This is a genomic window from Micromonospora sp. NBRC 101691, from assembly GCF_030269285.1.
GTDB lineage: Bacteria > Actinomycetota > Actinomycetes > Mycobacteriales > Micromonosporaceae > Micromonospora > Micromonospora echinospora.
This window is the reverse complement of sequence record NZ_BSTB01000015.1, coordinates 1-57546: the sequence shown is the minus strand read 5'-3', so window position 1 is coordinate 57546 and position 57546 is coordinate 1. Positions and strand designations below refer to the sequence as shown.

49 protein-coding genes, 2 pseudogenes and 1 riboswitch (1 of these 52 only partly in view) are annotated in these 57546 nt (G+C 72.4%); of the genes and pseudogenes, 16 read left to right on the top strand and 35 right to left on the bottom strand.

Translation table 11 applies throughout. The features are described from left to right. From QSK20_RS21765 to QSK20_RS21730, 8 genes and pseudogenes are all read right to left on the bottom strand, one after another. A protein-coding gene (locus tag QSK20_RS21765) for an acyl-CoA dehydrogenase family protein (protein ID WP_285790444.1) crosses the window boundary here: on the bottom strand, positions 1 to 350 show its start. 787 nt of this gene lie to the left of the window's left edge; the window shows 350 of its 1137 coding nt (coding positions 1-350); it begins with the start codon at positions 348 to 350; its stop codon lies off the left edge, out of view. Further along, the gene (locus QSK20_RS21760) at positions 350 to 1087 is read right to left on the bottom strand and encodes an enoyl-CoA hydratase family protein (RefSeq protein WP_285790443.1); all 738 of its coding nucleotides are present in this window, start codon (positions 1085 to 1087) and stop codon (positions 350 to 352) included. Before QSK20_RS21760 ends, QSK20_RS21765 begins: the two co-directional genes overlap by 1 nt. Continuing rightward, the gene (locus QSK20_RS21755; protein WP_285790442.1) at positions 1084 to 1521 is read right to left on the bottom strand and encodes a MaoC/PaaZ C-terminal domain-containing protein; all 438 of its coding nucleotides are present in this window, start codon (positions 1519 to 1521) and stop codon (positions 1084 to 1086) included. Before QSK20_RS21755 ends, QSK20_RS21760 begins: the two co-directional genes overlap by 4 nt. Further along, positions 1518 to 1964: an FAS1-like dehydratase domain-containing protein gene (locus QSK20_RS21750; RefSeq protein WP_285790441.1), complete on the bottom strand. Its 447-nt coding sequence runs from the start codon at positions 1962 to 1964 to the stop codon at positions 1518 to 1520. The genes QSK20_RS21755 and QSK20_RS21750 overlap by 4 nt, the downstream gene beginning before the upstream one ends. A 13-nt stretch (positions 1965 to 1977) precedes the next feature. Then, entirely contained in the window at positions 1978 to 2745 is a 768-nt protein-coding gene (locus QSK20_RS21745; protein WP_285790440.1) for an SDR family oxidoreductase, read from the bottom strand. Between the two features lie 55 nt (positions 2746 to 2800). Then, positions 2801 to 3916, bottom strand: a complete 1116-nt coding sequence (locus QSK20_RS21740) for an NAD(P)H-dependent flavin oxidoreductase (protein ID WP_416903590.1) — start codon at positions 3914 to 3916, stop codon at positions 2801 to 2803. Continuing rightward, entirely contained in the window at positions 3916 to 4662 is a 747-nt protein-coding gene (locus QSK20_RS21735) for a CoA-transferase subunit beta (RefSeq protein WP_285790546.1), read from the bottom strand. The genes QSK20_RS21740 and QSK20_RS21735 overlap by 1 nt, the downstream gene beginning before the upstream one ends. Before the next feature lie 101 nt (positions 4663 to 4763). After that, positions 4764 to 5597 (bottom strand): annotated as a pseudogene (locus QSK20_RS21730) (CoA transferase subunit A); the annotation flags it as partial. A 242-nt stretch (positions 5598 to 5839) separates the two neighbouring features. Between QSK20_RS21730 and QSK20_RS21725 the strand changes: the two are divergent. Then, entirely contained in the window at positions 5840 to 6439 is a 600-nt protein-coding gene (locus tag QSK20_RS21725; protein ID WP_285790439.1) for a TetR/AcrR family transcriptional regulator, read from the top strand. Between the two features lie 62 nt (positions 6440 to 6501). Here QSK20_RS21725 and QSK20_RS21720 read toward each other — a convergent pair whose 3' ends face one another. The 4 genes from QSK20_RS21720 to QSK20_RS21705 form a co-directional block, all read right to left on the bottom strand. Beyond that, positions 6502 to 7317, bottom strand: coding sequence for an SDR family NAD(P)-dependent oxidoreductase (locus QSK20_RS21720; RefSeq protein ID WP_285790438.1), 816 nt, complete (start codon positions 7315 to 7317; stop codon positions 6502 to 6504). Then, positions 7317 to 8534: an acetyl-CoA C-acetyltransferase gene (locus QSK20_RS21715; protein WP_285790437.1), complete on the bottom strand. Its 1218-nt coding sequence runs from the start codon at positions 8532 to 8534 to the stop codon at positions 7317 to 7319. Before QSK20_RS21715 ends, QSK20_RS21720 begins: the two co-directional genes overlap by 1 nt. Before the next feature lie 11 nt (positions 8535 to 8545). After that, on the bottom strand, positions 8546 to 9268 hold the full coding sequence (locus QSK20_RS21710; RefSeq protein WP_285790436.1) for an SDR family NAD(P)-dependent oxidoreductase: 723 nt from the start codon (positions 9266 to 9268) through the stop codon (positions 8546 to 8548). An 86-nt stretch (positions 9269 to 9354) separates the two neighbouring features. Further along, positions 9355 to 10950, bottom strand: a complete 1596-nt coding sequence (locus QSK20_RS21705; protein WP_285790435.1) for a FadD3 family acyl-CoA ligase — start codon at positions 10948 to 10950, stop codon at positions 9355 to 9357. Positions 10951 to 10995: 45 nt separating this feature from the next. Between QSK20_RS21705 and QSK20_RS21700 the strand changes: the two genes are divergently transcribed. Next, on the top strand, positions 10996 to 12153 hold the full coding sequence (locus QSK20_RS21700; RefSeq protein ID WP_285790434.1) for an acetyl-CoA C-acetyltransferase: 1158 nt from the start codon (positions 10996 to 10998) through the stop codon (positions 12151 to 12153). Then, positions 12128 to 12994: an SDR family oxidoreductase gene (locus QSK20_RS21695; RefSeq protein ID WP_285790433.1), complete on the top strand. Its 867-nt coding sequence runs from the start codon at positions 12128 to 12130 to the stop codon at positions 12992 to 12994. Before QSK20_RS21700 ends, QSK20_RS21695 begins: the two co-directional genes overlap by 26 nt. Positions 12995 to 13147: 153 nt before the next feature. On the opposite strand, the gene QSK20_RS21690 is transcribed toward QSK20_RS21695, so the two are convergent. The 4 genes from QSK20_RS21690 to QSK20_RS21675 are packed head-to-tail and all read right to left on the bottom strand — an operon-like array spanning position 13148 to position 17170. Continuing rightward, a complete protein-coding gene (locus QSK20_RS21690; RefSeq protein ID WP_285790432.1) occupies positions 13148 to 14215 on the bottom strand; it encodes an acyl-CoA dehydrogenase family protein in 1068 nt (355 codons plus the stop codon). 10 nt (positions 14216 to 14225) lie between these two features. Continuing rightward, positions 14226 to 15404 carry an acyl-CoA dehydrogenase family protein gene (locus QSK20_RS21685; RefSeq protein WP_285790431.1) on the bottom strand — a complete coding sequence of 393 codons (1179 nt, stop codon included), beginning with the start codon at positions 15402 to 15404 and terminating at the stop codon, positions 14226 to 14228. Position 15405: 1 nt separating this feature from the next. Further along, positions 15406 to 16302 carry an SDR family oxidoreductase gene (locus QSK20_RS21680; protein ID WP_285790430.1) on the bottom strand — a complete coding sequence of 299 codons (897 nt, stop codon included), beginning with the start codon at positions 16300 to 16302 and terminating at the stop codon, positions 15406 to 15408. A 1-nt stretch (position 16303) separates the two neighbouring features. Then, a complete protein-coding gene (locus tag QSK20_RS21675; RefSeq protein WP_285790429.1) occupies positions 16304 to 17170 on the bottom strand; it encodes an LLM class F420-dependent oxidoreductase in 867 nt (288 codons plus the stop codon). Positions 17171 to 17211: 41 nt separating this feature from the next. Between QSK20_RS21675 and QSK20_RS21670 the strand changes: the two genes are divergently transcribed. Then, a complete protein-coding gene (locus QSK20_RS21670) occupies positions 17212 to 17973 on the top strand; it encodes an SDR family NAD(P)-dependent oxidoreductase (protein ID WP_285790428.1) in 762 nt (253 codons plus the stop codon). A 105-nt stretch (positions 17974 to 18078) separates the two neighbouring features. On the opposite strand, the gene QSK20_RS21665 is transcribed toward QSK20_RS21670, so the two are convergent. From QSK20_RS21665 to QSK20_RS21645, 5 genes are read right to left on the bottom strand one after another with little or no spacing between them, the layout of a single operon-like run. Continuing rightward, positions 18079 to 18810 carry an ABC transporter ATP-binding protein gene (locus QSK20_RS21665; RefSeq protein WP_285790427.1) on the bottom strand — a complete coding sequence of 244 codons (732 nt, stop codon included), beginning with the start codon at positions 18808 to 18810 and terminating at the stop codon, positions 18079 to 18081. Continuing rightward, complete coding sequence (locus tag QSK20_RS21660; protein WP_285790426.1) at positions 18797 to 19798, bottom strand: ABC transporter ATP-binding protein; 1002 nt, start codon at positions 19796 to 19798, stop codon at positions 18797 to 18799. Before QSK20_RS21660 ends, QSK20_RS21665 begins: the two co-directional genes overlap by 14 nt. Then, complete coding sequence (locus QSK20_RS21655; protein WP_285790425.1) at positions 19791 to 20858, bottom strand: branched-chain amino acid ABC transporter permease; 1068 nt, start codon at positions 20856 to 20858, stop codon at positions 19791 to 19793. Before QSK20_RS21655 ends, QSK20_RS21660 begins: the two co-directional genes overlap by 8 nt. Next, positions 20855 to 21730: a branched-chain amino acid ABC transporter permease gene (locus tag QSK20_RS21650; RefSeq protein WP_285790424.1), complete on the bottom strand. Its 876-nt coding sequence runs from the start codon at positions 21728 to 21730 to the stop codon at positions 20855 to 20857. The genes QSK20_RS21655 and QSK20_RS21650 overlap by 4 nt, the downstream gene beginning before the upstream one ends. Before the next feature lie 58 nt (positions 21731 to 21788). Continuing rightward, positions 21789 to 23015: an ABC transporter substrate-binding protein gene (locus QSK20_RS21645; protein WP_285790423.1), complete on the bottom strand. Its 1227-nt coding sequence runs from the start codon at positions 23013 to 23015 to the stop codon at positions 21789 to 21791. 416 nt (positions 23016 to 23431) lie between these two features. Between QSK20_RS21645 and QSK20_RS21640 the strand changes: the two genes are divergently transcribed. From QSK20_RS21640 to QSK20_RS21630, 3 genes are read left to right on the top strand one after another with little or no spacing between them, the layout of a single operon-like run. Then, a complete protein-coding gene (locus tag QSK20_RS21640; RefSeq protein ID WP_285790422.1) occupies positions 23432 to 23665 on the top strand; it encodes a hypothetical protein in 234 nt (77 codons plus the stop codon). Between the two features lie 8 nt (positions 23666 to 23673). Next, positions 23674 to 24006, top strand: a complete 333-nt coding sequence (locus QSK20_RS21635; protein WP_502888976.1) for a transposase — start codon at positions 23674 to 23676, stop codon at positions 24004 to 24006. Then, positions 23999 to 24130, top strand: a complete 132-nt coding sequence (locus tag QSK20_RS21630; protein ID WP_285790551.1) for a hypothetical protein — start codon at positions 23999 to 24001, stop codon at positions 24128 to 24130. Before QSK20_RS21635 ends, QSK20_RS21630 begins: the two co-directional genes overlap by 8 nt. 171 nt (positions 24131 to 24301) lie before the next feature. Here QSK20_RS21630 and QSK20_RS21625 read toward each other — a convergent pair whose 3' ends face one another. The 7 genes from QSK20_RS21625 to QSK20_RS21595 all read right to left on the bottom strand — a co-directional run bounded on the left by QSK20_RS21625 (position 24302) and on the right by QSK20_RS21595 (position 32161). Next, positions 24302 to 25192, bottom strand: a complete 891-nt coding sequence (locus QSK20_RS21625) for an ECF transporter S component (RefSeq protein WP_285790421.1) — start codon at positions 25190 to 25192, stop codon at positions 24302 to 24304. Further along, entirely contained in the window at positions 25189 to 26820 is a 1632-nt protein-coding gene (locus tag QSK20_RS21620; protein WP_285790420.1) for an ABC transporter ATP-binding protein, read from the bottom strand. The genes QSK20_RS21625 and QSK20_RS21620 overlap by 4 nt, the downstream gene beginning before the upstream one ends. Then, positions 26817 to 27983, bottom strand: a complete 1167-nt coding sequence (locus QSK20_RS21615; RefSeq protein WP_285790419.1) for an energy-coupling factor transporter transmembrane component T — start codon at positions 27981 to 27983, stop codon at positions 26817 to 26819. The genes QSK20_RS21620 and QSK20_RS21615 overlap by 4 nt, the downstream gene beginning before the upstream one ends. Further along, positions 27976 to 28797 carry an SCO2322-related protein gene (locus QSK20_RS21610; RefSeq protein ID WP_285790418.1) on the bottom strand — a complete coding sequence of 274 codons (822 nt, stop codon included), beginning with the start codon at positions 28795 to 28797 and terminating at the stop codon, positions 27976 to 27978. Before QSK20_RS21610 ends, QSK20_RS21615 begins: the two co-directional genes overlap by 8 nt. A gap of 35 nt (positions 28798 to 28832) precedes the next feature. Continuing rightward, a complete protein-coding gene (locus tag QSK20_RS21605; RefSeq protein ID WP_285790417.1) occupies positions 28833 to 30248 on the bottom strand; it encodes a prenyltransferase/squalene oxidase repeat-containing protein in 1416 nt (471 codons plus the stop codon). 351 nt (positions 30249 to 30599) lie between these two features. Then, positions 30600 to 31037, bottom strand: coding sequence for an SCO2322-related protein (locus tag QSK20_RS21600; protein ID WP_352232307.1), 438 nt, complete (start codon positions 31035 to 31037; stop codon positions 30600 to 30602). 80 nt (positions 31038 to 31117) lie between these two features. After that, a complete protein-coding gene (locus tag QSK20_RS21595) occupies positions 31118 to 32161 on the bottom strand; it encodes a prenyltransferase/squalene oxidase repeat-containing protein (protein WP_285790545.1) in 1044 nt (347 codons plus the stop codon). A gap of 101 nt (positions 32162 to 32262) precedes the next feature. Next, a riboswitch (cobalamin riboswitch) is annotated at positions 32263 to 32388 on the bottom strand. 483 nt (positions 32389 to 32871) lie between these two features. On the opposite strand from QSK20_RS21595, the gene QSK20_RS21590 reads away from it, so the two are divergent. The 3 genes from QSK20_RS21590 to QSK20_RS21580 are packed head-to-tail and all read left to right on the top strand — an operon-like array spanning position 32872 to position 35901. Beyond that, positions 32872 to 33411, top strand: coding sequence for a PadR family transcriptional regulator (locus QSK20_RS21590; RefSeq protein WP_285790415.1), 540 nt, complete (start codon positions 32872 to 32874; stop codon positions 33409 to 33411). Next, a complete protein-coding gene (locus QSK20_RS21585) occupies positions 33408 to 34136 on the top strand; it encodes an ABC transporter ATP-binding protein (protein WP_285790414.1) in 729 nt (242 codons plus the stop codon). Before QSK20_RS21590 ends, QSK20_RS21585 begins: the two co-directional genes overlap by 4 nt. 1 nt (position 34137) lies before the next feature. Further along, positions 34138 to 35901 (top strand): ABC transporter permease, encoded by a 1764-nt coding sequence (locus tag QSK20_RS21580; RefSeq protein WP_285790413.1) that lies wholly within the window; start codon positions 34138 to 34140, stop codon positions 35899 to 35901. A 50-nt stretch (positions 35902 to 35951) separates the two neighbouring features. Here the strand turns inward: QSK20_RS21580 and QSK20_RS21575 are convergent. From QSK20_RS21575 to QSK20_RS21565, 3 genes and pseudogenes are all read right to left on the bottom strand, one after another. Next, a pseudogene (locus tag QSK20_RS21575) lies at positions 35952 to 36440 on the bottom strand (IS3 family transposase); the annotation flags it as partial. Between the two features lie 15 nt (positions 36441 to 36455). After that, positions 36456 to 36878, bottom strand: a complete 423-nt coding sequence (locus QSK20_RS21570; protein ID WP_285790412.1) for an IS3 family transposase — start codon at positions 36876 to 36878, stop codon at positions 36456 to 36458. After that, on the bottom strand, positions 36875 to 37186 hold the full coding sequence (locus QSK20_RS21565; protein WP_285790411.1) for a transposase: 312 nt from the start codon (positions 37184 to 37186) through the stop codon (positions 36875 to 36877). The genes QSK20_RS21570 and QSK20_RS21565 overlap by 4 nt, the downstream gene beginning before the upstream one ends. A gap of 266 nt (positions 37187 to 37452) precedes the next feature. Between QSK20_RS21565 and QSK20_RS21560 the strand changes: the two genes are divergently transcribed. Further along, complete coding sequence (locus QSK20_RS21560) at positions 37453 to 40542, top strand: type 2 lanthipeptide synthetase LanM family protein (RefSeq protein WP_285790410.1); 3090 nt, start codon at positions 37453 to 37455, stop codon at positions 40540 to 40542. A gap of 422 nt (positions 40543 to 40964) precedes the next feature. Further along, positions 40965 to 43871: an ATP-binding protein gene (locus tag QSK20_RS21555; RefSeq protein ID WP_285790409.1), complete on the top strand. Its 2907-nt coding sequence runs from the start codon at positions 40965 to 40967 to the stop codon at positions 43869 to 43871. Positions 43872 to 43912: 41 nt separating this feature from the next. On the opposite strand, the gene QSK20_RS21550 is transcribed toward QSK20_RS21555, so the two are convergent. Continuing rightward, positions 43913 to 44509 carry a hypothetical protein gene (locus QSK20_RS21550; protein WP_285790408.1) on the bottom strand — a complete coding sequence of 199 codons (597 nt, stop codon included), beginning with the start codon at positions 44507 to 44509 and terminating at the stop codon, positions 43913 to 43915. A gap of 220 nt (positions 44510 to 44729) precedes the next feature. Here QSK20_RS21550 and QSK20_RS21545 point away from each other — a divergent pair, with 220 nt between their 5' ends. The 3 genes from QSK20_RS21545 to sbnB are packed head-to-tail and all read left to right on the top strand — an operon-like array spanning position 44730 to position 46990. Further along, a complete protein-coding gene (locus QSK20_RS21545) occupies positions 44730 to 44942 on the top strand; it encodes an MbtH family protein (RefSeq protein ID WP_285790407.1) in 213 nt (70 codons plus the stop codon). A gap of 46 nt (positions 44943 to 44988) precedes the next feature. Beyond that, on the top strand, positions 44989 to 46011 hold the full coding sequence (sbnA, locus tag QSK20_RS21540) for a 2,3-diaminopropionate biosynthesis protein SbnA (protein WP_285790406.1): 1023 nt from the start codon (positions 44989 to 44991) through the stop codon (positions 46009 to 46011). Beyond that, the gene (gene sbnB / locus QSK20_RS21535; protein ID WP_285790405.1) at positions 45995 to 46990 is read left to right on the top strand and encodes a 2,3-diaminopropionate biosynthesis protein SbnB; all 996 of its coding nucleotides are present in this window, start codon (positions 45995 to 45997) and stop codon (positions 46988 to 46990) included. Before sbnA ends, sbnB begins: the two co-directional genes overlap by 17 nt. 35 nt (positions 46991 to 47025) lie before the next feature. On the opposite strand, the gene QSK20_RS21530 is transcribed toward sbnB, so the two are convergent. From QSK20_RS21530 to QSK20_RS21520, 3 genes are all read right to left on the bottom strand, one after another. Next, positions 47026 to 47640: a response regulator transcription factor gene (locus tag QSK20_RS21530; RefSeq protein WP_285790404.1), complete on the bottom strand. Its 615-nt coding sequence runs from the start codon at positions 47638 to 47640 to the stop codon at positions 47026 to 47028. Further along, positions 47637 to 48260, bottom strand: coding sequence for a helix-turn-helix transcriptional regulator (locus QSK20_RS21525; RefSeq protein ID WP_285790403.1), 624 nt, complete (start codon positions 48258 to 48260; stop codon positions 47637 to 47639). Before QSK20_RS21525 ends, QSK20_RS21530 begins: the two co-directional genes overlap by 4 nt. Positions 48261 to 48534: 274 nt before the next feature. After that, positions 48535 to 55893 carry a non-ribosomal peptide synthetase gene (locus QSK20_RS21520; RefSeq protein ID WP_285790402.1) on the bottom strand — a complete coding sequence of 2453 codons (7359 nt, stop codon included), beginning with the start codon at positions 55891 to 55893 and terminating at the stop codon, positions 48535 to 48537. 241 nt (positions 55894 to 56134) lie between these two features. On the opposite strand from QSK20_RS21520, the gene QSK20_RS21515 reads away from it, so the two are divergent. Beyond that, a complete protein-coding gene (locus QSK20_RS21515; RefSeq protein WP_285790401.1) occupies positions 56135 to 57397 on the top strand; it encodes an MFS transporter in 1263 nt (420 codons plus the stop codon). Positions 57398 to 57546: the final 149 nt, after the last annotated feature.

Sequence of the window (57546 nt, the reverse complement as noted above, 5' to 3'; positions counted from 1 at the left end):
GCGATACGGGGCAGCAGCGTCTCCTGCTGCGCGGCGGTGCCGAACTCGAAGAGGGTCGGCGCGAGCAGGAAGATGCCGTTCTGGGTGACCCGTTGCGGGGCGCCGGCCGCGTGGTACTCCTCCTCGAAGATCAGCCACTGCCAGAGGGAGGCGTCCCGCCCGCCGTACCGCTTCGGCCAGGAGACCGCCGACCAGCCGGCCGCGAAGAGCTGCTTCTCCCACTCGACGTGCCGGGCGAACCCGTTCCGGGTGTCGCCGGAGGGCAGCGGGGTGGCCGGCACGTTCTCCCGGAGCCACTGCCGGGCCTCGGCCCGGAACTCCGCCTCGGCGGGGGTGTCGGTCAGGTCCATCAGGACCGCCCGAAGGTGTCGCGGACCCGGTCGGCGGCACCGTCGAGGTTCAGCTCGAAGGTGAAGCCCTGCTCGTAGCGGTAGCTGCGCTTGACGTCCCACGGGTCGATGCCGTTGAGCGACGCCTTGGCCGCGCGGATCACCGTCGGGTCCTTCGCCGCGATCTGCCGGGCCACCTGCAACGCGGTGTCCCGCAGCTCGGGGCCGGGCACCACGGCCAGCACCGAGCCGTAGCGGTGCAGCTCGGCGGCGGTCGCCGTGGCGGAGGTGTACACCATCGCCCGCATCCGGTGCTGCGGCACCATCCGGGACAGGTGGGTGGCCGCGCCGAGCGCGCCCCGGTCCACCTCGGGCAGCCCGAACGTGGCGTCCTCGCTGGCCACGATGACGTCGGCGTTGCCGACCAGGCCGATGCCGCCGCCGAGGCAGAAGCCGTGCACGGCGGCGACGACCGGCACCGGGCAGTCGTAGACGGCGGCGAAGGCCGCCGCGCAACCGCGGTTCACCTCGACGAGGGCGGAGAAGTCCCGGCTGGCCTGCAACTCCTTGATGTCCACCCCGGCGTTGAACCCCCGGCCCTCGGCCCGCAGCAGCACGGCCCGGACGGTGGGATCGGCTCCGAGGCGGGTGATCTGCTCGGCCAGGGAGAACCAGCCGGCCACCGGCAGCGCGTTGACCGGCGGATTGGCCATGACGACCTCGGCGACGCCGTCGTCGTGCACCTGGCTCGTGATCATGCCTGCCCCTCCAGGGTCGGCGTCACCGGTGCTCCGGTGACGAAGGTGGCCCACCCGTGCACGGCCACCGCGCCGGCCCTGGTACGACAGGTCAGCTCCAGGTCGCGGCGGGGTTCCCCGTCGTCGGTGTGGTAGTCGCGCAGCACCGTGCCGGTGCAGGTGAGCGTGTCGCCGGGAAAGACCTGCGCGGCGAACCGCACCCGGAACACGCGTACCGCGTCGGCGCCGAGCCAGTCGGTCGCCCAGGTGGCCAGCAGTCCGGCGGAGAACATGCCCAGCACCAGCGGGGCCGGCAGGCCGGCCGACCGGGCGTAGGGCTCGTCGTGGTGGATCGGGTAGAAGTCGCCGGACGCGCCCTGGTAACGGACCAGGTCGGTGCGGGTGACCGGGCCGTAGACCAGCGGCGGGGGCACCTGGGGTGGCGCGGCGCTCACGGCTGCTCCACCGGCTGCGAGGTCTCCACACCTGTCGACCGCGCCTCGGCCACCAGCCGCCCGTCGGCGTCCCGGAACTCGGTCACCATGACGGCGAAGGTGAGCGTGCCGCCCCGACGGCTCGTTTTCTGGTACACGTCGGCGATCCGGGACCGGCAGACCAGCCGGTCCCCGGCCGCCGGTGGCGGTCCGTGGAAGACGAACTCCTGCTCGGCGTGCAGCCCCCGGCGCGGGTTCATCCGCACGTGGGGCCAGGGGTCGGAGTCGTCGGTGTGCCAGAACGCGGCGGTGGTCAGGAAGGTGGCCGGGCTGACCGGCCGGTCGGCGGTGCGGTACGCCGGGTTCTCCGAACCGGTGGCGGCGGCGAACTCGCGGATCTTGCCGAGCTCGACCACCATCGGGAACTCGCCGCCGGTACGGCCGTTGGCGCTGGCGTCGACCATGGTGCCCTCCGAATCAGGGGTGCTGGCTGCTGACCGAGATGACCTCGCCCACCAGGTAGGAGGCGTAGTCGCTGGCCAGGAAGACGATCACGTTGGCCACCTCCCACGGCTCGGCCGGTCGGCCGAACGCCTCCCGCTCGGCCAGCTCGGTGAGCAGCTCCGGCGTGGTGACCTTGGCCAGGTGCGGGTGCATGACCAGGGAGGGGGACACCGCGTTGACGCGTACCCCGGACTTCGCCGCTTCCAGCGCGGAGCAGCGGGTCAGCGCCATCACGCCGGCCTTGGCGGCGGCGTAGTGCGCCTGCCCCTCCTGCGCCCGCCAGCCGATGACCGAGGCGTTGTTGACGATCACGCCCGAGCCGCGCGGCATCATGTGCCGCAGCGCCGCCCGGGTGCAGCGGAAGGTGCCGGTCAACGTCACGTCCAGCACGCCGTGCCACTGCTCGTCGGTCATCTCGGCCACCGTGGCGGTGCCGCCCAGGCCGGCGTTGTTGACAAGCACGTCCAGGTGGCCGAAGCGCTCCAGGACGGTGTCGAACATCCGGCGCACCTGGGTCTCGTCGGTGACGTCGCAGGTGACGGCGACCGGCTCCACGCCGGTCAGTTCGGTGAGCCGCTCGGCGGCCTCGCCGAGCCGGCGTTCGTGCCGGTCGCTGATCGCGATCCGGGCGCCCTCCTGGGCGCACCGCTCGGCGGTGGCGTAACCGATGCCGGTGCCCGCCGCGGCGGTGACCAGCACGGTGCGGTCGGCGAGCAGGCGGTGGCTGGTCGGTGCGGACATCGCGGCTCCCCTCTCCGGTTCCGAACAAAAACTACCAAGCGCTTGCTTGGTTTGTCTAGGTGGTGCTCGCCCCGGCCGGGTGCCCGCCGGCCGCGCCCCCAGGGGCGGTGCCGGTGGCGTCGCCGGCCAGGCCGGCGAGGACCTCCCGGGCCTGCGTCACGATCCGCTCGATCAGCTCCGCGCAGCTCGGCAGGTCGTCGATCAGGCCGCTGACCTGCCCGGTGGAGAGCACGCCCAGGTCCGGCCGCCCGTCCACCATGGCCGCCCGCAGCAGCATCGGCGTGTTCGCCGCCAGCAGCACCTGCTCCAGCGGCAGCTTGTGGGCGCGGCGCATGGCCAGCCCCTCCCGCACCAGGTCCCGCCAGGCGGCCCCGGTGGCCCGCCGGAACGCGGCGGCGCTGCGCACCGCACGACCGCCGCGCCGCAGCCGACCGGTCCGCACCAGGGCGTCCACGAACGGGGTACGCAGCAACCGCTGGGGCACCCCGTCGAGCGCGTCGGTGACCACCGTGTCGGTGACCGACGCCCGCAGGTAGAGCTGCTTGACCGCGTCCGGCACCTGGCTGTCGCTGGTGAGCAGGAACCGGGTGCCCATGCCGACGCCGGCCGCGCCGTACGCCAGCGCCGCCACCAGGCCCCGCCCGTCGTAGAAGCCCCCGGCGGCGATGACCGGGATGTCCACCGCGTCGACCACCTGCGGCAGCAGCAGCGTGGTCGGCACCGGACCGGTGTGTCCGCCGCCCTCCCCGCCCTGCACCATCACCGCGTCCGCGCCCCAAGAGGCGACCTTCTCCGCGTGCCGCCGTGCGCCGACCGAGGGCACCACCACGACCCCGGCGTCCTTGAGCCGGGCGATCAGGTCGGCCCGGGGGGCCAGGGCGAAGGACGCTACCCGCACCCGTTCCCGGATCAGCAGGTCGATCCGGTCGCGCACGTCCGGGGCGTCGGCCCGCAGGTTGACCCCGAAGGGCTCGGTGGTCAGCTCCCGGGTCCGCCGGATCGCGACCTCCAGCTCGGCGTGGCTCATCGTGGCGCTGGCCAGGATGCCCAGCCCACCGGCGTTGGCGGTGGCGGCGGTCAGCCTCGGTCCGGAGACCCAGCCCATCCCGGTCTGCACGATCGGGTAGCGCACCCCGAACAGGTCACAGAGCGGGGTGTGCAGCCCGGCCATCAGCGGACCTCGGCGGAACGGAGGTCCCGGGGGTCGATCACCTCACGGATCAGCCGCAGCTCCTCCGCGGTCGGCTCCCGGGTGACCGGCACGTCGTCCGGCACCACCAGCTCGAAGCCGGTGGCCGCCAGCACCTCCGGCACGGTCACCCCAGGGTGCACGGAGGCCAGCCGCATCCGGTTGTCCGGCGTGGCGAAGTCCAGCACCGCCAGGTTGGTCACCACCCGACGGATCTCGTGGTGCCGGGTGACGCCGGCCTCCCGGGCCCGGTCGTAGCCGACCCCGCTGACCATGTCGACAGTCGGCACGAAGCTACGCGGGCTGTGCCGGGGCACCCAGTAGCTGGTCGGGTGGTACACCGTGTTGCCGGGTGCGCCCCGCACCCCGAGGAGCTGGACCTTCGGCCGGTCGAAGTCGCCGATCGCGGAGATGTTGCAGTTGCCGTAGCGGTCGATCTGGCTCGGCCCCATCATCACATGCCGACGACCCGCCCAGAGCACGTCGAAAACGGTCCGGAAGGGCAGCCACCCCTCGATCACCGGGGGCGGCGCGCCGATCGCCCAGGTCCCCTCGACCAGGTACGCCTCCCCGTCCGAGAGCAGCAGGTCCGGCTCGAACACCGCCCGGGCCAGCCGGGCCCCGATCGTCGGGACCAGGCCGATCGCACTGGCCAGGATCTCCCCGTCCCCACGCCACGCCTCGGCGCAGGCGACGACGCAGACCTCCGCCCGGGTCGCGCCGCGCACCGTCGGTTCTCCGGTCGCCAGCTCCGTCATCGGCTCGTCCTCTCGCTCGTCGCCGCCGCGACCGGCGCGTGGTCGTCGCCCGACTCCGCCCGGCGGGCGCGGACCGCCGCCTGATAACCGGCCTCGTCGGTCTCCAGGTACCGGGCCCGGAACGCCGCCCAGGCGGCCGGGTCGGCGGCGGCGGTGGCGTACTCCCGCTGGAAGTCCTCGTCCCGGCCGTAGTCCGGCTCGCAGGAGGTGAAGTGCGCGCCGTTCGGGGCCTCGACCACGCCCCGGACCATCCACCGCTGGATCCGCAGGGTCTGCGCGGAGAACCCGTCGGTCAGCTCGGCGGTCGGCACGATCCGCTCACAGGAGACGTACGCCCGGTCAGCGGCGGCGCAGAACAGCTCGTCGAAGTACGGGTCGGGGCCGAGGAACTGGGCGTTGCCCCGCTCGTCGGCCCGGTTGAGGTGCACCAGGGCCGCGTCCAGCCGCAGCGCCGGCACGGCGAGCAGCTCCTCGTCGCCGTACGGCGAGGTCACGGTGCGCAGCTCGGGGTTGACCCGGGGCACGTCGGAGCCGAGCCCGACCCGGGTCGGCAGGAACGGCAGCCGGCACGCGGCCGCGTACAGCCCCCACTGGAGCATGCCCTCGTCGTACTCGGTGACCTGGACACTTCCGGACTGCCGGGCAGTCCGGAAGTGCGGTTCCAGGGGGATCGAGTCGAGCGAGACGAAACCGTAGACCACCCGGCGGACCCGACCGGCGGCGAGCAGCAGCCCGACGTCCGGCCCACCGTAGGTGACCACTGTGAGATCGGTCAGTTTGGACCGGAGGATCGCCCGTACCAGAGACATCGGCTTCCGCCGGGAGCCCCAGCCGCCGATCCCGATCGTCATCCCCGAGCGCAGCTCCGCTACGACGTCGTCCTCGGTCATCCGCTTGTCAGCCATCGCCGCCTTCTCGCCGCCGGTGTGCCCGGCCCTCGCGGTCGGCCCGCCGGCGTCGAGGCTGCATCAGCTCTACTCGATACGCGGGGACCGTGTGCGGTAAACTTACCAAGCGCTTGGTTGGTTACGCTACCCTGGATACGGAGCGACACCGTCCGACGACGTCGCCGGTACACTCCGAAAGCCGTCCGGCGGGTCGACCACCGCCCCGGCCCCCTGTTCCATCGATCCGTCTGCGAGAAAACATGGCGCGAGAGCCCGGAGTGCGGCGCGAGGCGATCCTCGACAGCGCCGCCGCCCTGTTCGCCAGCAAGGGCGTGGCGGCGACCACCGTCCGTCAGATCGCCGACGACGTCGGCATCCTCTCCGGCAGTCTCTACCACCACTTCGAGTCCAAGGAGGCGATGGTCGACGAGATCATCTCGTCCTTCCTCGAGGACCTGCGTAACCGGTACGAGCAGGTCCTGGCGCAGCAGACCGACGCCCGACGACGCCTGCACGACCTCGTCGTGGCCTCGCTGGAGGTGGTCGAGCAGCACCCGCACGCCACCGAGATCTACCAGAACGACGTCAACTACCTGCTCCAGTTCGACCGGTTCGACTATCTGCGCAACGCCGGCCGGCAGGTGCAGACCACCTGGCTCGCGGTGATCGAGGCGGGGATCGCCGAGGGCACCTTCCGGGCCGACGTCGACCCGAAGATCCTCTACCGGCTGATGCGGGACGCGGTGTGGCTCTCCGTGCGCTGGTTCAAGCCCAGCACCGACCACCCGATCGCCCGGCTCGCCGAGGACTGCACGTCGCTCTTCCTCGACGGCCTGACCAACCGGGCCAAGGAGGACTGACCCGCCCCAGGGCCGCCGGTCGGGGCCGGGGGTCACTGCCACCGGTCGGGGTCGGCCCACCGTCACCGGTCGGCGGCCAGCCCTCCGGCGAACACCGCGGCCACCGCGTCGACCGACCAGTGTGCGACGCGGACCGCGCCGACCGCCCGGGGCGGGGTCACCACCGACAGCTCATCGCCGTCGACACGCAGGATCCGCCCGGTGATCCCGGCCGCCGCGTCGGAGAGCAGATAGACCACGGCCGGGGCGTTGCTCGACGGCGACTTGCCGACGTTCTGCCCCCGGGCCCGGTCGCCCAGGTGCCGCTCGAACGCGTCCGCCATCCGGGTGTGCGCGTTGGGGGAGATCCCGTTGACCCGCACGCCGGTGCCGGCCAGGTCGGCCGCCCAGGCCCAGGTCAGCGAGGCCACCCCGCCCTTGCTGGCGCCGTACGCGGCGAGTGCGGCCGTGCCGGCCTGGGCGCCCGAGGTCACGTTGACCACCGAACCGCCGCCCTGCGCCAGCATCGCCCGGATGGCGTGCAGACCGCAGTACGCGGTGCCGAGCAGGTTCACCTCCAGCACCCGACGGAACTCCTCGGGGTCCTGGTCGCGCGGGTCGGCCAGCCGGAACAGGCCGGCGTTGTTGACCAGCCCGTCCACCCGCCCGTGGACCCGGCGACAGGTGTCCACCAGCCGGGCCGCGCCGGCCCAGGTGGAGATGTCCGAGTCGTCGGCCACCGCCCCGATCTCGCCGGCCACCGCCGAGGCGGCGTCCGCGTCGACGTCGTTGACCACCACCGAAGCACCCTCGGCGGCGGCCAGCCGGGCGTACGCCTCACCGAGTCCGCGTCCGGCCCCGGTGACGACCACCGCCCGACCGGCCAGTACGCCGGCCATCAGGAGAGCCGCTCGAGGACCAGGGCCATCCCCTGCCCGCCGGCAGTGCACATGGTGACCAGGCCGAACTGTCCGTCCCGGAACCGCAGCGCGTTGATCAGGGTGGTGGTCATCCGGGCTCCGGTCATGCCGAAGGGGTGTCCCACCGCGATCGCGCCGCCGTGCACGTTGAGCCGGTCGAGGTCGATGCCGAGCATCCGGTAGCTCGGGATCACCTGGGCGGCGAACGCCTCGTTCATCTCCACCAGGTCGATGTCGCCGATGGCGAGCCCGGCGTTGGCGAGCGCCCGCTGGCTCGCCCGCACCGGGCCGAGGCCCATGATCTCCGGGCTGAGCGCGGAGACGCCGGTGGAGACCACCCGGGCCAGCGGGGTCAGGCCGAGCTCACGGGCCCGGATGTCGCTGAGCACCACGAGCGCGGCGGCACCGTCGTTGAGCGGGCAGCAGTTGGCCGCGGTGACGGTGCCGTCCGGCCGGAAGACCGGCTTCAGGGCGGCGACCCGCTCCAGGGTCACCCCGGCCCGGGGGCCGTCGTCGTGGTTCACCACTGTCCCGTCGGGGAGGGTCACCGGCGTGATGTCGGTGGCCCAGAACCCGTCCCGGATCGCCTGCTCGGCGAGGTTCTGGCTGCGGACGGCGTACTCGTCCTGCTCCCGGCGACCGACGCCGCAGTGCTGGGCCACGTTCTCGGCGGTGTGCCCCATGGCGATGTAGACGTCCGGCTCCGCCCCGTCCGACCGGGGGTCGGTCCAGTCCCCGCCGTCGGTGGCCCGGGCGGCGGTGCGGGCCTCGGCGTCGGCGTACCGGGGGTGGTGGGTGTCGGGCATGCCGTCGGCCTTGCCCCGGTCGTACCGGGAGACCATCTCCACCCCGGCCGACACGAAGGCGTGCCCCTCCCCCGCCCGGATCGCGTGCAGCGCCATCCGGGTGGTCTGCACCGACGAGGCGCAGTAGCGCTGGACGACAGTGCCGGGCACGTCGTCCAGGCCGAGCCGCAGGGCGAGGATCCGGGCCAGGTTGTACCCCTGTTCGCCGGCCGGTTGGGCGCAGCCGAGCAGCACGTCGTCCAGGGTGTGCGGGTCCAGCGCGGGCACCTGCGCCAGGGCCGCGCCGGTGATCTCGGTGACCAGGTCGTCGGCGCGCATCCCGACCAGGGAACCCTTGCCGGCCCGGCCGATCGGTGAGCGGGCTGCGGCGACGATGACGGCTTCTGGCATCGGTTGTCCCCTTACTGAGTGACCGTCCAGCCACCGTCGACCGGCAGCAGGACGCCGTTGAGGTACCCGGCGAGCGGGGAGAGCAGGAAGAGCACCACGGCGGCGACCTCCTCCGGACGGCCGGCACGCCCCATCGGGTTGCGGGCGACCAGGTCCCGGCCCAGGGCGGTGGCGGCGAAGCCGGCCGTGCGCGGGGTGTCGATCAGGCCCGGGGCGACGGCGTTGGCCCGCACCGTCGGCGCGAGGCGGGTGGCCAGGTGCCGGGTGTACCCGGCGATGGCCGCCTTGCCGGCGCAGTACCAGGCGGAGTCGGTGCCGACCAGGTTGCCGGCGACCGAGGCGACGTTCACCACCGCAGCCCCGGCCTCCGGTCGACCGGCGAGCCAGGCGTCGGTGACGGTCCGCACGCTGCCCACGGTGAGCGCCAGCGCGCGATCGAAGTCGATTTCGGTGCTGCTGGCCGGACCGGCGTTGTTGACCAGGTAACGGGCCGGGCCGTCGGCCGCCAGGGCGGTCCGCACCGCCGCCGGGTCGGCGACGTCGACGGTGGACGCGACGGCCGTGCCGCCGGCGGCGGTGATCGTGTCGACGGTGTCGGCGACCGCCTGGGCGGTCAGGTCCCAGGCGGCCACGCGCAGACCGGACCGGGCGGCCAGCAGGGCGGTCGCCCGGCCGATGCCACTGCCGGCGCCGGTGACCACGACGGTCGCGCCGGTCGGGAAGGTGAGGTCCACCGCAACAACCTAACAAGCGCTTGTTCAAATCACAACGGTCGAGCGGGGTCGGCAGCGGCGACGCGGACGACGGGTCCGGCGACCGGTCACGGCACCCGTCGCAGCTCCGCCTTGACCACCTTGCCGCTGGCGTTGCGGGGCAGCTCGGGAACTACCACCACCGAGCGGGGCACCTTGTAGTTGGCCAGGTTCGCCCGGCAGTAGGCGACGACCTCCGCCGGGTCGACGACGGCGTCCCGCGCCGGCACCACGTACGCCCGCGCCACCTCGCCGAGCCGGGCGTCCGGCATGCCCACCACCGCCGCGTCGACGATGCCCGGGTATCGCACCAGGGCCTGTTCGATCTCGGCCGGGTAGGCGTTGAAGCCACCCACGATGAACATGTCCTTGAGCCGGTCGGTGATCCGCAGGTAGCCGCGCTCGTCGAGCACCCCCACGTCACCGGTGTGCAGCCAGCCGTCCGGGTCGATCGCCTCCCGGGTCGCCTCGGACTCCTCGAAGTAGCCCCGGGTGACGTTGTAGCCCCGGACCAGCACCTCACCCGGCTCGCCGGGCGGCAACGACGCGCCCGCGCCGCCCACCACCCGCACCTCGACCCCGTCGACCGGCACACCGCAGGTGGTGGCCACCGTCACCGGGTCGTCCTCGGGATGGCACATGGTGGCGGTGCCGCCGCACTCGGTCAGGCCGTACGCGGTCAGCACCGTGCGCATCCCCAACTCGCCGCGGAGCCGCTCGATCAGGACGACCGGCACGGTGGTCGCCCCGGTCACCGCCACCCGCAGGCTGGACAGGTCACGGTCGACCCGGTCCGGGTGTGCCAGCAGCGAGGTGTAGAGCGTCGGCGGACCGGGCAGCACGGTGATCCGCTCCCGTTCCACCAGGTCCAGGGTGGCCGCCACGTCGAACACCGGTTGCGGCACGATCGTCGCCCCGCGCAGCAGGCAGGCGATCACCCCGGCCTTGTAACCGAAGGTGTGGAAGAACGGGTTCACCAGCAGACAGCGGTCACCGGGGCGCAGGGTGGCCCGCTCCGACCACGCCACGTAGAGCGCGATCGCCTGCGCGTGGGTGCCGATCACGCCCCGGGGTCGCCCGGTGGTGCCCGAGGTGAAGAAGAGGTCCGCCACGTCGTCCGGGCGGACCGCCGCCGCGCGCCGCCGCGCCTCCGCCACCAACACCGCGTCTCCTCCGGCGAGGAAGTCGTCCCAGGTGACCACCGTGGGGCCGCCGTCGGGCCGGGCCGGCCGCGCACCGAGCACCACGGCGGTGGTCAGCGACGGCAGGTCCTGCCCGTCGAGCATCGCCAGGTAGGGGTTGCCGAGGAAGCCGTCGTCGGTGAGCAGCAACCGGGCCCTGGTGCGGGAGAGCAGATGCCCGGCCTCCGCGCCCTTGAAGCGCGTGTTGACCGGCACCAGCACCGCGCCGACGGAGACCACGCCGAGCGCGGCCACCACCCACCGCCAGCCGTTCGGGGCCCAGATCGCCACCCGGTCGCCGGGCGCGACGCCCCGGGCCAGCAGCGCCCGCGCGACCCGCTCCACCTCGCTGGCGAGTCGGGCGAAGTCGAGTCGGACCGGGCCGTCGGCGATCGCCTCCCGGTCGGCGTGCTGCTCGGCGCACCAGGCCACCAATTCGGGCAGGGTGCGAGCGGCGGTCGGAACGGTCCCCTCGGGTGCCATGACGAAGAGATTACCAAGCGAGCGCTTGGTTGGTAATATGTTCCGGTGACCGACAACCACGCGTACCTGGTGGACGCCGTCCGTACCCCCGTCGGCCGGCGCGGCGGCGGGCTCTCCAGGATCCACCCGGCCGACCTCGGCGCACACGTCCTCCTCGCCCTGGTCGACCGGACCGGCCTGGCCCCGGCGGCCGTCGACGACGTCATCTTCGGCTGCGTCGACACCATCGGCCCGCAGTCGGGCAACATCGCCCGCACCTGCTGGCTCGCCGCCGGCCTGCCGGAACACGTTCCCGGCGTGACAGTCGACCGGCAGTGCGGCTCCTCGCAGCAGGCGGTGCACTTCGCGGCCCAGGCGGTGCTCTCCGGCACGGCCGACCTGGTGGTGGCCGGCGGCGTGCAGAGCATGAGCGCGGTGCCGATCTCCTCGGCGATGACCGCCGGCGTCCCCCTCGGATTCGCCGACCCGTTCAGTGGGTCGACCGGCTGGCGGCAGCGCTACGGCGACCAGGAGATCTCCCAGTTCCGCGCGGCCGAGCTGATCGCCGAGCGCTGGCACCTCGACCGCGCCGAGATGGAGCAGTTCGCGCTGGAGAGCCACCGCCGGGCAGCCGCCGCCATCGACGGCGGCCGGTTCGCCGCCGAGATCGCCCCGCTGGCCGGCGTCGAGCACGACGAGGGACCGCGCCGGGACACCTCCCTGGCGAAGATGGCCGCGCTGCGCCCGCTCGTCGAGGGGGGACGGACCACCGCCGCGCTGGCCAGCCAGCTCTCCGACGCGGCAGCGGCGGTGCTCGTCGCCTCCGCCGACGCGGTCGCCCGGCACGGCCTGCGACCGCGCGCCCGGATCCGGCACCTCAGCGTCCGCGCCGCCGACCCGGTGCTCATGCTCACCGGGCCGATCCCGGCCACCGCGTACGCCCTGGAACGGGCCGGACTGACAGTGGCCGACATCGACCTGGTCGAGATCAACGAGGCGTTCGCCCCGGTGGTGCTCGCCTGGCAGCGGGAGACCGGGTTCGACCTGGACCGGGTGAACGTCAACGGGGGCGCGATCGCCCTGGGGCATCCGCTCGGCGCGACCGGGGTCCGGTTGATGACCACCCTGCTGGCCGAGCTGGAGCGCACCGGCGGCCGGTTCGGGCTCCAGACCATGTGCGAGGGCGGAGGGACGGCCAATGTCACCATCATCGAACGGCTCTGAACCGCAGGTCGGGAGCACCGGCGTTCCCGGGGCCGGCAGCGGCGCCGACCGGGCCGCACCCGGCGACCAGCCGCTGGCCGGACGGGTCGCGGTGGTCACCGGCGGTGGCCGGGGCATCGGCCGGGCCATCGCCCGGCGGCTCCGCGACGCCGGGGCCAGCGTGCTGGTCTGCGGCCGACGGGCCCCCGATGCGCTGCCGGAGGGCATCGCCTTCACCGTCGCCGACGTCCGGGAGCCCGACCAGGCGCACGATCTCGTGCAGGAGGCGGTACGCCGGTTCTGTCGCCTCGACATCGTGGTCAACAACGCCGGTGGCTCCCCCGCCGTGCCGGCGGCGACCGCCTCGGCCAACCTCGTCACCGCCGTGGTGCGCCTCAACCTGCTGGCACCCTTCTTCGTCGCGCAGGCGGCGAACGCGGTGATGCAGCGACAGGCCGACGGCGGCCTGATCCTGAACATCGGCAGCGTCTCCGCGACCCGGCCCGCCCCCGGCACCGCCGCCTACGCGGCGGCCAAGGCCGGCCTGGCCGTGCTGACCCAGGCCCTCGCGGTCGAGTGGGCCCCGGCGGTACGGGTCAACTGCGTGACCGCCGGACTGGTCCGCACCGAGCAGACCGCCGACCACTACGGCGACGAGGACGCGCTGGCCGCCGTGGCCGCCACCGTGCCGCTGGGGCGGATGGCCACCCCGGACGACATCGCCGACGCCTGCCTGCTGCTGACCTCACCGCTGGCGGGCTACGTCACCGGGGCCAACCTGGTCGTCGACGGCGGCGGTCAACGCCCCTCGTACGCCGACGCGGCCCGCCCGGCCCCGGGGACCCGACCGGAACCGGACTGACCCGCCCCGCCCCGGGGCGGTGGACGCCGCACCGACCACAACCCTCCCGGGGACCGCACCGATCAGACCCTCCCGGTCGACGCCGCACCGACCCCGGCCATACCCGGGGGACCGGTCGACCTCGGCCCGCCCGGGGACGCGACCGAGACCTGGTCAGTGGCCGGGTGGTGGCGCGAGCCGGCTCCGCAGGGCCGGCGCGTCCCCGAGCAGCAGCCGGTTGGCGGTGGCCCGGCGCAGGTACAGGTGGGCGTCGTGTTCCCAGGTGAAGCCGATCCCGCCGTGCAGTTGGACGCTCTCGGCGGTGACCGCGTAGGCGGCGTCGGTGGCGACCAGCTTGGCCAGCGGGGCGGCCGTGCCGAACTCGGCCGTGCCGTGTGAGCGGACCGCGTACCAGGTGCTGGAGGTGGCTGCCTCCAGGGCCACCGCCAGGTCGGCGATCCGGTGCCGCAGCGCCTGGAAGTGGGCCAGCGGCACGCCGAACTGTTGCCGGGTACGCAGGTGCTCGACGGTGCGCTCCAGGCTGGCCCGGGCCACCCCGATCGAGTCCGCCGCAAGCGCCAGCCACATCAGCTCCAGCGCGCGCCGTCCGCCGTCGCGGCCCACCAGCCGGGCCGGCGTCCCGCTGAACTCCAGCCGGGCCTGTGGCCGGGTCAGGTCGAGGGTGTCGTGCCCGGTGCGCCGGACGTCGTCGGCGCGGACTGCGTAGAGACCGGGCTCGCCGGCACAGGTCGCCGCGACCACCACCGTCTCGGCCACGGCGCCGTCCAGGACGTGCTCCTTGACCCCGTCCAGCAGGTACCGGTCGCCGCCCTGGTGGTCGGCGCGGCAGGACCAGTTCTCCGGCGCCCAGCCGGCCCGGCCCGGTTCGGCGAGCGCCAGGGTGGCCGACGTGCCCCGCTCGGCGATTCCGGTCAGCAGGTCGCCGGCCAGGTCCGGGTCGAGCGCCGCCGCCGTCGTGACGGTGCTGAGGTACGGCGTCGGCAGCAGGGCGGCACCGGTCTCCACCAGCACCACCGCCACCTCCACCCACGAGGTGCCGTACCCGCCGTGCTCCGGTGCGACGGCCAGCCCGGTGACCCCCAGCTCGTCGGTGAGGCGGCGCCAGGCCCCGGCGTCGAAGCCGTCGGCGGCCCGTACCCGCTCGGAGGTGGCGTGCCGGCGCAGGAAGCCCTGGACGGTGTCCCGCAGCTCCACCTGCTCGGCGGTGAACCCGAACTCCATGGTGTCCCTCTCAGCCGCGTGGCACCCGACCGAGCAACCGGTCGGCGATGATGTTGCGTTGGATCTCGTTGGAGCCGCCGTAGATCGTGTCGGCCCGGCTGAACAGGAAGAGCCGCTGCGCGGCGGAGAGTCCGCCGTCGGCAAGCGTCGCCGCCGGACCGAGCGCGTCCATGGCCAGCTCACCCAGGCGCTGGTGCCAGGTGGCCCAGAGCAGCTTGGCCACCGACGCCTCCACGCCCGGCAGCTCGCCGGGCGGGGTGCCGAGGGTACGCAACGCGTGGTGGCGCAGGGTCTGCAACCCGATCCAGGCGTCGGCGGCGGCGTCCCGCCAGACCGGGTCGTCGTACGCGCCGCTGTCCCGGCCGGCGCGGAGCACCTCGTCCAGTTCGCGGGCGAAGCCGAGCTGCTGGCCGAGCGTGGCGACACCCCGTTCGAAGGCGAGCGTGCCGGTGGCCACCCGCCAGCCGTCGCCGGGTTCGCCGACGATGTTCTCCGCGTCGGTCACCGCGTCGTCGAAGAAGACCTCGTTGAACTCCGACGTGCCGGTGAGCTGGGTGATCGGGCGGACCTGCACGCCCGGCTGCCGCATCGGCACCAGCAGGTAGGACAGTCCCCGGTGCCGGGACGCGTCCGGGTCGGTGCGGGCCAGCACGAAGCACCAGTCGGCGATGTGCGCCAGCGACGTCCAGACCTTCTGTCCGGTGATCCGCCACTGCGCGCCGTCGCGGACCGCCCGGGTGCGCACGGCGGCCAGGTCGGAGCCGGCATCCGGCTCGGAGTAGCCCTGGCACCAGAACTCGGTAGCGGCGGCGATCGGGGGCAGGAAGCGTCGGCGCTGCGCCTCGGTGCCGAACGCGACGAGGGTCGGCGCGAGCAGGTACTCCCCGATGTGGCTCAGCCGGCCCGGACCGCCGGCCCGCGCGTACTCCTCGAAGAAGACCACCTGCTCGGCGATGTCGGCCCCGCGCCCGCCGGCCGACTCCGGCCAGCCGAGCCCGATCCAGCCGCCCGCGCCCAGCTCGCGTTCCCACTCGGCGCGCAGGTCGAGGTTCTCGTGTTCGCGGCCCGGTCCGCCGGTGCCGGCCAGGGCGGCGAAGTCCCCGGTCAACCGGCTGACCAGCCAGTCGCGCACCTCGGCTCGGAACGCCGCGCCCGGCTCGGCGGCGGGGCCGGTCGCGTCGGCGGCCACCTCAGGCACCGTAGACCGGGGTCGGCGCCGGGTTCCGGCGGAGCAGGTCACGGACCACCGGCCCGAGTTCCTCGGGCCGCCAGCGCCGGCCGGCGTCGACCGGCTCGCCGTGCCGCCAGCCGTCGGCGACGCTGACCGCCCCGCCGGCCACCTCGAAGATCCGGCCGGTGACGTCGCCGGCGTCCGCGCCGGCCAGCCAGACCACCAGCGGCGAGACGTTCCCGGCGGCCATCGGGTCGAAGCCCTCGTCCGGCGCGCGCATCGCGTCGGCGAAGGCGGTCTCGGTCATCGCGGTCCGCGCCGACGGCGCGATGGCGTTCACGGTCACCCCGTACCGGGCCAGTTCCACCGCCGCCACCTGGGTCAGCGCGGTCACGCCGGCCTTCGCGGCGGCGTAGTTGACCTGCCCGACGCTGCCCATCAGCCCCGCGCCGGAGCTGGTGTTGACCACCCGGGCGGCGACCGGGTCACCGGCCCGGGACCGTTCCCGCCAATACGCGGCGGCGTGCCGCAGCGGGGCGGCGTGTCCCTTCAGGTCGACCCGGACGACCTCGTCCCACTCCTGTTCGGAGAGGTTGACGAGCATCCGGTCGCGGACCAGGCCGGCGTTGTTGACCAGCGCGTCGAGTCGGCCGAACGTCTCCACAGCGCTCTCGACCAGGTGCCGGGCGTACGCCCAGTCGGCGACGTCGCCGACGCTGGCCACCGCCGTGCCGCCGGTCGCGGCGATCTCCGCCACCACGGCCTCGGCCGCCGGATCCACGTCGTTGACCACCACCCGGTCACCGGCCGCCGCCAGCGCGAGGGCGTGTTCCCGGCCCAGTCCCCGGCCGGCGCCGGTGACCACCACCACCCGCCCGGTCCGCTCGCCCACCCGCGTCGTCTCGTCCCGTGTCACGTCACTCTCCCAGGATCTCGTGCCGGTACCGGTCGACCGTCTCCGCGACCCGGTCCGGGTCCCGTGGGTCGGCCCGGATGACCACCCTCGTCACGCCCAGTTCCCGCAGCGCGTCCGCGTCGGCCCGGGTGGCGGGGGCCCGTGCGGTGACCGCCACCCCGGCCGGGTCCCGCCCGATCGCCGCGCACTCGGCCCCGAGCCGGGCCAGCAGCCCGGCCAGCCCTTCGACGTCCACCCCGAGGGGGTAGAAGTCGGTGCCGAACCGGGCGGCCCGACGCACCGCCGCCGGGCTGTGCCCGCCGACCATGACGGGCACCCCCTCCGGGCGGGTGGGGCGCGGCGCGCTGTGCACCCCGTCGAAGCGGACGGTACGGCCGTGGTGGCGGGCCGGGGTCGTGGTCCAGAGGGCCCGCAGCGCCGCCAGGTACTCGTCGGCGATCCGGCCCCGCTCGGCGAAGGGCACACCGACGGCGTCGTACTCCTCCCGCAGCCAGCCGACGCCGATGCCGGCGATCAACCGGCCGCCGCTGAGCACGTCCAGGGTGGCCAGCCGTTTCGCCAGGTCGACCGGGTGGTGCAGGGGGAGGATCAGCATCGCCGTGCCGAGCACCAGTCGGCTGGTGTGCGCCGCCGCGAAGGTCAGCCAGTGCAGCGGGTCGGGGATGTCGTCCCCGGGTCCCAGGCTCATCCGTCCGCTCGGGTCGTAGGGGTAGGTGGACCGGTAGGCGTCCGGCACCACCAGGTGCTCCACCGCCCAGACCGACTCGCAGCCGACCTCCTCGAGACACCGCACGAAGGCCGCGGTGGAGGCCGGCTCGGCGGCGCCGCGTCCGCCGAGCACCGGCAGTACGCCGAGCTTGAACGCCATGAACGGTAGCCTACCAAACGCTTGCTTGGTAACCTACCCCGATGATCGACGATTTCCGGGCCCGCCCCGGCGCGACCCTGGTCACCGGCTCCACCGGCGGGATCGGCAGCGCGGTCAGCCGGATGCTCGCCAGCCGGGGCAGTGCGCTCGCGCTGACCTACCGACGCGACGCCGACGCGGCGGCCACCCTCGCCGCGTCCTGCGGCAACGCCAGGACCTGGCAGCTCGACCTGACCGACGCGGCGCGCTGCGACGCCGTGCTCGCCGAGGCGGCGGACCACTTCGGCGGGCTGCACACCGTCGTGCACGCCGCCGGCCCCCACGTGCCCATGGTGCACCTGAGCCGGATCGACCCGGCGGACTTCGGCACCCAACTCACCCAGGACACCCTCGGCTTCTTCACCCTGGTCCGGGCCGCGCTGCCCTGGCTGCGGCGCAGCCGGGGCAGCCTGGTCGCGGTCACCACCGCCGCCACCCGGCGCTTCCCGGTCCGCGACGGGCTCTCCGCCGCCCCGAAGGCCGCGGTGGAGGCCCTGGTGCGGGGCATCGCCGCCGAGGAGGGCCGGTACGGCGTCCGGGCCAACTGCGTGGGGCCGGGGATGCTCACCGACGGCATGGCCGCCCGCCTGATCGCCTCCGGCGACCTCGACGAACGCGCCCTGGCCATGGCCCGGACCGCCATCCCGCTGCGCACCTTCGGCACCGCCGAGGACGTGGCAGAGGCGGTGTGCTTCCTGGCCAGCGACCGGGCCCGGTTCGTCACCGGCCAACTGCTCGACGTCGACGGCGGTTACACGGTGTGACCCCGTCGGCCGGACCGGACCCGGTCCGGCCGACGGGGCACGCACAACCGGCGGGTACCGGCAGCTCAAGGCACGGCACACCGGGACGGCAGCGTCCCGGCGGGCTCAGCTCGCCGGACGCAGCTCCCGGGGACGCTCCACACCCATCGCGGCGCGGTACGCCTCGTCCAGCGCCCGACCGCCGCCCTCCTCGCTGACCAGCACCTCGCCCCGGACCAGCACGTAACCCCGGGAGACCACCCGGCGCAGCACCCCCAACGCCGGCTCGGCGATCAGCACCGCCACCCCCTCGGCGGCCAGCGCGGTCACCGTACGGGCCAACTCCTGCACGATCAGCGGGGCGAGGCCGGTGGTCATCTCGTCCAGCAGCAGCACCCGGGGCGACCCCATCAGGGCCCGCGCCACCACCAGCATCTGCTGCTCCCCACCGGAGAGCACCCCGACCAGGCTGCGCCGGCGGGTACGCAGGATCGGGAACCGGTCCAGGGCGCCCTGCACCGCGCTGCGCGGCAGGTGCAACAGTTCCGCCATCACCTGGAGGTTGTCGACCACGTCGAGGTGCGGGAAGAGCTGCCGCCCCTGGGGCACGATGGCGATACCGGCCCGGGCGCGGGCCGCCGGCTTCATCCGGCTGACGTCCGTCCCGTCCATCAGCACCCGTCCGGTGGACGGCACCGAGCCGTACGCCGCCAGCAGCAGGCTGCTCTTGCCCGCGCCGTTCGGCCCGACCAGCGCGGTGACCGTACCGCCGGGCACCGTCACCGAGGCGGCGGTGAGGGCGCTGGCGTGCCCGTACCGGACGCTCAGCTCCTCGATCCTCAACTCATGACCGGACATCCTCCACCCTCCCCTGCCGTGGCATCCCACCGTCGGACCCGGTCGCCGTGCCGGAACCCGCCGTGCCGGAACCCGCCGCGTCGGCGGGACCCTCCACCACCGGGACGGTCGCCCCGTCGCCGGTAGGGCCGGACGCCGTCCCTCCGTCGCCGGTACGGCCGGACGCGGTCCCTCCGTCGCCGGTGGGGACGGACGCGTCCTCGTCGTCGTCCTCGTCGGCGGTCGCGCCGAAGTAGACCTGCTGCATCTCCGGGCTCGCCAGGCAGTCCCGGGGACCGCCGTCGAAGGCGATCCGCCCCCGGTCGAGCAGCAGCACCCGGTCGACCAGGCGGGCGACCAGGTCCACGTTGTGGTCGACCAGGATCACCGCGTGCCCGCGTCGCTGGACGGTCCGGATCACCTCGGCGATGCCGGCCACGCCCTGGGCGTCCGAACCGGCGAAGGGCTCGTCGAGGAGCAGCACCAGCGGGTCCTGCCCGAGGGCCCGACCCACCTCGACGAGGCGCTGCTCACCGAGGGTGAGATCGCCGGCCAGCCGGTCCAGCCCCTCGATGCCCAACTCGTTCGCCAGGTGCCGGACGGTCTCCCGGTCGGCGGTGCGCTCCGGTCGTAGCGCGCCGGCGAAGGCACCACCGATCATGCGACCGAGAGTGCTGTGCCGTTGCGCGTACCGGCCGAGCAGCAGGTTGTCCCGCACGCTCAGGTGCAGCGCCAGTTGCGGGTACTGGAAGGTGCGCCCCAGCCCGACCCGGGCCCGCCGGGAGGCCGGGCCGGTCAGCTTCCGCCCGCGCAGCAGCAGCTCGCCCGCGGTGGCCGCCTGGGCTCCGGAGATCAGGTCCACGAGCGTGGTCTTGCCGGCGCCGTTCGGCCCGACCAGGCCGAGGATCTCCCCCGCGCGCAGCTCGAACGAGACGTCCGCCAACGCGGTGACCCCGCCGTACCGCTTGGTCAGGCCCCGCCCGACCAGCAGCTCCTCCGTCTCACCCATCGGTACGCCCCCTCCGTGGCAGCGCCATCGCCCGTCGTCTCAGCTCGTCGGCGTATCCGATCACACCCTTCGGCGCGACCAGCATGATGAACAGCACGCCCAACGCGAGCAGCAGCGTCCCACTCGCCTGCACCGCCGGGAAGTTCAGCGTCAGTTGCACGGCGAGCACGGCGCCCGCGACCGCGCCCCAGGGCGTGCCCGAGCCTCCGATCAGCGGCATGAAGATGGCCAGGAACACGATGTTCAGGGTGAAGGTGTCGGGGGTGATGCTGCCGGCGGAGTAGGTGAACAACGCCCCGCCGATCGCGGCGACGGCCGCGCCGAGCGCCAGGGCCACCAGGTTCATCATCGGCACCCGGACCCCGGCCGCCTCCACCGCGCGGGGGGCGTCACGCATGGTGCGGACCACCACGCCCCAGGGCGACAGCCGCAACCGGTCCAGCAGGAAGGCGATCACGCAGACCACCACCACCGAGCCGACCACCACCTGGTAGTGGCTGGGCGTCCAGCCGAACAGGTGCAGCGGACGCAGGTTGCCCAGGCCGCCCGAGCCGCCGGTGATCCCCTCCCCGTCGATGAGGAAGGCGGTGAAGGCCATCCCGAACAGCAGGGTGACGGCGGCGAGGAAGAAGCCGGAGAGCCGGCGGGTGGCCAACCCCAGCAGGACCGCGATGAGCGCCGCCACGATCGGGCCGGCGATCCAGGCGAGCAGGAGCGGCAGGCCGGTACGGGTCGAGATCAGTCCGACGGCGTACCCGCCGATGCCGGCGTACGCGCCGTAGGCCATCGAGAGCGAGCCGGCCATCAGGTACGGCACGTACATGCCGAGGGCGATGAGCGCGTAGGTGACGGTGGCGGTGACCAGGGTCTGCCGGTAGCCGTCGGAGCCCACCCAGGCCAGGATGAGCACGGCCGCCGCGCCCCCGAGGGCCAGTCCGCCGATGCCGGGCACCTGCCGGAGATCCCGCCGGCCCCGGCCGGCGCCCGCCTCCACGGCGATCTTGCGGGTGGTGTCCGCCACGGCCCGGCCGGCCGGGTCCGCCGCGGTCCGGCCGGTCATGCCCGCACCGTCCGGACGAAGAGGCCCTGCGGACGGAAGGCGAAGAAGAGCAGGGCGATCAGGAGCATCCCGTACACGTGTGACTGACCACCGAAGTAGTAGGGCAGGAAGACCTCGGCCAGGCCGAGCATCATGCCGCCGAAGAGCGGCGCCCAGACCGAGCCGGTGCCGCCGATGACGACGGCGAGGAACCCGGACAGCGACCAGTGCAGCCCGGACAGCGAGTGCACCCCCGCCTTCGGGGCGAAGAGCAGACCGGCCACCGCGGCGAGGAACCCGGCGGCCAGGAAGGCGACCAGCCGGATCCGGTTGACCGGCAGGCCGAGCAGCGCCGCCGCCTGCTTGCTGTCGCCGACCGCGCGGAGCAGCCGGCCGGTCCGGGTGGTCCTGATCCAGACGGCGATCAGCCCGAACGCCAGCAGCGCGACGCCGATCAGCAGCAGCGAGCTGGGCTGCACGACGATGTCGCCGACCGGGACCGGGTCGAAGGTGGCCAGGCTCTGCCCCGGCAGGGTGGGGTGGCCGAAGAGGTAGCCGGCGAGCTGCTGGATGGTGAAGAGCACGGCGGCCACCGCGACCAGGGCGGGCAGCTCACCGCCGCTGCTGCGCCGCTGCACCGGCCGGACCACGCCGAGTTCGGTCGCCGCCGCCAGCAGCATGGTGACCGTCACCGCGATCGCGGCGGCCGGCCAGACGCCGAAGTCGTACTCGATGACCAGCCAGCTCGTGCAGAGCCCACCCATCATCGCGTACGGCCCGATGGCGAAGTTGAAGAAGCCGGCGCCCACCTGCACCAGGTAGTAGGCCAGGGCCAGCATGCCGAAGAAACAGCCCATCTCCACCGCGGAGAGCCAGAGCTGGAGGTCTGTCATCGTCACTCCCTCGGAAACTGCCGGAAGGGACCGGCCACGCGGCCGGTCCCTTCCCCGGTCAACCGGAACAGGGCGGCTGGAAGGTGTCCCAGGGCCCCTTCGGCTTGTTGTCGGCACCGAACTCGATCAGGGAGAGGCCGCACAGCCCGTCCGCGCCGAGGTGCTTGGTCGCGGAGAACGACAGGGTGAAGTTCGCCTGCCCGAAGGTGGCCGGGTAGCCGGTGAGGCTCTGGATCGCGGTGTTGAGCTTGGCCGGGTCGTCCGGTCCGCCGGCCTTCTCGATGGCCAGCTTGAGCAGCTGCACCGAGTCCCAGGCCTGCGCGTCGTACGCGGTCACCTCGTAGTCGTCGCCGTTCTTCTTCTTCAGCAGCTCGGTCAACGTCTTGGTACGGGGGTTCTCCTGGTTGATCGAGCCCATGAAGATCAGGCCCTCCAGCGCGCCGGCGTTGGCGAGCTTCCAGGAGGAGGGCTGGTTGCCGATCGACGCCAGCGAGAAGCGCGGCTTGCCGGAGAACTGCGCGGCCAGGGTGTTCTGGGCGAGCACCTCGAAGGCACCGCCGACGCTGGTCACCAGCACGGCGTCCGGGTTGGCGTTCTTCAGCCGGGCGACCTGGGCGGAGAGGTCGGAGGCGTTGGCCGCACCCTTCTCGGTGGCCACCACCTGTACGCAGCTCAGGCCACCGAGCAGCGACTTGTTGAGCGCGGCGATGGTGGTGGTGTCGTCGGTCAGCACGCCCAGCCGGCTGATGTTCGCCGCCTTGAACGCGCCGCAGTAGACGTCGGCCCAGTCGGCGGTGGTGTTGGCGAGCATGTAGATCAGCTCGTTGTTGGGCGGTTCGACGAGCGTGGCGGTGACCCCGGTGGGGGCGATCGCCGGCAGCCCGAGCTGGGTCAGGGTCGACTTGGCCTGCATGATCGCCGCGCTGCCACTCTGCAGCAGTAGTGCCTTGGCACCCTGTCCGGCGAGCTTCTGCAACGTCGCGGGGACCTTGGTCGGGTCGCTCTCGTCGTTCTCGACGACCAGACGGAGCGGTCGGCCGAGGACGCCACCGTTGTCGTTGATGTCCTGCACGGCCAGCCGGATCGTCTCGCCGGCGATGGTGCTGTAGGACGCCCCCGGGCCGGTGCTGTCCTCGTCCATCCCGATGATGATCGGCTCGCCGGAGGCGGTCCCGTCGGTGGGCTTGTCGTTGTCGTCGCCGCCCCCGCCACAGCCGGTTACGGCCAGCAGCAGGGCCGTCAGGCCAGCCGCCAGACCGGTGCTACCTCTTCTTGATAGGGCCACTGCTATCCCTGCCTCGCCGGTTGTCAGTGATAGGTAGTTGTGAACGTCCTCTGCCGGAGTAGGTTGACCAGCTCGGGCGTCGTCCGGCGCTCCCGTGGTGGTGCCCCTGTCGCCAGCCCGGACGGCACCTGCGAGAAAACCTAGCAAGCGCTTGGTTGTTTCCCATCATGGTGTCGGGGCAGTGTTGTGTCAAGCACCACAATGTGACCTGCGGGTTACGAACGAATCAAGAAGAGGCTCGACGTCGACGACCAACCACTTGCTGGGACGCTCCACGATTCCCCAGGTCACCCCGGCCGCGTCCGACCGGCCGCCACCCCGATCCCGGAACGCGCCGCCAACGCTCAGTGACCGTCCGTTCCCCTCCGGGGTCGTCGACGGTCCACCGGACACCGGAGCCCCCACCGCACCGGGCGGTGCCTCGCCGGGCGATTGTCGATCGTGGTGAGGGTGATCATGCTGGCGGACTTGTCGTCGGGAGCCGACCCAGCGTCCTGGCCCCGTTCCACGCCTACCTGCGGCACCGCCTCACCGACGGCGTCCACGAGACAGCTGACCTGCACGCCGAGATCCCGGCCTACGGCTGCCAGGGCAGCCTGCGCATGCTGCGGGACTGGCTCACCACCAACCGCACCCGACCCACCCTGTGATCGTCCGGGTGCCGTCGGCCCGGCGGATCACCGCCAGGATCATGCGCCCCGGCCACAAACTCACCGACGACGACCGCACTGATCTCGCCGACGCCCGCCACCGCTGCCCCGACCTCGACACCATCGCCGACCTCGCCCGCGGCTTCGCCGCACTGGTCCGCCACCAGGGCACCGGCCAGCACCTCGACGCCTGGATCGACCGGGCCCGGCACGCCGGATACCCCGAAATCCGCGGCTTCGCCACCGGCATGGCCAGCGACCGCGACGCCGTCGTCGCCGGCCTCACCCAGCCCTGGAGTTCAGGCCCGGTCGAAGGCCACGTCAACCGCATTTTTGGCTGAGGTAGACCCAGATGGCCGCCTCCCCCAGGGCGGGGTCCAGGAGCTGTCGAACTTCTTCGAACGGCGCGTCTCCGCCTACCAGGTCGGCGTCACCGGAAGCGTCAGCTTCGACGACGACTTCTGACCGACGGCGAGGGTCGGGACGCCACCGTCCCGGTCGTCGCTGTTCGAAGAGCGGAACCACCTCGATGCCGAGCAGCGTCGTGTCGGCCAGGCTGGGCACTTCGCGACTTCGCTTCCCGTGCCGCAGCAACGCGCCGACCTGCCGCGCCGCCCCTCGGTTGTGGCGGTGCGGTCAGATGCCGCCGGTGGCCTGTTTCACCGCTTCGCTCGGGTCGGACGGACGATCGGACGGGAGGTCGGACACAGGCTCGCCGGCATCGGGCCGGCCCGTGTCAGCGAAGGTGACCGGTGCGCCGAAGGCGGCGCGGCGGGAGGCCCGGCGCAGCGCGGTCAGCACCGCGGGTCCGGCGAGGACGATCGCCACCGCCGTGGTGATCGCCCGGCCGGTGTCCCAGCCGAAGGTCGAGGTGGCTGCGGTGAAGACGGCGAACCGGTGCAGGTTCTCCAGCACTGGAGCCCCGGCGACGTAGGAGAGCTGGGTGTCCGCGCCGGTGCTGAACGGCCAGAACCACAGGTTCATCAGCAGGCCGTACCCGTACGCGGCCACCGCGCCGTAGCCGGCGAGGAGAGCGATCTCGGCTCTGCCCTGCGGTCGTCTCGGCAGCAGGCCTGCGCCGAGACCGACCCAGGCGGCGGCGAGCATCTGGAACGGCAGCCACGGCCCGACCCCGGCGGTCAGCAACGCTGAGGCGAACAGCGATACTGCGCCGAGCAGGAACCCGAAGCCGGGGCCGAAGACGCGTCCGGCCAGAACGAGCAGGAAGAACACCGTTTCGATACCGGCGGTGCCGGCTCCCAGGGGACGCAGCGCGGCGTTGACCGCCGCGAGGACCCCGAGCATCGCCAGGGCCTTGCTGTCGATGCCGCCGGAGCTGAGTTCGGCGAGTACGAGCGCCATCAGCACCGGCAGCATGACGACGAGGACGAGCGGGGCCTCGCCGGTACGCGCGGTGCCCTCCGGCTGGGCGGGGACGACGAACGGCCAGGCGAAGGTGGCGAGCGCGGCGACCGAGGCGAGGACCAGGACGACGGCTGTGCGGGGGGCGACCCGGATCACGCTCACGCCGACGCTCCGCTGCCGGCCAGGGCGGTGGCGACCTGGTCCACGGTCAGCCAGGGCTCCGGCGCCAGGACCTTGGCCACCTGCGGGGCGAACGCCGGGGAGGCGAGCATGACCTCGGCGGCCGTGCCCTCGGCCACCACCTCCCCCTCGGCCATGACGATGACCCGGTCGGCGAGGCCGGCGACGAGTTCGACGTCGTGCGTCGCCACCACCACGGTCCGACCGGTGGCGGCGAGCCGGCGCACCAGGGCGGCGAACTGGCGTTTGGCGAGGTAGTCCAGTCCCCGGGTCGGCTCGTCGAGCAGGACCACCGGCGGGGCGGCGGTGAGCTGGACGGCGAGCGCGAGTCCGAGCCGTTGTCCCTCGGACAGGTCCCGGGGGTGGCGGTCGCCGGGCAAGCCGGGGGTGAGGTCGTCCACCAGTGCCCGGCAGGTGCCGGCCGGCGCCCCCGACTCCCGGTCCGCCTGCGCGCACTCGGCGTTTACGGTGTCGAGGTAGAGCAGGTCACCGGGGGTCTGCGGCACGAGTCCAACCCGACGGCGGGCCTGGGCGGCCGGCAGGGCCTTCGGGTCGACAGGGCCGTCGGGGCCGGCGACGGTGACCGTGCCGCCCTGCCGTGGGCCGCTGCCCTGGAGTGCCCAGAGCAGGCTGGACTTACCGGATCCGTTCCGGCCCATCAGGGCGACGATCCGACCGGGATGCAGGTCTAGGTCGACGCCGGCCACGGCGACCGTCCCTGGGTACCGCACGACGACCGAGCGGGCGGTAAGGAGCGGGACGGAGTCCGCGACGGTGGGAATCGTGGTCGGTGCCGTGCCGGTGAGGCGCTGGCGCAGCGTCGTCGCCCGCCGGCGGGCGTCGCGGACCGACAGCGGCAGCGGTGTCCAGCCGGCGAGGCGGCCGAGTTCGACCAGCGGCGGGCTGATGTCGGCGTCGGCGAGCACGGTCGCCGGATCCCCCTCGACCACGCGGCCGTCGCCGGCGAGGTAGACCAGCCGATCGGCGTACTGGACCACCCGCTCCAGCCGGTGTTCGGCGAGGACGACGGTGACGCCGAGGTCGTGGACCAGGCGGGTGACGGCGGCGAGGACGTCCTCGGCGGCCGTGGGGTCCAGCGCGGAGGTCGGCTCGTCGAGCACCAGGACCCGGGGGTGGCTGGTGAGGACCGCGCCGATCGCGACCCGCTGCTGTTGCCCGCCGGACAGGGTCCGCAGTGGCCGGTGCCGCAGGTCGGCGATGCCGAGCAGGTCCAGGGTCTCCTCGACCCGCTTGCGCATCACCGGAGCCGGCAGAGCGAGCTGCTCCATGCCGTAGGCGAGTTCCTCCTCGACGGTGTCGGTGACGAAGCCGGCCAGCGGGTCCTGTCCGACCACACCGACGACGTCGGCGAGGTCGCGTGGAGGGTGGTGGCGGGTGTCGCGGCCGTCCACCCGTACGGTGCCGTGCAGGGTGCCGCCGGTGAAGTGCGGCACCAGGCCGTTGATCGCCCGCAGCAGCGTCGACTTGCCGGCTCCGGTCCGGCCGACGACCAGGCACAGCTCCCCCTCGTCGACGTGGAGCGTCACGTCCCGGAGCATCGGGGTGTCGCTTCCGGCGTACCGGACCGTTACTCGGTCGAATTCGATCATCGTCCGCCTCCGGGGGTGCCGTGCCGTGCTGTGGCGGGTGGGGGTGCCAGCCAGGCGGGTGCCACGGCGACCGCGACCGCCAGCACCGTCAGTGGGGTCAGCTCGGGCCAGTTGAGCGGGCTGACCGGCGGGTAGAGCCGGGCCGGGTCGACCGAACCGGCCAGCATCACCAGGGCGGCGGCGGTCAGCCCGCAGCCGGCCACGGCCAGTTCGGCCAACCGCCACCGGTCGGGCCGGTAGCGGCTGCGGACCACCTGGCGACCGGCGATCAGCATCCCGGTCAGGGCGGTCACCAGGCCGCCGAGCAGCATCGGTCCGCCCAGATAGTCGGGGGCGGTGGCGTCGAGCAGCCCGTAGACGCCGACGCAGACGCCCACCAGTCCGGCGAGCACCAACGCGCCGGTGACGGCGCGCCGGCCGGTGGGTACGGCGGCTGTGCGGCCGTAGCCGCGGGAGTCCATCGCGGCGGCCAGGGCCACGGAGCGGTCCAGGGCGTCGGCGAGAACCGGTAGGGCGACGCCCCGCAGCGCGCGCAGTCCCTTCCCGGAGCCTCCGCGCAGGCGTCGTGCGCGACGTACCCGCAGCACGCTCTCCACCAGTTGCGGGGCGACCGACAACGCCACCACCACCGCCGTGCTCACCGCGTAGAGCGCCCCGGGTACGGCTTTGAGCAGTCGTTTCGGGTTGGCCAGGGCGTTCGCGGCGCCGAGGCAGATCAGCATGGTCGCCAGTCGGAGTCCGTCGTAGAACCCGCCGAGGAGTTCCTCGACGGCGACCGGCCCGAACAGGCGGATGCCCGCCGCCCATTCCGGCAGCGGGATCTCCGGTAGCCGGACCAGGATGTGTTCGCCCTGGCCGCCGCCGAAGACGATGCGGAACACGACCCGCATGGCGATGATCACCGTGCCGAGCAGCAGGTACATCCGGAACGCCATCGCCCAGGGGGCGTCGCTCCGGCGGCGGACGACCACGAACGCGGCGGTGCCGATCAGCAGGGCCAGTGGCAACGGGTTCGTGGTGTGGCTGGCCGCGGTGGCGAGTCCGAGCGCCCACAGCCACCACGCGCCGGGGTGCAGGGTCCGGGGCAGGCGGGAGGCCGGGGCGCTGACGTGGGGAACCGCCACCGGGGTTGGTGCGCCGGTGACGGTGGCATGGTCAGTCATCCGGTTCGGTGGCCCGCCGGCGGCGGGCGGCGAGGATTCCGCCGACGGCCAGTGCCACCAGCAGTAGTACGCCGGTCATCGTGCCCAGCGGGAGCCCGTTGTCGCGTCGGGCGGCGACTTCGGTGGCGACCGGCCCGTCGGCGGGTGTGGCCGGCGGGGCGGCGGTGGGGCCGCCGGTTCCTGGGGTGGCCGGCAGGCCCGTGGGGGCCGCGGTGGTCGGTGCCGCCGATGCCGACGCGGTGGCGGCCGACAGAGTGGTGGGTGCTCCCGCCGGCACGGGCCTTTCGGTGCGGGAGGGGGCGGCGGGTGCCGGTGGGGTCGCTGCGCCGGGCGGAGCCGGCTGGGATGGCGACGGTCGGGGCGGTGCCGGTCGCGTCGGGGCCACGCCGGGGCGGGGCGCGTCGTCGGGGCTGCGGTCGCGGGAGAACGACCAGCCCTCGAAGCTGCCGGCCGGCGGCCTGCGGTTCAGCACACCCTTGTCGCTGTAGCGCCAACTGCCGCCGTTGTCCGCGTGCCAGTAGGACCAGTAGGCGTTGGCCGGCGGCGTGTCCACGCACTTCTCGGTCGCCGCCGACGGCTTGCCCTCGATACGGCAGATGAAGCCCTCACCCCACCGCAGGGTGCCGGTGACCTGGAAGCCGGCGTTTTTCAGCGCCGCCAGGCCGGTCGCCTGAGCCCCCGGGGCGCAACGGACTACCGTCCCGCCGCCGAGTTCGTGGAAATCCACCACGACGGTGACTCCGGAGGCGTCCGGGCAGTGACCGGCGGTTCCGGCGGCGCGAGCCGGACCGGGTACCAGCAGTGTCGCGGCCATGACCACGGTGGCTGCCGCGAATCGGACCCCGGCGGTCATGTCGCGCGCCGACGGGTGAGCAGTAACAGGGCCGTTCCGCCGCCGATGAGCAGCAGCGCCACCAGGAGGTAGGTGATGACGGAGGCGCCGGTGGTGGGCAGGCCGCCGCCGACCGGTGTGGTGCTCGGGGCGGCGGAAGGGGTCGTCGCGGTCGGCGTCGGGGGCGGTGGGGTGGGGCTGTCGGAGTGGCTCGGTGTCGGTGTCGGGGTGGCGGAGCCGGACGGTGACGGTGAACCGCTGGGGGTCGGTGAGGCGGTGATGCTCGGTGAGGGGCTGGGCGAGGAGGGCGGGTCGAGGCCGATCCGGCCGAGGGGCACCTGCGCCAGGCCGAGCAGCGCCTGCGCGGTGGCTCGACGCCACTGGTCACGGTCGTTCTCCCCCAGGCCCGACGTACGGGCCGCCGTCAGGGTCTCGGCGTTGTAGGCGATCGCGCCGGCGTCGGCGGCGGCCGACCCGCCGGTCGTCGTGGTCAGTTGCAGCGCGACCAGGGCGGCGGCGGCCCGCGCGGCGGCGGTGTCGCGTCCGGCGGCGGCGAGGGCCTGCCCGGCCAGGCCGGTGCTGTTGGCGTTCGTGCCGCTGGTCGGGCCGGAACCGCCGAACGACCCGTCGGCCTGCTGCTGGGTCTGCAGCCAGTCGGCGCCGCGCCGGGCCGCGTCGGCGGCACCGGTGGCGCCGCTCTCGGCTGCGGTCAGCAGGGCCTGCACCGCCATGGCGGTCGAGTCGACGTCGAGGGTCGGGGCGGTCTGCGCGTCGCAGGTCGGCGTGTCGTCGGCGTCGGGGTACAGCCGGAAGCCACCCGCCGCGCACTGCTGGCGGACGAGGAAGTCCACGGTGTCCTGTGGTAGGTCACCGCTGCGGGCCAGTCCGAGCACGGTGAACGCCTGGTCGAAGGTGTTGCTGGCGTCGGGGCCGCTGGTGGCGGTGGTGCGGCTGGTGATGCGGCCCCGCTGGTCGCCGCTGTCCGCCCCGGCGACCAGGGCCAGGGTCTCCGTGCGCAGGTCGAAGCCGCCGAAGTCGGTCGGGTTCGCGCCGGCGGCGGTGGCGGCGTAGAGGAGTTTCGCCGTCGCGCCGCCGTCGGTGAAGCCCTCGATGCCCCAGTCGTCGTAGCTGTTGTACGACCGGACGTGGGCCGCCACCTGCCCGGTCGCCGCGCGGCGGGTCGGCTCGGCCGTGCCGGCGGCGGTCAGGGCGAGCAGACCGTCGATGGTCAGGCCCCAGTCCTGGCCGCCGAAGGGGCCGGGCAGTGCGCCATCGGTGAACTCGTCGGCCAGCCAGGTCGCGGCGTCGCGGGCGGCGGCCGGTTCGGCCGTGGCGGACGGGGCCGCGAGGCTGGGTGCGGTGGCGGCGAGCGCGACGAGCGCGGTCGTCGTGGCGACGCCGAGACCGGGACGTCGGAGCCGGGCCAGGGGCATGGTGGGTGCCTTTCGCGGAGCGGTCGGTGAGCTCCGGAGGGCACCTCGGACACGAAAAACCCGCTCGCGTGCATCGTGAGCGGGGTGACGGGCCTCGGCGGTGGCCGGACTTCACCCTGTGAACCTCGACAGTGGAAGCCGCTCGTCCCGGGCGGGGCATTCCGGCTCGCGAGGTGGGCCTCGCTCACGGTTGCGGGTCAGCGCCGGCTTCTACCGGCTTCCCCCCACACAGGACGTATGCAGTTGTGGCCCGGATGGACCGGGCGCCGACACGATACCGCCCGACCGTCACGCGACGCTAGACGGTGGTGCCGGCGCCCGATGCCGTCGAGGGTCAGCGCGGCTGGCCGGTCACGGGGCGGGGATGCTCGGCGCCGATCCCGATCCGAAGGACCAGCCCTCGACGCTACCGGGTGCGGGGTTGTAGCTGCCTGCCCCCGAGCTGCTGTAGGACCAGGCGCCGCCGCTCGGCGCGTGCCAGTACGACCAGTACGCCGTGACCGGCGGGGTGTTGACGCACGGGTCCGTCGCGGAGGTCGGCAGGCCGTTGATCCGGCAGACGAAAGCCAGCCCCCAGCGCTGGGTGCCGGTGACGGTGAAGCCCGCGCCCTGCAGGGCGGCCAGCCCGGTGGCCGGGTCGCCGGGTGCGCAGGCGACCTGCACTCCCCCGCCGAGGGCGGTGAAGTCCACCACGACGGTGACGCCGGAGGTGCCGGTGCAGGCGGCGGCCTGGGCCGGGCGTGGTGCGGGTTCGGCGGCGGTCAGGCCGGCGGCGAGGACTGCGGCCATCAGGCCGACGAGCCAGCCACGACGGGAGGGACGAAAACGGGACACGGATGCTCCTTCGATCGGGACGGTTGTTCCGGGGTTCAGCGGCAGAGCAGGGTGGGGGCGTCCAGGTCGGCACCGACGGCGGCGAGCCGTGGGTATCCGACCCCGGTCAGTCCGAGGACGGCCTGGGTGGTCGCCCGGTTGAGGGTCTCCCGGTCGAGGGCGCCGCCGTCGAAGTCGACCGCCCCCCGGTCGGCGGGCGCACCGGCGCAGCCGACCAGGAGTCCGACCAGGAACCCCCGGGCCCGGGCCCAGGCCAGGGGTCGGCCGCCGTCGCGCAGCGCCTGGGCGGCCAGCCCGGTGCTGTTCGCGTTCGCGGTGCCGGACGCGTTGGTGAAGCCCCCGTCGGTGCGCTGCACGGAGACCAGCCAGTGGAGTCCGGCGGTGGCGTCGGCCGGTCGGCCGGCGACCCGCAGGGCCTGCACCGCCAGGGCGGTGGCGTCCACGTCGGACACGCACGTCGGTTGGCCCGGCAGCACCGGGTAGCCGCCGTCGGGGCATCGGGTGCCGGCGAGCCACTCGCCTGCGGTGGGTGGGAGGCCGGCGGTGGTCCGGGCCAGCGCGAGGATCGCGAAGGACTGGCTGAACGCGTTGCTGTAGTCGCCGTACGCGGACCGGTCGGTGAACCGGCCGTTCGGTGCCTGGAGCGACCGCAGCCGGGTGACCAGGTCGAGTCCGCCCACGGCGGTCGGGTCGCCGCCGCGCACCTGCACGGCGAGGGTTAGCTTGGCGGTCGCTCCCGCGTACGCCTCGGTGGTGCCGTCGCCGAGGTAGCCGTCGCGGATGTCGGGGCGGGTGACCCAGGCCAGCGCCCGGGCTGCCGGGTCGTCGGCGACGCCGGCCGCGGCGAAGGCGAACACCGCGTCCAGGGTCAGTCCGGGGTCGGGGTAGGCGACACCATCGAAGACGACCTCGAACCGTTCACCGTCGACGAGTTGCCGGGCCAGCCAGCCGGCTGCGGCGTCGGACCGGTTGGCCACGGCCTGCACGGGCGTGATGAGGACGGGTGTGACGAGCGTGAGAACGGTGAGGACACCGCAAAGGAGGGTGAGCAGGCGGTGCCGGCTCAGGCGGACGACCATCGTCACGCGCCTTTCCGGCCCGGTGGTCGTCAGATCTCGACCGGTCGCCGAACGAGGGCAGCCGTCGAGACTCCGACCCGTGGGCCACGACGGGTTGAGGAGCGGGATACGCGGACACGGCGGGTATTCGGGCTCGCCGCCAGGGTGGACACCCTGGACGGCCTACCGTTGCGGGCCAGCGCCGGAATTCGACCGGACTTCCCCCACGCGTGTTCACGTCTTGAGTTATGGCCCACAGTTTCTGCTTCACCACGGCAGCTGTCAATGCCGGCGGTTCTGGCGGTCGGCACGCATCCGCGCCGCCGGCTTCAGGGCTTTGATGGGTGTGGCGCAGGACACGGCGCAAGGTCCTATGTGGTTGGACGGCGGCCCTTGCTAGGGTCGGCCCCGCGATGCATGAGGGAAGCCGGTGTGAGCCCGGCACGGTCCTCGCCACTGTGATCTGGCGAGAAGATCCTCTGACTCGAGAAGATCGGGCTTCTCGCTGGACCTGATCTTCATAGGCCTGGCGCTTGGACGTGGCAGCTGTCCAGCCCGCCGGACCTTCGCCCATGTGGGCAAGGAATGTCTGGGGGCCAGGGATCCTGGCACTGAACGCAGAACACCCCTCAGGTTGTTGGCGGCTGCGCCCGTACATCCCGCCATCGGTTTGACAGCGCTATAGCTACCGGCTATCTATTAGCGGTCCGGAGCGAATGGGGAGTGCCTGGATGCAGGACGTGGTGCTGGCCATGCTGGCGAAGGAGCCGGCGCATGGGTACGAGCTGCGCGGCCGGATGCGTGCCGCGCTGGGCCCGATCGGCGACACGATGAACGCCGGGCAGATCTACGTGGCGCTGGCCAGGCTGGGCAAGGCCGGGCTGGTGACCTCGGAGCGGGCCGAGGGGCTGCCGGACCGGCCGGACCGCCGGGTGTACGCGCTGACCCCGGCCGGACAGGAGCGGGTGGCGGGCTGGCTGGCCGAGGTGAGCTGGCCGAAGCCGGACCTCGCGGAGTTTCACCTGAAGCTGGTGGCCGCCGCGGCCGGCCGGCTTGCTGATCCCGTGGCGCTGGTCGACGCGCAGCGGCGCGAGGTGCTGCGCCGGCTGCGCGACGCCCAGCGCGCGGCGCTGGACCGGTCGGTGGATCCGGTTGCCGGGTTGCTGCTGGAGGGCGTCGTGCTGCGGCTGCGGGCCGACCTGGAGTGGTTGGAGGCATGCGAGCGCATGTGGGCCGGGCGTGATCGGACTGGGCGGAAGGCGGAGGCATGACCGGATCGATGGCGCTGCGGGCCCGCGGACTGACCAAGCGGTACGGCTCGAACGACACGCTGGTACGCGCGGTCGACGAGGTCGACCTGGACGTGCCCACCGGAGAGACGTTGGCGATCATGGGCCCGAGCGGCTGCGGCAAGTCCACCCTGCTGCACCTGCTCGGCGGGCTGCAACGCCCGACCGGCGGGCAGGTGTGGCTGGCCGAACACCGGATCGACACGATGAGCGAACGGGCCCTGGCCCGGCTTCGGCGCGACAGCGTCGGGTTCGTCTTCCAGTCGTTCCAGCTCATGGACGAGCTCACCGCGGTGGAGAACGTCGAGCTGGCCGCGCTGCTGGCCGGCCGGTCGCCGGGGCGGGCCCGTAAGCGGGCGATGTACCTGCTGGACCGGGTCGGGCTGGCCGACCGCGCCGCGCACCTGCCCTCGGCGCTGTCCGGTGGGCAACGCCAGCGGGTCGCCATCGCCCGCGCGTTGAGCAACGAGCCGCTGGTCTTGCTGGCCGACGAACCCACCGGCAACCTGGACAGCGCCGCCACCCTGGAGGTGCTGCGGCTGTTCGAGCAGTTGCACGTCGCGGGACAGACCCTCGTGGTGGTCACCCACGACGCCCGCATCGCCGCGGTCGCGGACCGGGTGATCTCCATGCGCGACGGGGCGTTCGCCGACGACAACCGATTCGCCGGCGCCGCCACCGGCACGCTCTACGACGGGCGGCGCTGACGTGTCCGGCCGCCTCCTGCTCGTCTGCCGGCTGCTGGTACGCGACCTGCTCCGCCGCCGGTCGGAGACGGTGCTGCTGGTGGTCGCCATCACCGCCGCCACCGCCACGCTGACCCTCGGCCTGGCCCTCAACGACATCGCCGAGCAGTCATACCAGCAGACCCGCACCGCCACCGCCGGCCCGGACGTGGTCGTGACACCCCTGGCCACCGGGCAGGCCGCGCTGGACGAGCTCGCCTCGATGACCACCGCGGCCGGCGTCACCGATCACAGCGGCCCCTTCCCGATCGCCTACCGGACGATGACCGCCCACGGCAGGTCCGCGCACGCCGTCGTCGAGGGTCGGGACGACGCACCCGTGTCGGTCGACCGGCCCGCCGTGACCGACGGCACCTGGGTACGCCCCGGCGGCGTGGTCGTCGAGCGCTTCTTCGCCGACGCCCTCGGCATCCGCACCGGCGACACGGTCAGCGTCGACGGCCATCCGCTGCGCGTGGTCGGGACCGCGGTCACCGCCGCGAGAGCGACGTATCCGTACGCCGGGTGGCACTACCCGAACAGTGTCCTGGTCGAGCGCGGGGGTCTGGTCTGGGTCGACCGCAGCGACGTCGCCACGCTCGCGGGCAGCCAACCGCTGTCGTACACCCTCAAGCTCAAACTCGCCGACCCGGCGGCCAGCAGCACGTACACCCTCGGCCCCCACCTCGCCACCTGGCAGGCGATCAGCCATCTCAACGGTCGGCTGTACAGCGACGCGCGGGTCACGCTGCTGGTCGGCAGCTGGCTGCTCAACGGCCTTGCGCTGGCCGGCGTCGCCGGCATCGTCGCGGGCCGGGTCATCGGCCAGCGCCGTCGGGTGGGACTACTCAAGGCCGTCGGCGCCGGACCGGCCATGATCGCCGCCGTCCACCTCGCCGAGTACCTCGTGATCGGGCTTGTCGCCGCCGCCACCGGCCTGGCCGCGGGCTGGTTCGCCGCACCCGTGCTGATCCGCCCCAGCGCCGGACTCATCGGCACCGTCGACGCCCAGCCACCCGCGCTGCCCACGGTGATCGCCGGCGCGGCCCTCGCCCTCACGATCGCTGTGGCGGCGACTCTCGTACCGGTGGTACGCGCCGCCACCACCAGCACCGTCCACGCGCTGGCCGACGCCGCGACGCCACCGCGGCGCCGGCGGTGGCGCATCTGGCTGTCGCGGCGGCTGCCCACCGCCCTGCTGATCGGGGTACGCCTCAACGCGCGCCGGCCGCACCGCGCCCGGCTGGTCACGGTGAACACCCTGATCACCACGACCGCGCTCGTCGCGATGCTCACGGTCGGCACCCAGGTGGTGCACTTCGACCTCGGCCACACGGAGCTCGCCAATCCCCGGGTGGAACGGGGCGAGCAGGCCATGCTCGTGCTCGCCGTCGTGCTCTGCGTTCTTGCGCTCGTCAACGCCGTCGTGAGCGCCGGTACCGCGGTCCTCGACGCCCGGCAGCCGCTGGCCGTCGCGCGGACGCTCGGCACCACGCCCACGCAGGCCGGCGTGGGCCTGGCGCTGGCGCAACTGCTTCCCGCCGTACCCGGCGTCGCTGCGGGCATCCCGGCCGGCCTCGGGCTTGTCGCGTTCCTCAGTATCCGCGAGGTCCAGTACCCACCCACCTCCTGGCTGCTCGCCACCGCACTCGGAGTCCTGCTCGCCATCGCCGCGCTCACCGCCGTCCCCGCAGTGGTCGCCACCCGACGCCCGGTCGTGGACACCCTCCAGTCCGCACCGACCTGACAGCTGTCCCCGGCAGACGTTGAGTTCCCCCCGCTTTGACGGAGCGGTGGTTACCTGCTGCCGGCTGGCGCAGGGGTGGCGGTAGTTGGCTCGGCTGGTTCCGTCTGGCGGCTGTGCCAGGCGGCCTCGTACTCGTTCGGGCTGAGGTAGTCCAGCTCCTTCTGGATGCGGCGGGTGTTGTACCAGCCGTCGATGTAGGCGAAGATCGCGTTCTCGGCCTCGTCGCGGGTCCGCCAGGACGTGCGGTAGACGAGTTCGATCTTCAACGTCGACCAGAAATTCTCCATCAGCGCGTTGTCGAACGAGTCGCCGACGGAGCCCATCGAGGGCAGGATCACGTTGTCCTGCAAGCGTTCCGCGAAGCGGACAGACGTGTAGTTCGACCCCCTGTCCGAGTGGTGGATCAACTGGCCGTCGCGGACATCACGCGACCAGATGCCGTATTCGAGGGCGGCGAGGATCAGGTCGGTGTCGCAGCGGTCGGAGGTCTTCCACCCGACAATCCGTCGGGAGAACACATCACGGACCGCGGCCAGCCAGAACGCGCCTTCACCTCACGGGATGCGGGTGGCGTCGGCGACCCAGAGCCGGTTCGGCCTGTCGGCGGTGAACTGCCGGTTGACCAGATCCGGTGCTGGCGTCGCCCGTGGATCCTGCCGGGTGCAGCCGCCGCGCCAGCCTCGACGCAGGAACGCGCCCTGCCAGCCATGGGCGGCCATCAGCCGCTCGACGCGCTTGCGGCCCACGCGGATGCCGTCGCGGCGTAGCTGCCGGTGGACCCGGTCCGCGCCGTAGGTGCGCCCCGATGTCTCCCAGATCTCGTGGATGTTGGAGATCAGCCCCCGGTCGACCACGTCCCGGTCACAGGGCTGCTCGGCCCGCTTCACCCACGCGTAGTAGGTCGAGGCGCCGACGTTGAGGACCCGTAGCAGGAGCGCGACCGCGAACTGGTCACGGTGTTCGTGGATGAACCTCATGACCGTCGCCGGGTCGGGTCGAGCTCCGCCGCGAAATACGCGCTCGCCGCCTTCAGGATCTCGTTCGCCCGACGCAGCTCGGCGACTTCCCTGCGCAGCCGGCGGTTCTCCTCGGCCATCTCACTGGTGGGCCGTTCAGCGCGCTCACCCGCGTCTGCCTCGGCCTGACGGATCCAGTTCCGCAACGCCTCGTGATGCACGCCGAGCTGCTCGGCCAGGCGCCGGATCACCGGCTTCGGGTCCGACTCGCGGTACAAGCGCACAGCGCGCTGGCGTAGCTCATCGGGGTACTTCTTCGGTGCTGCCACGGACGACTTCCTCCCCACGGCCATCAGACCATGATCAAGAAGCTCCATGAAAGCGGGGGTGGCTCACGGCGAGCGTGCCGCTGTTCGCTGCCGCGTCGTCCTACTACGGCTCGGCAGGCAACCCGTACCCGCCGCGCCTGAGCCCTCTCCTACACCACCTGCCCGGACGTGACCCAGCGCACCCGCCAGGGCCGCCTGACGGCGAAGGAGAATGTGCGTGTCTTGCACCCATGATTGTAAGTGGCCGAGCCCGGCACTGTAGGCGCATGAACACGGAGCCCACCCAGCGAATCGGAAGCACCACCGCTTCCGATGTCCTCGGCGACGGCTGGTGGGCGCCTGCCCTGGCGTTGCACGAGCGGACCTGCGGGATCGACCGGCTCGACGATCCGTTGGACGGATCGTCGCGGGCCCGGCTCGACCGGTGGCGGGCCCGGTACAGCCCACACGGCGAGCAGGCGTTTCAGCAGTGGCTGGCGGAGGTTGGCCTCGACGAAGCGGACCTGCTGCGATTGCTTGCCGAACCGCCTGCCGCGTTGGCCGCCCGGACTGGCCGCCCTCGCTGGGCGCGGACTGTCGAGGGGGCGGTTCGGTCGGCGGTTCCGCCACCTGCGGACACGCCGGTGCCCAGCCGGTGGCAGGAGGCGTTCGCCTGGCCATTGCGGCAGCTGGTGACAGCCACGGTGGCGGAGGTCGTCACCCGGCTCACGCCGTATCAGGCCGCTGGCCGGCTCGACGTGCCCGGGATAGTAGCCGATTTCGATGCCGACCTGAGCCGACGGCTGGTGGATGTCGCCGCCCGCACCTTCGTCGTCGAGCTGCACGCCTGGCGGGATGCGGGGCGTCTACGCGGAGCCGACGGGCGGCAACGGTTTGCCGACTTCGTCCGGCAGCTGAGCACGCCAGCCGGACTGGGCGAGATCTTCGCCAGGTACCCGGTGCTGGCCCGGCTTCTCGCGGAATCCAGCCAGTTCGAGGCCGATGCGCTGACCGAGGCGCTGATTCGCTTCGTCGAAGACCGGCCGGCCGTCGTCCGCGTCGTGCTCGACGGTGCCGACCCTGGGATGGTGCAGACGGTCGGCACCGAGCAGAGTGATCCCCATCAACGGGGCCGGAGGGTCCGGGTTCTCTCTTTCAGCAACGGCTCCAGAGTTGTCTACAAACCTCGGGGCACAAAGGCCCAACTGCGTCTGACCGAGCTGGTCGACTGGTTGAACGCTGCTGTTCCCGAGCTCGGCCTGCGCACGCCGGCCGTCCTCGCCAGCGGCGGCCACGGCTGGATGGAGTTCGTCGCTCGCGCTCCACTGGCCGATTCCGATGCCGCCTCGGCCTACTACCGGCGCCTCGGGGCGTTACTCGCCCTCTTGCACATCGTGCACGCCACCGATATGCACTGCGAGAATGTCATCGCCGCCGGTAGCCAGCCCTTGGTGGTCGACGCCGAGACGCTGTTCCACCCGGCCATGCCGGCGGCCTACGGCACCGCCGACCCGGCCGCGCGGGTACTCGCCCACTCGGTGGCCCGCACCGCGCTGCTGCCCTGGGCCGAGGTCGGCAGTGGGACGGACATGTCAGCTCTGGCCGGTTCGGTGTGCTCGACGGTCCTGCGCTGGGAGGTGGCCGGCACCGACCAGATGCAGCCCAGCGGGCGTGCGCCGCACGTGGCCGACGGGCACAGTCGGCCTGTCCTGGCTGGCCAGGCATTGGAGCCCGCCGTTTACCGAAGGGATTTTCTGCGTGGGTTCCGGCTGGCCTACGACGCGGCGGCTCGGGACCGGAACAGGCTCTTGGACATCGTGCGTCACTGCGCCGACCTCGACGTCCGGGTGGTGGTCCGGCCCACCCGCCGGTACCGGGCACTGCTCGAAGAAGCGGGCTACCCTGCGGTGCTGCGCGACGGGCTGGACCGGGACCAGGTGCTCGCCCCGCTGTGGCTGGAGGCGAACGACCGGCTTCGGCGAACCGTCGCGGCGGATGAGGCGGTTGACCTGTGGGCCGGTGACGTTCCGCTGTTTCAGACCCGTCCAGGCAGTCGCGATCTGTGGACCTCGGATGGACGTCGGCTGCCGAACCTCTTGGACCGGCCTGAGAACGAGCGGGTGGAGGAGACCATCACCCGGCTCGGTGAGGTGGATCGACAGGACCAGGAATGGATCATCACGGCGACCATGGCCACCCGGCGACCCTCCCCGGTTCACCAGCCCGCGGGCCGGCCGTTCCGGCACCTGAACACGGTCGCCGCTCCACCGCAGCGCCTGCTTGCCGCCGCGTGCGAGGTTGCCGACCGGATCGTGGCAGCCGGCATCTCTGACGGCGACAGGGTCAACTGGTTGGGGGTGGAGCCGACTGACGACCATGAGTGGCTGCTCCTGCCGGCCGGAGCTAGCCTGGCCCACGGACATCTCGGTGTGGCTCTCTTCCTGGCCCAGGTAGCCCGGTTGACCAGGATACCCCGCTACGCCGACGTCGCCCGCCGCGCCACTCACTCCTACCCGGAACTATGTCGAATGCTGGCCGGACAGCCGCAATTCGTGGCTGCGGTCGGCTGCGGCGGCATGTCCGGGTTGGGTGGCATGGCCTACGCGTTGGCCAGGCTGGCAGTGCTGCTCGCCGATCCGGATCTCGCCGCGCTCGCTGCGGATACCGTCGATCTCGCTGCTACCGCGACGGACCCGGCCCTGCCCGGTTGGACGGACGGTGTGGCCGGATGTCTGGCCGCGATGCTCGCCGTGCACCGCGAACTCGGACTGACCTCCGCATGGCGGCTGGCTCAGCGCTGTGCCGACCTGCTGGTTCCCATCGTGCGGCAGGCAGCGCCGGACGACAGGTCGGACGCCTTCGGCACCGGATGGGCCGGCATCGGTTACGCCCTGCACCGGATGGCCGCACCTCTGCCCCGCTACCGGTCCGTCACCGCGCGGGCGATGGCACTGGTGTCGGCCGTACCGGAGGCATCGGACGGCAACCGAGGCTGGTGTTCGGGGCACGCGGGACGTCTGGTGGCCACGGCAGTCACGACCGTCGTTGACGATGTCGACCGGGGTGTCCGGGTTCTGTCCAATCGGGCAGTGCTGCGGGATCTGAGCCTCTGCCACGGCGAACTGGGAGTGACCGAGGCGTTGACCGTGCTTGCGGGGACAGGCTGCCATCGCAGGGCCGCTCAGGCGTGTCAGCGTCGCGCGGGCCTCGTCCTGGACGCGCTTCGTCGACACGGACCGGTCTGTGGGACCCCCGACGAGGTGGTCACGCCGGGGCTGCTCACCGGGCTGGCCGGCATCGGCTACGGACTGCTGCGCCTCGGCTTCGCCACGCAGGTGCCCTCCGTACTGCTGCTCGAACCATCGGGGCCGCGATAGATGAGCCGATGACCCCTTTTTTCGACCAATACCTTCTATTCAAAAACGCCCGTATTAATGTAACAGGAGGTCAAATGTCTAGCACCAGCGACGCCCGGACCGGATACGACGAGCACACCGGCGAGCCGACGCAGCGGAGCGACCACCGCCATCCCTCTCCCGTCAGGCTCCGCGCGGCGATCCTCGCTGGCCTGATTGTCGCGACCACCGGCGGCGGTGTCCCCGTCCAGGGTGTCGTCGACGACCCCGTACGCATTGTTTCCGGCACCAGCACGACCTGCTGCCCCCCGACTGAAGGCTAGTGACCAACGCCTATTGGAATGACCCGAATCAACCATCAGTCGGTTCTCCCAGAAGCCGAGATCAGAGATCCGTGTCTCACGTAGACACGGCATGCGAAATAACGGTAAAGTCCGTCAACTGTGGGGCTTCGTTCATCGGTAATCGTCGGTCGTGACCATGAGCGACGTGTGATCGAGGAAGGACTGGCCGCCGCACGGTCGGGCAGCGGAGGCGCCATCTTTCTCATCGGCGAGGGCGGCATCGGAAAGTCTCGTCTCGCCGCCACCGCCGCAGATCGCGCCTACGGCTCCGGTATGCGGCTGATGCAGGGGCGCAGCAGCACCACCGGGCCGCTGGTGCCATACCGGTCGCTAACCGAGGCGGTCCTTTCGCTGTTGAGGGCCGGCGAACTGGTGGACATTGACGCACTTGGCCCGTACCGTCCGGTGCTCGGGCGGCTGGTGCCAGATCTGCGTCCGGTGTCCGCAGAACACGGCGACACCTCACTGATCATCCTGGCTGAGGCGATGCTCCGGCTCACGGCGCTTGCCGGACGGGAATCCGGTTGCCTATTGACGCTGGAGGACCTGCACGACGCCGACTCGGAAACCCTCGGGGTGGCGGAGTATCTGGTCGACAACCTGTCCCGGCAGCCCGCACTCCTGCTCGGTACGCTCCGTCCGGAGCCGTGCCCCGCACTGGACCTCGTGCGCTCGGTCGCGCAGCGCGGCCACGGCGTGCTGATCGAACTGCACCGGCTGGACCGGTCGCAGGTGCTTGAGATGATCGCTTCCTACCTGGAGACCAGCCCGCAGGACGTGCCGGCGACCGTCACCGAGTTGGTCTGGGCCGGCAGCACCGGAAACCCCTTCCTGGTCGAGGACCTACTGGCCGGGGTATGCGACAGCGACATGCTGGTCGAGACGGAGACCGGCTGGCAGATCCACGAGGGCGCCCTGGCCAGCCGGCCGGACACGTTCGTTCGCAGCGTCCGGCGCAGAATCGAGCAGCTCCCCGACCGCACCCGGGACCTGATCATGGCGAGTGCGCTGGTAGGCTCCCGTTTTCCGCTCGCCGTGGCGCAGGCGGTGACCGGGATGCCCGACCGAGAGTTACTCACCCACCTGCAGGGTCCGCTCACTGCACAGCTCGTGGCCGCCGACGACCAAACGCCGGACTGGTACCGGTTCCAGCACCCACTGGTGCAGGAGGCACTGCTGAGCCTGCTGGAGCCCGCAGAGCGGACCCGACTGGCCCGCCGGACCGCCGACGCGGTCGCGTCCGTCCACCCCGGCCTGCCCGGTGAGTGGTGCCAGATCACCGCCGCCCTACGCCTCGCCGGGGGCGAGCGGGTTGCCGCAGGTCGCCTCTTCGCCGAGGCGGGACGGCGATGTCTGGCCGAAGGGGCCGCCAACTCCGCTGTAGCGCTGCTGGAACGGGCCTGGGAACTGCTGGTCGACGACGACCTGTCGGTCCGCGCCGACGCACTGGAGCCGTTGATCTACGCGCTGGCCGAGGCGGGCCGGATCGACCGGGCGCTGGCCTCCGTAGAACTCGTCGAGCAGGTGGCCGGCGCACTCGACGAGCGACGACTGGCCCGGCTGCACACCCGGCTGGCGTGGGCCGCGATGCTGGCGGGCGAGTTGTCCGAGGGACTGAACCGGGTACGGGCGGCCCGGGCCCTGCTCGGACCAGACGCGTTGCCGGCCGATGTTGCCGCAGTCGACGTGGTGGCCGCCCACCTCGAACTCGACCGACCCGGCCCGGATCGCCTGGACCAGGTGGAGGCGATGACCCGACGCGCGGCGACCGTGGCGGAGACGGTGCCCCTGCCGGTGGTCGCCTGCCAGGCCTGGCAGCTGCTCGGCGCCTTGGTCCGGCACCGCGACCCGGCTGAGGCCACGGCCTACCTGGAACGCAGCCGCACGATCGCGGTGGAGCACGACCAGCCGATATGGGAGATCCACGCACTGGTCCGGCTCGGCAACGACGACGCGCTACGCAAAGCAGACACGGAGCGGCTCGAACAGGCTCGGACGCAGGCCACCCGGATCGGCGCGGTAACTGCCCGATACCAGGCGGAGGCGAGCATCGCCCTGCAAGCCATCCTGCGCGGCGACTTCGAGCGGGCCGCGGCGTTAATCGACGACGTGCGGACAGCCACCAGCAGGCTGAAGCTGCTGGAGACGACCGAGTACGTCATGCTGCTGCGGGTGGTCCTCGCCGCCCACCGGGGTCGGCGCCGGGACATGGACGACGCCCTCGCTCAACTGGTGGACGCGCACGGCGATCAAACTCGCAACAGCCCGCGGATCCACGGGCTGGCCCGGACGTTCTGCGCCCTGCTCGAGGAGAACCGCTTCCGAGCTGTCGCGGATATGTCCCAGGCGCTCACGGCGGACACGCGGAACCCGACGACGATCCAGCTCATCGGGCGGTACGGGCTACACCTACTGCTCAGCGCGCTGCACGGCGGGACCAACGAGACGGAGCCGGCCGTGGCCGCTCCACTGACGCCGTTCCGCTGGGACCGTCAGTTCGCGCTCTTCGCCCGGGCCGTCCTCGCCGGGCGGGCCGGCGACGAGTACCGCGCCTGCGCCGCCGTCGCCGAGGCATCGCGGGTCGGACAGCCATACCCGATGGGCCGCCATCTTGGGCTTCGGTTGGTCGCCGAGGCCGCTCTGGCCGACGGGTGGGGCACCCCGGTCGACTGGCTGCGCACCGCCGAGGAGTACTTCCACTCAGCCGACGTGAGCGCCGTCGCCGGAGCCTGCCGTGCCCTGCTACGCACCGCGGGAGTCCGGGTCTCGCAGCGACGTGCCGGCTTCCGTCAGGTGCCGGGCTCGCTCCGCTCGGCCGGGGTCACCGTCAGGGAGTTCGAGGTGCTGCAACTCCTCGTCGAGCGGCTCAGCAACCGGGAGATCGCCGAACGGCTCTACCTCTCCGCCCGGACCGTGGAACGGCACATCTCCAACCTGATCGTCAAGACCGGGCTACCCAACCGGATCGCCCTGAGCGAGTTCGCCTCCCGCGGATACCGCAGCTGAATGTTCCTCTCGTCGCACTGAACGACCCGCCGCCCGGTGCTCTACCCGGCGCCTGGGGCATCGAAGGCAGCACGCAGCCGGGAGAGCGCCCTGACGGACATGCCAACCCCCCGACACATCGCCTCCACGCGGTCCGGAACGACCGCCGAGGTGAGCAGGGGCACTCTCGCCCGACGCAGCGTGTCCGACCACCGGCCGGCCGGGCAGCCCACACCAGGCCCCGCCAGTGTCAGCCGGAACAGCACGTGCTCGCAGCGTACCTGCCGGAACGCGATCGCCGGCTGGGCTGCGGCCAGGATGCCGGTGACCGTCGCGCACCATCGTGACGGCACCACGAAGATCAGGTCGGCGAGGTCGCCGAAGGCGGGCAGGACGGTCACCATCTCCACCGTCGTACCGGTCCCGGCGACCAGCCGCAACAGGTCACCCGGGCATGCCACGGGATCCACGAGCCCCGCGATGGTGATCACGGCGCTCGTCGCGTCGCGCATCAGGCTGGCCACCGGGGGCGGCCGCACCGGTCGGCCCTGCTGAGCCAGGAGCGCCGCCGGCTGCGTCCGACGCAGGGCCCCGGACCACGATGCGCCGCCGAGCACGTCCCCGCCCGGCGGCGCGTCGTGACGTGGTGCATGGAGCATCGATCCTCCCAGGGGCCGCGGGCGTGCCACCTGCGCCGGCTCCGACCGGCCTGCGCCCGACTGCCGGTCAAGCCTGCCGCCCGTCCAGCGGTCCGAGACAGGGACATAGCGGCAGAGTGGCCACGTCGGCCTGTCTGCGTGTTTGTCCCTACGTTCCGCACCTCGGCGGCGGCACGCTGGCAGGCCAGAGCAGACTCGACGAGCCGGCAGGAGACCCAGCATGACCGATGACAGCCTCTACCGAGTCGTCCGCAACGACGAGGAACAGTACTCGATCTGGTGGGCCGACCGTGACCTGCCGCCCGGCTGGGAGGCCGAAGGTACCACCGGCACCCGCCAGCAGTGCCTCGACCACATCGGACGCGTCTGGACCGACATGCGCCCCGCCAGCCTCCGTCGACGCATGGCCGAGGCCGGAGCGGGGGCAGCGTGATCGCGCTGTTCACCGGCCGCGCCCACCGGCCGGGAAAGAGACCCTGATGGGCGGGTATCCCGAGCTGACGACCGGGGTGCTCTCCACCATCGGTGCGACGCCGCTGGTGCAGCTCACGCGGATCTTCCCGGACAACTCCGTGCGTACGTACGCCAAACTGGAGTTGGCCAATCCGGGAGGCAGCATCAAGGACCGCTCGGCGTACGTGATGCTGGCCGGCGCGATCCGCGCCGGCCAGGTGGTACCCGGCCGGTCCGTGATAGTGGAATCCAGCTCGGGCAACCTCGGCATCGGGCTGGCGCAGGCGTGCCGGTACTTCGACGTACGGTTCATCTGCGTGGTGGACCCCCGTACCAACGCCCAGAGCATCGCGATCATGCGCGCCTTCGGTGCTCAGGTGGAAACCGTCACCACCCGGGACCCGGCCACAGGCGAGTACCTTCCGGTGCGGATCCGGCGGGTACAGGAGCTTGTCGCCACACTGCCCGGTGCCTGGTGCCCGAACCAGTACGCGAACCCCCGCAACGCGCTGGCGCACCGGGCCACGATGCGGGAGATCGTCGAGGCGCTCGACGGGCAGGTGGACTACGTCTTCTGCGCCACCAGCTCCTGCGGCACGCTGCGGGGCTGCGCGGAGTTCGTACGGGAGTGCGGACTGCCGACCCGGATCGTGGCGGTCGACGCGGAGGGCAGCGCGATCTTCCATACACCGACCGGGCAGCGACTCATCCCCGGTCACGGCGCGGCCGTACGTCCCGCGCTGCACCGACCGGGACTTGCCGACGAGGTCGTCCACGTCAGTGATCTGGAGTCCGTGGTGGGCTGCCGCCGGCTCGCCGCCCGCGAGGCGATCCTCGCCGGTGGCTCCTCCGGAGCGGTGGTCAGCGCGTTGGACCGGATCCGGCACCGGATTCCCGCCGGGTCGATCTGTGCGCTGGTCCTGCCCGACCGTGGCGAGCGGTACCTGGACAGCGTCTACGACGACGCCTGGGTCGCGCAGCACTTCGGCGACGTCACGCAGCTGTGGAAGGACGATCCAGTGGAGGTGGCACTTGCTGATCATCAGTAACAAGGCTGTCCAGGAGGTACTGGTCGGACGCGAATCGGAGGTGATCACGGCAGTGCGGCAGGCGTACCTGCGGCACGCGGCAGGCGACAGCGCCCTGCCGCACTCCGTGTTCCTGCGCTTCCCCGACGACGACCGCAACCGCATCATCGGGCTGCCGGCCTACCTCGGCGGGCGCGAAGCGGTTGCCGGGATGAAGTGGATCGCGTCCTTCCCGGGCAACGTCCGACAGGGCCTGCAGCGCGCCTCCGCCGTGATCGTCCTCAACTCGATGCGGACCGGCCAGCCGGTCGCCCTGATCGAGGGTTCGACGATCTCCGCATGGCGGACCGCGGCTGGCGCCGCATTGGCGGCGGCGGTCCTGCCTGCGGCGCAACCCGCGACCGGGGTGTCCCTGCTCGGCTGCGGCTTCATCAACACCGAGGTGCTGCGTTTTCTACGGACCGTGCATCCAGGCATACGCAAGGCGGCCTTGTTCGATCCGGACCGAGACCGGGCTGCGGCGTTCGCCCGGCGCTGGGCCGGGGAGCTGGACGTGACAGTGGCCGATACAGCGGAGGCGGCCCTGGCCGCCCACCCGCTGATCAGTGTGGCCACCACCGCCACCAGCCCGCACCTGGATCTGGCCGCCTGCCGGCCCGGGTCTCTGGTGCTGCACCTGTCGCTGCGGGACGTGCCGGTGGACGCGGTCCTCGCGGCGGACAACATCGTCGACGACGCCGACCACGTCTGCTGCGCCGGCACGTCGCTGCACTTGGCCGAGCAGCGGACGGGGAACCGGGGTTTCATTCGCGCCGCCCTCGGCGACCTGCTGCGTGACGGAGCACAGCACCCGCGTGACCCGCACCGGGTCACCCTCTTCTCCCCGTTCGGGCTGGGTGTCCTCGACCTGGCCGTCGCCGACCTCGTGCTGCGCGACGCCCGGCGCCGAGGGCTCGGCGTGGAACTGCCCGACTTCCTCCCGCCGGAGCAGACGGGGTGACCGGCTGACCCAGGCGTCACGGGGCGCCGCCTGGGTCAGATCAGGCCGGCGCGTACCGCGCGAGCCACCGCCTGGGCCCGGTTGCGCACCTGCAGCCGGGCCATCAGCTCGTAGCCCACGTTCTTGACGGTGTGCTCGGAGCAGCGCAGCATCCGGGCGATCGCCGCGTTGCCGTGCCCCTCGGCCATCAAGGCCAGCACCTCCGTCTGCCGCACGGTCAGTGGTGACGCGGACGCCGGCCGCGGCTCGGCCCCGAGAAGCCGTACCAGAACGGCGTACGGCAGCCGCCCGTCGCCGTGCCGAGCGGAGTGCAGCGCCGCGACCAGACCGGCGCTGGTCACGTCTGCGCGCCGCAGCATCGTCCGTACCCCTGCGGCCATGGCCCGTCGCACCGCATTCGAGGAGAACGCCTCGGCCATGGCCAGCGCCGGAGAGACCACCCCGCGGGTGCCGCCACCCCGGTGGGGGGAACGGTACAGCGCCAGCGCCTCGTCGAGCGTGCCGGCCGCGGCCAGGAGCACGTCCGCACAGACGTCCGCCTCGGGCACCACGGTGACCCCGCCACCGGCCAGCATCGCCAGCAGATCCTGCCGCCCGCGCGGATCGGCCACCACGAGACGCACCCGCAGCATGTCACCGGCGTCGCTCACAGCAGCCCCGCCCGCAGGGCATACGCGACGGCATGCGCCCGGTTGCGCAGCCGGAACCGGTGCGTGATGTCGTGCACCACGCTGACCACGGTGCGCGTCGAATAGCACAACTCCCGCGCGATCTCATGGGTCTCCCGCCCCTCGGCCACCAGTTTGAGCACGGCGCGTTCCCGCTCGCTCAGGCCCGCACCGGCGTGATGCTTCGCTGCCGCAGCGGCGGCCCGGTTGCCCGGGCTCTCTTCCAGCAGCCAGGTGAGCATGTCGGGGGGCATGGCGCAGTCGCCCTGGGCAGCGGCCAGGACTGTACGGGTGAGCCTGGCCGAGTCGGCCTCCCGGCGTCGCAGCAGGCCGCGGGCGCCGGCGGCGATCGCGTGCAGCACGTCGGCGGCGATCAGTTCGGTCGCCACGAGCACCACCTCCGGCCGGTGCGTCGCGTTGCGCAGGCCGCGCACCACGTCCAGTGCCCGCGGGCCCACCTCGTCGACGATCACCACCGTCACATCGGCCGGCTCCTGCGACGACACCGGAATCAGGTGGGAGCTGTTCCGAAGCGCGCTTGTCGCGCCGGCCTCCAACACCGGATCCGAGGCGATGACGCTGACGTGAACGGGATCAACCACCGGTTCCTCCAGTGCGGGGCAAAGGGTCTTTCTCGGCCCGATCAGCGTCGCCGACGCTCCTCACGGTCGGCATCGGGAACAATCCCGCAGATTCCCTCGCCGCCGCGACCTGTGTCTATGCGATGCGGTGCATTGCCGAGCAGCCGTGCGAGGAGTACCGGCGAGGCGAACGCACGAGAATCTACGGGGGGGGGACCCGCAGCGCGGCAGCTCCGGAAACGGCGGTATCCGGCATGGTGACCACGCCGGATACCCACCTCCCTCGCTGCGTCGGTCAGTCCACCGGCTGCACGTCCTCTCCCGTCGCGGCCATCCGCTCGGTCCGTCGCATGAGGTCGTCGAGTGTGCCGGCCAGGTCGGCCACGTGCGGCGGCTTGAGAACCCCCAGGTGGTCCCCACCCACCCGCTGGATCCGCAGGCCGCCGGGTGTCAAGTCGCTCCACCGCTGCCGGTACTGCTCGTAGGACTGTCCCCAAGCGACCACATGCAACCCTTCGGCGAGCTCGTCGCCGACCAGCAGATGCAACTGTCCCGGATAGGGACGCTGCCGGTGGCCCAGGGTCGCCTGATGCAACTCCCGCCACACCTTCAGTCGTCTGGCCCAGAACGTGTCGCCCGGCTCGGGCGGTTCCTTCGCGCCCTCGTCGATGACCCGGTCGAGCACCGCCACGAACCGCCGCTGCAGTTCGGCGATCCGCTCCGGATCGGTGCAGAGGTCCAGTTCGACCAGCAGATCCTCGCCCTCGGCGAATGCCGCACAGGCTTCCCACAGGGTCTGCCGGGTGTGACTGTCCTGAGACGGGTCAAGCAGCACGTAGGTGACCCGCTCGCCCTCACGCAGCAGGCGCGCGGCCATCTCGCCGGTGACCGGCCCCGACCCGCACCAGCCGAGCAGGTGGTACGGGCCGGTGGGGCGCACCGTCCGGATCTGCCGCAGGAAGATCTCGGCGACCTGCCCGATGCTCTGCGGCGAGGGCACCTGCCGGTGCATGCCCGGCCACTCCAGGGCGGCCACGGGACGGCCGGGGGGCAGGTACTCGGCGAGATGCACGTACCACTGCCCGCCGCCCGGATAGACGCAGAACAGCGGTGGCAGGTCGCCCTCGCGGCGGAACCACAGCAACGCGTCGGCCTCCCAGTCGGAGGGGTCGTCCGGGTTCGCGGCGGCGACGGGACGTAACCCGTCGCGCAGCCCCGGGTCGACCGCCTGGGCCAGCTCCCGCACGGTGCGGTGTTGGTAGAACTCCCGGAACGCCACTCCGAGCCCGTGCTTCTCACGCAACTCCACCACCAGACGCATGACCGTCATGGAATGCACTCCGAGGGCGGTGAAGGACTCGTCCACACCGACCTTGGGCAGGCCGAGGACTGTGGCCAGCGCGCCGGCCAGGATGCTTTCCACGGCGGTGCGCGGGGCCAGGTACGGACGGGTCGCCGGGACCGGACCGGGGGCGGGCAACGCCTTGGCGTCCACCTTGCCGCTGGCGGTCATGGGCAACACGTCGAGCACCACGTACGCCGAGGGAACGAGGTACTCGGGCATCGTGCGGGACATCCGCTCGGCCACCGCCTCGCCGTCGAGCTCACCGGTCGGCACCAGGTAGGCCACCAGACTTCGCTCCCCGTCGGGGCGGGTGTGCACGCGCACCGCGACGTCACGCAGGTCGGCGTGCCGCCGCAGGGCCGCCTCCACCTCACCCAGCTCGATCCGGTACCCACGGACCTTGACCTGGTGGTCGGCGCGGCCGAGGAACTCCAGCGTCCCGTCCTCGCACCAGCGGGCCAGGTCCCCGGTGCGGTACAGGCGGGCGCCGGGCCGCGGTGGGTACGGGTCGGGGACGAATCGCTCGGCGGTCAGCTCGGGCCGCTCCACGTAGCCCCGGGCGACCTGCGCACCGCCGACGTACAGCTCGCCGCCTACCCCGACGGGGGTTGGGCACATGTCGGCGTCGAGGACACGCATCACGGTGTTGTGGATCGGTCGGCCGATCGACAACACGCCAGAGGCCAGCTTGTCGGCGGTGTTCTCGGTGTAGGAACAGCCGACGGTGGTCTCGGTCGGCCCGTACTCGTTGTCGATGACGGTGTCCGGGGCGTACCGAGCCCAGGCGGAGACCATCTCCCGGGTCAGCTCCTCACCCCCGGCCACGATCCTCCCGGTCGCGCCCCTGATCTCGTCTGGTGACAGCGTCCCGTTGAGGATGGCCACATGCGTCGGGGTCGCCTTGAGCAGCCCGAAGCCGCCGCCGCGCATGGCCTCGACCAGACCGTCCAGGCCGGGGGTGCCGTCGTCCGCCGTCAGCGTCACCGACTGGCCGGTGAGCAGGGCCGGGTAGATCGCTGTCAGCGGCAGGTCGAAGGCCACCGACGAGTAGAGGGCAGCGCCGGTGCCACCGAGGGGGGTGTACGCCTCGATCGCCCACTGGACGTAGTTGACCAGGTTCCGATGCTCGATCATCACGCCCTTCGGCACCCCGGTGGAACCGGAGGTGTAGATGATGTAGGCCAGGGCGTCGGGTGTCGCGGTGCGACCCAGCCCGGTGACCGGGCACCGGGCGACTGCCGGGTCGGTGTCGACCACGACCGCCGGCACGGGTGCCCCGTCGAGCCGGTCGGCCACGGCCGACTCGGTGACCATCATGACGACCCGAGCCTCCTCGAGCAGCATTCGGATCCGATCCGCAGGGTGGTTCGGGTCGACGGGCAGGTACGCCGCGCCGGCCTTGTTGACGGCGAGGAGCGCGACGATCAGCTCCGGTCCGCGACGCAGCAGCAGTCCGACCCGGTCCTCCGGACCCACACCCCGGGCACGTAGGTGGTGGGCGAGCTGGTTGGCCCGCGCGTCGAGCTCGGCGTAGCTGACCCTCTCCCCGTCGGCGCAGCGCATCGCCACCGCCTGAGGGGTTCGGGCCACCTGCTGCTCGAACAGCTCGTGCACGCACAGGTCGGGATGGGCGACCTCAGGACCGGTGACAAACCCGGTCAGCAGGTCGAGCTGCGCCTCGTCGAGGGCGGCGCCCCGGGCGTCCCCGCCCGGATCGGCCGCCATCGACTCCAGCACCCGACGGTACATCCGGGCCAACTGCTGCCCGTTGGCCCGGCTGATCCGCTCCGGGCGGGCGGTGAAGAACAGCGCACCGGGGAAGGTCCACGTGTCCAGGGCGAATTCGTTCGGGCTCACGTCGACCACCCCGGCCGAGTCGATGGCGTCCCCGTCGAGCACATGGAAATCCAGATAGGTGAAGCTAACCTCGACCAGGGGGGTGCCGTCGCCCCACCGCCGTTGGATCTCCGGCAGCGGGAAACGCCGGTGGGGCCAGATCGCCACCTCCTCCGCGAAGGCCTGCCGCACGAGGTCGGTCCAGGTCGCTCCGGTCAGCTCGACGCCGGCCGGAAGCGTGTTCAGGTGCATGCCGCGGACCGCCTCGCCACCCTCAGTCTCCAGCCGTCCGTTACAGACCAGACCACTGTGGAACCGGTGAGACCCGCCCACGGCGCGCAGCACCGCCAGATGCGCGCCGAACAACACACTCTTCAGCGGCACTCCCGCGGTTGCGGCCAGCCGTCGCAGGCCCGGCTCCAGATCGGCGAAGGACAACCCGATCTTGTACGGCCGCTCGCCCGCACCGGGATCGGCAGCCCAGCCCGCCGGCAGCGCGACGGGTTCGAACCGGGCCAGCCGGTCGGCCCAGAACGTCTGGTCCGCCGCTGAGGCTAGGGACCGCTGCTCCAGTGCGATGAAGTCGGCGTACCGGACCGAGTGGACCGGCCGGCGGTCGAGGCCACGGCCGTCGCGGATGCTCCGGTAGTCGGCGAGCAACTCGGCCATCAGGGAATGGTGGCTCCAGCCGTCCAGGATGGCGTGGCACTCGATGAAGGAGAACGTCCACCGGTCTGCCGCCGTCTGGTGGACGTGGAAGCGCAGCATCGGTGCCCGGGCGGTGTCGAACAGTTCGCGCCGAACCCGAGCGGTGAACTTCCGCAGCGTCTGCTCGACCGCCTGCTCCGAGCGCCCACGCAGGTCTTCGTAGCCCACCTCCACGTCGCCCCTCGCGTGGACCAGTTGCAGCGGCTGCGGGTAGGCGTCCAGGCGGAAACTGGTCCGCAGGATCTCGTGCCGGCTGGCCAGCAGCGCGGCCGCCTCACGCAGCGCGGACAGCGAGAACGGCGCGTCGTCGACAATCGGGAACAGCGTGATGTTGTGGTAAGGGCTGTCGTCGTCGGCGAGCATCTGGTAGACCATGGCGGCCTGCACCATGGACAGCGGGTAGGCGTCCACCACGTCCGGCGGCAGCGCCGCTCGCTCGGTCTCAGGAAGCAGCGCGAAGGGGGCGACCCGCTGTTCCTCGGTCCCGGCCGACGCCGAGCCGGACGCCGAGGCGACCAGGCGGCTGAGGCTGTCGATGCTCTGGTGCAACAACAGGTCCCGCACCGTCACGTCGATGCCGTGTCGGCGCAGTGCGCCGACCACGCGGATGGCGCGGATGGAGTCTCCGCCACGGACGAAGAAGTTGTCGTGCACACCCACCGCGTCGACGCCGAGCGCCGCGGTCCACGCCTCGGCCATGATCTGCTCGACGGGATTGCGCGGAGCCACCAGACCGGTCGGACCGAGTCCCCGGGCCGTACCCGGGTCGGGCAGAGCGCGTCGGTCGACCTTGCCGTTGCCGGTGATCGGGATCGCGTCCAGCGGCACGAAGACCGCCGGCACCATGTACGACGGCAGACGCGCGCCGAGATGTTCGCGCAGCACCGTGAGGTCGACCGTCCGGCCCTCGGCCCCGACGACGTAGGCGACGAGTCGATTTTCCTGGTCCCCGGCCCCGCGGTGGGCGATGACCACGCTGCCGTCGACGTCCGGGTGCGTGCGGATGGCCGCTTCGACCTCACCCGGTTCGATCCGGTGTCCCCGGATCTTGATCTGATCGTCCGCGCGGCCGAGGAACTCCAGCTCCCCGTCCGGGGTCCACCGGGCGAGGTCGCCCGTGCGGTACATGCGCCCGCCCGGCGTCGGGCCGAACGGGTCGGGGCCGAACCGGTCGGCGGTCAGCGCCGGCCGGTTGAGGTAGCCCCGGGCCAGTCCAGCTCCGGCGACGAAGATCTGCCCGGGCACACCGACCGGAACCGGTTCCAGGTCGTCGTCGAGCAGGTAGATCCGCAGGTCCGGCAGGGGACGCCCGATCGGGCTACGTGTCCCGCCGACGATCTCCTCCGGCCGGATCGGCCGGTACGTCACATGCACCGTCGTTTCGGTGATCCCATACATGTTCACCAGCTCAGGACTGTCCGCACCGAACCGGGCGAACCACGGGGCGAGGTCCGCGACGTCGAGGGCCTCGCCACCGAAGACGACCGTCCGCAGCGCCAGTTCCCCGGGCGCCGTGTCCGTCTCGGTAACCGCCTCGACCAGGGTGCGGAAGGCTGACGGCGTCTGGTTGAGCACGGTGACCCGCTCGGCGACCAGCAGCTCCAGGAAGTCATGCGGAGAGCGGGACACCTCGAACGGCACGACGACGAGACGTCCTCCGTGCAGCAGCGGCCCCCACAGCTCCCAGACCGAGAAGTCGAACGCGTACGAGTGGAACAACGTCCACACGTCGCCGGGGCCGAACCGGAAGGCGGCGCGGCAGGAGTCGAAGAGGCGCACGACGTTCGCATGGCTGACCGGCACTCCCTTCGGCCGTCCCGTGGAGCCGGAGGTGTAGATGACGTAGGCGACGTCGTCGGGCCGGCCGGCGGGCAGCGGCGGCACGTCGGGGTGCCGCGGCACGTCCTGGTCGACCAGCGCCACCGGCACGTCACCCGCCGGTAGCCGCCCGACCAGGTCGCTGTGGGTGACGACAACGCACGCACCGGCGTCGTCGAGGATGTACCGCAGCCGGTCGGCAGGCTGCCCAGGGTCCAGCGGGAGGTAGCCGGCGCCGGCCCGCAGCACGCCGAGCAGGGCCACGACCAGCTCCACCCGGCGGTCCAGACAGACCCCGACCAGAGTCTGCGGACCGGCACCGACCGCACGCAGGTGGCGCGCGAACCGGTCGACCCGCTCGTCCAGTTCCGCGTAGGTCAGCGTGCCGCCGGGGCCGGTGACCGCGACCGCGTCCGGGGTGCGCCGCGCCTGCTCGCTGAACAGCTCCGGCAGGGTTCGCGTCACGGGGAAGGACTCCCCGGTACCGCTGCGCTCGGCGAGCAGGTGACGGCGCTCGGCGTCGGTGAGCATCGCGAGCCGGCCGACTGGACGGTCGGGGTCGGCGACCACACTCCGCAACAGGCGCAGGTAGTGGCCCACCATCCGGCGCACCGTGGTCGCGTCGAACAGGGCGGTGGCGTACTCCAGTTTGCCGACCATCGTCCCGTCCGGGCGGGAGGCGAGGTTGAGGCTCAGGTCATACTTGGCCACCTCCCAGCCGACGGGCTCCCGCTCGGCGCGCACGGCGGTGTTCCCCGCCGGCGCAGCCGGCCCCGTGGGGGCGTCCTCGACCTGGAACACCACCTGGAACAGCGGCGTACGTGCCGGGTCCCGGACCGGGTCCAGGTCGTCGACCAGCCGTTCGAAAGGAATGTGCTGATGGGCGTACGCCTCCAGCACGGTCTCCCGGACGCGCGTCACCAGATCCACGAAGGCCAACCTGCGGTCCACCTCGGTGCGCAGGGTCACCATGTTGACGAACGGGCCGATCAGGCCGTGGACGTCGGTCCGGTCCCGGCCGGCCACGGGACTGCCGACCACCACGTCGGACTGACCGCAATGGCGGGCGAGCAGCACCTGGAAGGCAGCCAGCAGCACCATGAACGGGGTCGCCCCGTGCGTCCGTCCGAGACGGACGAGAGAGGCGGCCAGGTCGGACGGCATGGTGAACGACTCCGCCGCACCCACGTTGCTGCGCACGGCCGGTCGGGGACGGTCGGTCGGCAGCGCCAACGGCGTCAGTCCGGCCAACGCCGTACGCCAGTGGTCGAGCTGCGCGGTCAGGTACGTGCCGGAGAGCCGGTCGACCTGCCATGCGGCGAAGTCGGCGTACTGGACGGGCAGCGGCGCCAGCGGCGCGGGCAGCCCGGCGGCGAACGCGGCGTACAGGGCGTCCAGCTCGGCGAGCAGAATCGACTCGGACCAGCCGTCGGCGGCGATGTGGTGCAGCGTCATCAGCAGGACATGCTCGTCGTCGGCCAGCCGGACCAGCGCTGCCCGCACCGGCCACTCCGCGGCCAGGTCGAAGGGACGGTCGGCATCCCTCTCGACCAGATCGGCCAGCAGCCGCTCGGCGGTGTCCCGGTCGGTCCCGGACAGGTCGGTGTGTTCCCAGGGGATCGACGCGGGCGGGTCAACGAGTTGGACCGGTTCCCCGTCGGTGGTCGTGTAGCGGGTCCGCAGCACCTCGTGCCGGGCCACGATCTCGTCCAGCGCACGGCGTAGCGCAACCGTGTCCAGCGTGCCGCGCAGCCGCAGCCGCACCGGCATCAGGTACTCGGTACTGCCGGGCTGCATCTGGTCGAACAGCCAGAGCCGGCGCTGGGCGAACGACACCGGCAGGGCACCGTCGCGGCGCACCCGGCTGATGCCGGCGTCCGCCCTGGTCGCCAGTCCGCGCAGCCGGCGTTGGAGCAGTTCCTCGCGGGAAACCGAGCTCGTGCTCATCGGTAGCCTTTCTCTGGTGGCAGTCGGTCGACCCCGGAGCCGGGCAGCCCTGCGGTCCCGATCGTGACCGCCGCCCGTACCGTTGCGGGCCACCGATGCCGGCGACGGCCGGACCCAGCGTGGCCGTGCCCGCGACCCGACGGTGAGGGTCAGGCCGGCAGATCCGCTCGCACCTAGGTCTGCCTCCGATGCCACCGCCTTTTCTCATCCGAGACCACTTCGATGCCCGCAGCATCAACCCATGTCGACACAGGTGCCGCCTCTTCGTCGTAATCAGGATTTCCTGTTGCTCTGGACGGGAACCGCGTTGTCGAACCTCGGCTCCCACGCCTCAGCCGTCGCCTATCCGCTGCTGGTGCTCGCCCTCACCGGCTCCCCCGCGGACGCCGGGCTCACCGGATTCGTGGCCCTGTTGCCTCAGCTGCTGCTCCAACTGCCGGCCGGTGTTCTGGTCGACCGGTGCAACCGCAAGCAGGTGATGATCTGGGCTGACGTGTTGCGAGCGCTGGCCCTGGGCAGCCTGGTGCTGGCGTTGCTGGCCGGCCGGCTGTCCCTGCCGCACATCCTCGCGGTCGGCTTCATCGAGGGAAGCCTAGCGGTGTGCTACCGGATCGCCGCCGCCGCGGCGATCCCCAACGTAGTGCACTCCTCCCAGCTGACTGCGGCGATGTCACGCAGCGAGATCCGGGTACGGGGCAGCGCGATGCTCGGCCAGCCGTTGGGCGGCCTGCTGTTCGGGCTCGGTCGGGCGGTGCCCTTCCTCTTCGACATCCTCACCTACGCCCTGTCACTGGTCACGCTGCTGCTCATCCGCAAGGATCTCCAGAGCGACCGCGGCGGCACACGGCGGCAAGGCGGGTTCACCGAGGGTCTGGCCTGGCTGTGGCGTCAGCCGTTCCTGCGCACCACCACGCTGGTGGTCGCTGGCAGCAACCTGCTGTTCGGGGCACTCTTCCTGGTGCTCATCGTGATCGCCGACGATCTTGGCGCGTCCCCGTCCGCAGTGGGGGTGATGCTGGGCATCGGTGCCGTCGGCGGGGTGCTCGGGTCGTTGCTCGCCCCCGCCATCAAAAGCCACCTGTCGATGAGGGTCATCGTCGTTGGCGCGAACTGGGCATGGGCTCTACTGCTGCCGTTGCTCCTGCTGGCGCCCGGCCCGTACTGGATCGGCGCGATCTTCACGCTCATGTCCTTCATCGGGCCCATCTGGAACATCGCCATCTCCTCGTACCAGCTGGCCATCACCCCCGACCGGATCCAGGGCCGGGTGCTCGGCGCCAGCGGGATGATCGCTATGGGCGGCGTCCCGATCGGCCCTCTGGCTGGCGGCTTCCTACTGGAACAGGTCGGAGCGACCACCAGCCTGTGGCTGCTGGCTGCCTGGATGCTGGCACTCGCCGTGGTGGCCACGGTCAGCCCATCGGTACGCCACGCCCCGGCCCTGCCCTCGGCGGTGACCACCGGGCCGCAGTCCGCTTCCGCCCCGGCGGCCGCTGCCCGCTGACCGACTACGCACACGCCCTGTCCGTCCGGGTCTGGTCCACCGCCACGAACCGCAGTTCCGACGTGTACCGGTTGCCCACGTCATCGGTCAACCACACCTGCTCCGGCGTCGGCAACATCTCCGTCACCGTCAACCGCCCACCCACATCC

Coding starts and splice junctions, on each gene's coding strand:
- QSK20_RS21760 (WP_285790443.1), bottom strand. CDS start 1,087: ATGATCACGAGCCAGGTGCACGACGACGGCGTCGCCGAGGTCGTCATG.
- QSK20_RS21750 (WP_285790441.1), bottom strand. CDS start 1,964: ATGGTCGACGCCAGCGCCAACGGCCGTACCGGCGGCGAGTTCCCGATG.
- QSK20_RS21745 (WP_285790440.1), bottom strand. CDS start 2,745: ATGTCCGCACCGACCAGCCACCGCCTGCTCGCCGACCGCACCGTGCTG.
- QSK20_RS21740 (WP_416903590.1), bottom strand. CDS start 3,916: ATGGCCGGGCTGCACACCCCGCTCTGTGACCTGTTCGGGGTGCGCTAC.
- QSK20_RS21725 (WP_285790439.1), top strand. CDS start 5,840: ATGGCGCGAGAGCCCGGAGTGCGGCGCGAGGCGATCCTCGACAGCGCC.
- QSK20_RS21720 (WP_285790438.1), bottom strand. CDS start 7,317: ATGGCCGGCGTACTGGCCGGTCGGGCGGTGGTCGTCACCGGGGCCGGA.
- QSK20_RS21715 (WP_285790437.1), bottom strand. CDS start 8,534: ATGCCAGAAGCCGTCATCGTCGCCGCAGCCCGCTCACCGATCGGCCGG.
- QSK20_RS21705 (WP_285790435.1), bottom strand. CDS start 10,950: ATGGCACCCGAGGGGACCGTTCCGACCGCCGCTCGCACCCTGCCCGAA.
- QSK20_RS21695 (WP_285790433.1), top strand. CDS start 12,128: ATGTCACCATCATCGAACGGCTCTGAACCGCAGGTCGGGAGCACCGGC.
- QSK20_RS21690 (WP_285790432.1), bottom strand. CDS start 14,215: ATGGAGTTCGGGTTCACCGCCGAGCAGGTGGAGCTGCGGGACACCGTC.
- QSK20_RS21675 (WP_285790429.1), bottom strand. CDS start 17,170: ATGGCGTTCAAGCTCGGCGTACTGCCGGTGCTCGGCGGACGCGGCGCC.
- QSK20_RS21670 (WP_285790428.1), top strand. CDS start 17,212: ATGATCGACGATTTCCGGGCCCGCCCCGGCGCGACCCTGGTCACCGGC.
- QSK20_RS21665 (WP_285790427.1), bottom strand. CDS start 18,810: ATGTCCGGTCATGAGTTGAGGATCGAGGAGCTGAGCGTCCGGTACGGG.
- QSK20_RS21660 (WP_285790426.1), bottom strand. CDS start 19,798: ATGGGTGAGACGGAGGAGCTGCTGGTCGGGCGGGGCCTGACCAAGCGG.
- QSK20_RS21655 (WP_285790425.1), bottom strand. CDS start 20,858: ATGACCGGCCGGACCGCGGCGGACCCGGCCGGCCGGGCCGTGGCGGAC.
- QSK20_RS21650 (WP_285790424.1), bottom strand. CDS start 21,730: ATGACAGACCTCCAGCTCTGGCTCTCCGCGGTGGAGATGGGCTGTTTC.
- QSK20_RS21620 (WP_285790420.1), bottom strand. CDS start 26,820: ATGATCGAATTCGACCGAGTAACGGTCCGGTACGCCGGAAGCGACACC.
- QSK20_RS21615 (WP_285790419.1), bottom strand. CDS start 27,983: ATGACTGACCATGCCACCGTCACCGGCGCACCAACCCCGGTGGCGGTT.
- QSK20_RS21610 (WP_285790418.1), bottom strand. CDS start 28,797: ATGGCCGCGACACTGCTGGTACCCGGTCCGGCTCGCGCCGCCGGAACC.
- QSK20_RS21605 (WP_285790417.1), bottom strand. CDS start 30,248: ATGCCCCTGGCCCGGCTCCGACGTCCCGGTCTCGGCGTCGCCACGACG.
- QSK20_RS21600 (WP_352232307.1), bottom strand. CDS start 31,037: ATGGCCGCAGTCCTCGCCGCCGGCCTGACCGCCGCCGAACCCGCACCA.
- QSK20_RS21595 (WP_285790545.1), bottom strand. CDS start 32,161: ATGGTCGTCCGCCTGAGCCGGCACCGCCTGCTCACCCTCCTTTGCGGT.
- QSK20_RS21590 (WP_285790415.1), top strand. CDS start 32,872: ATGCAGGACGTGGTGCTGGCCATGCTGGCGAAGGAGCCGGCGCATGGG.
- QSK20_RS21585 (WP_285790414.1), top strand. CDS start 33,408: ATGACCGGATCGATGGCGCTGCGGGCCCGCGGACTGACCAAGCGGTAC.
- QSK20_RS21570 (WP_285790412.1), bottom strand. CDS start 36,878: ATGAGGTTCATCCACGAACACCGTGACCAGTTCGCGGTCGCGCTCCTG.
- QSK20_RS21560 (WP_285790410.1), top strand. CDS start 37,453: ATGAACACGGAGCCCACCCAGCGAATCGGAAGCACCACCGCTTCCGAT.
- QSK20_RS21550 (WP_285790408.1), bottom strand. CDS start 44,509: ATGCTCCATGCACCACGTCACGACGCGCCGCCGGGCGGGGACGTGCTC.
- QSK20_RS21545 (WP_285790407.1), top strand. CDS start 44,730: ATGACCGATGACAGCCTCTACCGAGTCGTCCGCAACGACGAGGAACAG.
- sbnA (WP_285790406.1), top strand. CDS start 44,989: ATGGGCGGGTATCCCGAGCTGACGACCGGGGTGCTCTCCACCATCGGT.
- QSK20_RS21520 (WP_285790402.1), bottom strand. CDS start 55,893: ATGAGCACGAGCTCGGTTTCCCGCGAGGAACTGCTCCAACGCCGGCTG.
- QSK20_RS21515 (WP_285790401.1), top strand. CDS start 56,135: ATGTCGACACAGGTGCCGCCTCTTCGTCGTAATCAGGATTTCCTGTTG.